The organism is Buchnera aphidicola (Pterocomma populeum) (genome assembly GCF_049314985.1).
GTDB lineage: Bacteria > Pseudomonadota > Gammaproteobacteria > Enterobacterales > Enterobacteriaceae > Buchnera > Buchnera aphidicola_BQ.
The window spans coordinates 57,672-115,342 of record NZ_CP186013.1 but is presented as its reverse complement, the minus strand read 5'-3'; the positions used below and the strand labels follow the sequence as shown (position 1 = coordinate 115,342).

Here is a 57,671-nt window from a genome sequence, read left to right as displayed (position 1 = left end):
TTAGTAGAAAAATTAGAAAATATTAAATTAAAAAATGTTCTTATAATTACTTATGGAATAGATAATAACTTATTTCTTGCTTCTAGAAATATTCATTCTGTAGATGTGAAAGATGTTCATTTTATAGATCCGATAAGCTTAATTGCATTTAACAATGTTATTATTACAGTTAAATCTATAAGAAAAATTGAGGAAATGTTATCATGATTTCTGAAGAGCGTTTATTTAAAATATTAATTTCTCCGCATGTATCTGAAAAATCATCTATTTCTACAGAAAAATTTAATACTATTATTTTAAAAGTGTCCAATGATGCTACTAAGTATGAGATAAAATATGCAATTCAAAAATTATTTGAAATTAAAGTGCATAATGTGAATACTGTACAAATAAAAGGAAAAAATAAACGTCAATCTAATAGAATTATACATCGTAGTAATTGGAAAAAAGCTTATATTAAAGTAAAAAAAGGTCAAAATTTAGATTTCATAAGTAATATAGAGTAGTCGGAGGTAAGAACAATGGCAATTGTTAAATGCAAACCGACATCTCCGGGTCGTCGTCATGTTATAAAAGTAGTGAATAAAGATTTATATAAAGGAAATCCATGTTCTGCATTGTTAGATAAAAAGAATAAAAGTGGAGGACGTAATAATCATGGTCGAATTACTACTCGTCATATTGGTGGTGGACATAAAAAATCTTATCGAATAATAGATTTTAAACGTAATAAGGATAATATTGAAGCTGTTGTAGAAAGACTAGAATATGATCCTAATCGTTCTTCAAATATTGCTTTAATATTATATAAAGATGGTACAAGAAGATATATTTTAGCACCTAAAGATTTAAAAATAGGAAGTACTGTTATTTCAGGCATGACTGTTCCAATTAATATTGGTAATACTTTACCAATTAAAAATATTCCTGTAGGAATTTTTATTCACAATGTGGAAATGCGACCGGGTAAAGGCGGTCAGATAGCACGCTCCGCTGGAAGTTATGTACAACTAGTCGCTTGTAGTGAAAATTATGCTACATTAAGATTGCGATCAGGAGAAATGAGAAAAATTGAATCCAATTGCAGAGCTACTATTGGTGAAGTAGGAAATTCTGAACATATGTTAAAAGTATTAGGAAAGGCAGGTGCATCACGTTGGGCGGGTATTCGTCCTACGGTTAGAGGAACCGCTATGAATCCAGTAGATCATCCACATGGGGGTGGAGAAGGAAGAAATTTTGGAAAACATCCAGTTAGTCCTTGGGGATTGCAAACAAAAGGTAAAAAAACTCGTAAAAATAAACGTACTGAAAAATTTATTTTACGCCATCGTAAAAAATAATATTAGAGTATAATTTTATGCCACGTTCTCTTAAGAAAGGTCCATTTATTGATGTTAGTTTATTAAAAAAAGTAGAAAAAGCTCTCAAAATAAATGATAAAAAAATTTTAAAAACTTGGTCACGACGTTCAACTATTTTTCCTAATATGGTAGGTTTAACTATATCTGTTCATAATGGTCGACAACATATTCCAGTATTTATTACAGAAGAAATGGTTGGACATAAATTAGGTGAATTTTCATTAACGCGTACTTATAGAGGACATGTTGCGGATAAAAAAATTAAAAAACGTTAAATATAAGAAGAGAAAACATGGAAACTATAGCACAACATCGTCAAGCACGTTCTTCTGCGCAAAAAGTTCGTCTTATTGCGGACTTAATTCGTGGAAAAAAAGTACCTAAAGCTTTAAATATTTTAAATTATGTAAATAAAAAAGCAGCTTTATTAGTAAAAAAAGTCTTAGAATCAGCTATAGCTAATGCAGAACATAATGATGGTGTTGATATAGATCAATTGAAAATAAAAAAAATATTTGTTGACGAAGGCACTACTATGAAAAGAATGATGCCACGGGCTAAAGGTCGTGCAGATCGTATTTTAAAGAGAACTAGTCATATTACTGTGATTGTTTCTGATCATTAATATTTTTGGAGAAGTAGTAGATGGGTCAAAAAGTACATCCTAATGGTATGCGATTAGGCATAGTGAGAAAATGGAATTCGGTTTGGTTTTCAAATAGTAAAGATTTTGCGAATAATTTAGATAGTGATTATAAAGTACGTCAATTTTTAATGAAAGAATTGATTAAAGCATCAATTTCACGAATTATTATTGAAAGACCATCTAAAAGTATTAGAGTTACTATTTATACAGCTAGACCGGGTATAGTAATAGGTAAAAAAGGAGAAGATGTAGAGAAATTACGAGTTGTAATTGCTAAAATTACTGGTGTTCCAGCACAAATTAATATATCTGAAGTACGAAAGCCAGAACTAGATGCAAAATTAGTGTCTGATAATATTACATCACAATTAGAAAGAAGAGTTATGTTTCGACGTGCTATGAAAAGATCAGTGCAAAATGCTATAAGACAAGGTGCTCAAGGAATTAAAGTTGAAGTTAGCGGTCGTTTAGGAGGCGCTGAAATAGCACGAAGAGAGTGGTACAGAGAAGGAAGAGTTCCTTTACATACTTTACGTGCAGATATTGATTATAGTGTTTCTGAAGCGCATACGACATATGGAGTTATTGGTGTAAAAGTATGGATTTTTAAAGGTGAAATTTTAGGTGGTATGGCAGCTATTGAAAAAATGGAAAAACCTATAGTTCAAACGAAAAAACAACATCGTAAAAATCGAAAGTAAGGAGAGGTTTTTAATGTTGCAACCAAAACGTACTAAATTTCGTAAAATGCATAAAGGTCGGAATCGTGGTTTATCTATTGGTTCTAATATTGTTTTTGGTACCTTTGGTTTACAAGCAATTGATAGAGGACGATTAACTGCTCGTCAAATTGAATCTGCTCGAAGAGCGATAACAAGATCTATGAAAAGACAAGGTAAAATATGGATACGTATTTTTCCTGACAAGCCTATTACTCAAAAACCATTAGAAGTTAGAATGGGAAAAGGAAAAGGTAATGTTGAATATTGGGTAGCTTTAATTCAGCCAGGAAAAATTCTTTATGAATTAGATGGAATATCTGAATTAGAATCCCGTGCTGCATTAAAATTAGCAGCATCAAAATTGCCGATTAAAACTATTTTTATTACTAAAATGGTAATGTAATGACAATTATTTTAGAATTACGTAAAAAAAATAAAAAAGAATTAAATGTAGAATTATTACATTTTTTACGAGAGCAGTTTAATCTTCGTATGCAAGCTATTTCTGGAAAGTTAAAACAACCACATTTGTTGCGTAAAGTAAGAAAAAATATTGCACAAGTGAAAACATTATTGACTCAAAAAGAAGAATAATACAATGGAAAAAGTTAAAATTTTACGAGGTTGTGTAAAAAAAAATAAAATGATGAAGTCTATTGTAGTCCATATTGAAAGATTTGTAAAACATGCAATGTATGGAAAATTTATTAAGCGTACTACAAAATTACATGTACATGATGAGAAAAATGAATGTTCGGTTGGTGATGTTGTAGAAATACGTGAATGCAGACCAATTTCTAAAACAAAATCTTGGACTTTAGTTCGTATTATCGAAAAAAATATTTTTTAATACAATTCTAAAAACATGAACAAGCTTAGGTCTGCTCATGTTTTCTGTACAATAAAAATATAACTAGTGTTATAATAAAATGTCTAATAATTAATTAAAAATTATATATTATTAATTTTTTTATATTATTTCCATCATTTGGAATTAAAAATATGATTCAAGAACAAACTATTTTAAATGTAGCTGATAATTCTGGTGCTCGTCGTGCTATGTGTATTAAAGTTTTAGGCGGTTCTCGTCGACGTTATGCAAATATTGGAGATATCATTAAAATTACTATTAAAGAAGCAATACCAAGAGGAAAAGTAAAAAAAGGTGAAGTTTTAAAAGCAGTTGTAGTAAGAACTAAAAAAGGAGTAAGACGATCTGATGGTTCTATCATACGTTTTGATAATAATGCTTGTGTTGTTTTAAATAATAATGAACAACCTATTGGAACTCGTATTTTTGGACCTGTTACTCGTGAATTAAGAACAGAAAAATTTATGAAAATTATTTCATTAGCTCCTGAAGTTCTTTAATAAATAAATTTATTTAAAAGGTATTTTTCATATGGCATTAAAATTCCGTTGTAATGATGAAATTATTATATTAACTGGAAAAGATAAAGGAAAACAAGGTATTATTAAAACTATTTTACGTTCTAAGAATAATTTTGATAATACAAAAGTAATTATTACTGGTCTTAATTTAGTAAAAAAACATCAAAAACCTGTTCCATCAGAGAATAAAAGTGGTGGTATTATAGAAAAAGAAGCACCAATTCAAATATCCAATATTGCTATTTTCAATCCAGAATCTAAAAAATCTGATCGTGTTGGATTTAGATTTGAAGAAGGAAAAAAAGTACGTTTTTTTAAGTCCAATAATAAAATTATTAAATAAATTAGGTTTTGGAGTAATATGATGGAAACATTGTATCAATATTATAAATCGGTAGTAATACAGGAATTGATGTTGAAACTAAAATATACTTCTATTATGCAAGTTCCTAAAATTGACAAAATTACTTTAAATATGGGTGTTGGTGCTGCAGCTACTAATAAAAAAATTTTAGATCATGCAATTTTAGATTTAACTGCTATTTCAGGTCAAAAGCCTTTTATTACAAAAGCTCGTAAATCAGTTTCTGGTTTTAAGATTCGTCAAGGTTATCCTATTGGATGTAAAGTAACATTACGTGGTCAAAGGAAATGGGATTTTTTTGAGCGTTTAATTATGATTGCTATACCTCGTATACGCGATTTTAGAGGTCTTTCAAAAAGTTCTTTTGATGGTCAAGGAAATTATAGCATAGGCATTAAAGAGCAGATTATTTTTCCTGAAATTGATTATGATAAAATTGATCGAATTCGCGGATTAGATATAACTATTACAACAACTGCAATATCTGATTATGAAGGTCATGCATTATTGTCGTCTTTTAATTTTCCTTTTCGTAAGTAATAAAGGTGTTTTATGGCTAAACAATCTATGAAAGAAAGAGAGAAAAAACGTATAATATTGGCTAAAAAATTTTATGTTGAGCGTTCGACATTAAAAAAAATTATTTCTAATATTAGATTGCCTGAAGAAGAGCGTTGGCATGCAGTATTAAAATTACAAATGTTTCCTCGTGATTCTAGTCCATCACGCCAGAGAAATAGATGTCGACAAACCGGTCGTCCACATGCTTTTTTACGTAAATTTGGATTAAGTCGAATAAAAGTAAGAGAAGCGGCCATGAAAGGCGAAATTCCTGGTTTAAAAAAATCTAGTTGGTAAAATAAATCTTTTTTATGGAGTATATAATGAGTATGCAGGATCCAATAGCAGACATGTTAACTCGTATTCGAAATGGTCAATCAGCTAATAAGTATTCTGTTATTATGCCTGCTTCTAAATTAAAAAAATCAATTGTTGAATTATTAAAAAAAGAAGGATATATACAAGATTTTCATATTAAAGGAGATACTAAATTAGAATTAGAAATTTTTTTAAAATATTTTAAAGGAAAATCTGTTATAGAAAGTATTCAACGTATTAGTCGTCCAAGTTTAAGAATATACAAGAAAAAAAATAAATTACCTAAAGTTATGGCTGGTTTGGGAATAGCGGTAATTTCTACTTCTCAAGGAGTTATGACAGATCGTAGAGCTCGCCAAGTTGGTCTTGGTGGTGAAATTGTTTGTTATATAGCTTAATGGAGAAATAATGTCTCGTATTGCTAAGCGTCCAATTATTGTTCCTTCTAATATTGTTGTAGAATTAGATGCACAATATATATTAATTAAAGGAAAATATGGTCATCTTTCACGTATAATTCATGATTCAGTAGAAATAAAATATATAAATAAAAAAATAATTTTTTCATCACGTCTTAATCATGTTGATGGATGGGCACAAGCAGGTACATCAAGAGCATTAGTGAATTCTATGATTATTGGTGTATCAGAAAAATTTATGAAAAAATTACAATTATCTGGCGTAGGGTATCGTGTTTCTATTACAAAAAATAATGTAATCAATATGTCTTTAGGGTATTCTCATATTATTGAATATCAATTGCCTTTAAATATTGATGCAGAAAATCCATCTCCAACTGAAATCATTATTAAAGGAATTGATAAACAACTTGTTGGTCAAATTGCAGCTAATTTACGTTCTTATCGTTTACCAGAGCCTTATAAAGGTAAAGGTATTCGTTATTCCGATGAAAAAATTCGAATTAAAGAAGCTAAGAAAAAATAATATGAATATTTTTATAAATAAAAAAAGTGATTCTCGAATACGCCGATCTGTTAAAATACGTTGTAAATTGAGAAAATTGAATGCTATACGATTAGTAGTACATCGTACATCACGTCATATTTATGCTCAAGTTATTTCACCAATTGAATCTAAAGTATTAGTTACAGCTTCAACATTGGAAAAAAATATTAATTATCATTTAAAATATACTGGTAATAAAGAAGCAGCATCAATTATTGGTAAAATTATTGCAGAAAGATCTTTAAAAAAAGGTATTATTTCTCTTTCTTTTGATCGATCTGGTTTTAAATATCATGGTCGAATAAAGATATTAGCAGAATCTGCACGTGAAGCTGGGCTTAAGTTTTAAGGTAAAATGATCATATGTCTAATATTGAAAAGAAAAATAACAATGATTTACAAGAAAAATTAATTTCAGTCAATCGTGTTTCAAAAACAGTAAAAGGTGGTCGTGTTTTTTCTTTTACAGCGCTTACTGTGGTAGGTAATGGAGAAGGTAGAGTAGGATTTGGTTATGGAAAAGCACGTGAAGTTCCAGCTGCTATTCAAAAAGCTATGGAAAAAGCAAGACGTAATATGATTTCCATACCGTTAGTTAAAAAAACTTTACAGCATTCATTAAAAGGCTCTCATACTGGATCAAATATCTTTATGAAACCTGCTTCAGATGGTACTGGAATTATTGCAGGTGGAGCTATGCGTGCAGTATTGGAGGTAGCTGGAATACATAATGTTTTAGCTAAAACTTATGGTTCTACTAATCCTATTAATGTTGTTCGAGCAACAATTAATGGTTTAAAAAAAATGCAATCTCCAGATATGATTGCTGCGAAAAGAAATAAGTGTATCGAGGATATATTAGGATAATATTTATTTTATGAAAAATATTAAAATCACGCAGATTAAAAGTGCAATAGGAAGATTACCTAGTCATAAAAAAACATTATTAGGATTAGGGCTTCGTCATATTGGACACACAGTAATTCGAAAAGATACCCCTTCTCTTCAGGGTATGATAAAAAAAATTTCTTACATTTTAAAGATACAAGAGGAATAGAAAGATGCATTTAAATACTCTTTCTCCTGCATTAGGAGCGTATAAAAATCGCAAACGGGTAGGTCGTGGTATTGGTTCTGGTTTTGGAAAAACTGCAGGTCGTGGTCATAAAGGTCAAAAATCTCGATCAGGGAGTAGTATTCGTCGAGGATTTGAAGGAGGACAAATGCCTTTATATAGAAGATTACCAAAATTTGGATTTCATTCTCATAAAAAAAATATTACTACAGAAGTTCGTTTATCAGATATATCAAATTTATCTACTAATATTATTGATTTATGTATTTTAAAGAAAAATAATATTATCAAGAAAAAAGTAAAATATGTCAAAATAATTTTTTCTGAAAAAATTACAGTTCCTTTAATTATCAGAGGTTTACGTGTAACTAAAGGAGCTCGTATTGCAATTGAAAATTTTGGTGGTAAAATTGAAGGATAATTAGTCAATAATGGTTAAGAATTTAGGATTAGATCTAAAAAGTAGCAAAAAAGGTGTGACTGAACTTAAGCAAAGAATTATTTTTGTTTTACTGGCTTTAATTATTTTTCGCGTTGGTTCTTTTATTCCTATTCCAGGTATTGATACCACAATATTATCTAATGTATTACATCATCATACAGGAACAATTGTAGAGATGTTTAATATGTTTTCGGGTGGATCTTTAAGTCGTGCTTCTATTTTTGCTCTTGGCATCATGCCATATATATCAGCTTCGATTATTATACAATTATTAACCTTAGTATATCCTAGATTATCTGAGATTAAAAAAGAAGGTGAATCTGGTCGTAATAAAATTAATCAATATACTCGTTATGCTACTTTAATATTAGCTTTTTTTCAATCTATAGGAATAGCTACCAGTTTACCTAGTATATCAGGTATACACAATATTATTATTAATCCTAGTTTTCTTTTTTATTTGACTGCTATTATTAGTTTAGTAACTGGTACAATATTTTTAATGTGGCTTGGTGAGTTAATTACTGAATGTGGTATTGGTAATGGTATTTCAATTATTATTTTTATTGGTATTATAGCAGGATTACCATCATCCATTAGTCATACTATTGAACAAACAAGACAAGGTAATTTACATTTTTTATTATTTTTATCAGTTTTAATATTAATATTTTCTGTTATTTTCTTAGTTGTTTTTATTGAACGTGGTCAAAGAAAAATTACTGTTCATTATGCACAGCGTCAAAAAGGACGTCGTATTTATTCTGCTCAAAGTACTCATTTACCTTTAAAAGTAAATATGTCTGGGGTAATACCCGCAATTTTTGCTTCTAGCGTGGTTTTATTTCCTGTTACAATTATATCTTGGTTTAACATTAGTCATCAATGGTATTTTTTTAAATTAATATCTTTTTATTTAAAACCAAATCAGCCTATATATTTAATATTATATATTAGTGCAATTATTTTCTTTTGCTTTTTTTATACTGGATTAGCATTTAATTCTCGTGAAACAGCAGATAATTTAAAAAAATCTGGTGCTTTTATTTCTGGTATCAGACCTGGAGAGCAAACTGCTAAATATATTAATAAAATTATATTACGTTTAACCTTAATAGGATCATTATATATTAGTTTTATTTGCTTAATACCAGAATTTATGAGAAATGCAATGAATGTTCCATTTTATTTTGGTGGTACATCTTTATTAATTGTTGTAGTAGTAATTATGGATTTTATTACTCAAATTCAAACTTTAATTATGTCAAATCAATACGAATCTGTATTAAAAAAAGCAAATTTTTATTAATATAGTATTGTGGATAAATTTAGTATTTAAGGAAAATAATGAAAGTACAAGCTTCAGTAAAAACATTGTGTCGAAATTGTAGAATTATACGTAGAAAAAATGTTGTAAGGGTAATTTGTAGTAATGATCCCAAACATAAACAACGTCAAGGTTAATTTTTTTATATAATTTTTTAAAATTATAAGGATTTTCATATTATGGCACGTATTGCAGGTATTAATATTCCTGATAATAAACATACTTTAATTGCTCTTACTGCAATATATGGTATTGGAAAAACTCGTTCTAAAAAAATTTGTTCTATTTTAAATATTTCTGAGAATACAAAAATTATTGATTTAAGTGGTGAACAAATTGAATTAATAAGAGAATGCATTTTAAAGTATGTTGTTGAAGGAGATTTAAGACGTGAAAGAACATTAAACATAAAGCGTTTAATTGATTTAAGCTGTTATCGAGGTATACGTCATCGAAGAGGTCTTCCAGTACATGGACAGAGAACTAAAACTAATGCTCGAACTTGTAAAGGCCCTAGAAAACCAATAAAAAAATAATTTAGGTAAGTATAATGATACTAAAAAATACGGTTCGTACACGAAAGCGTGTAAAAAAGCAGATTTTAGATGGTATAGCTCATATACATGCTTCTTTTAATAATACCATTGTTACAATTACTGATAGACAGGGTAATACTTTAGGGTGGGCTACTTCAGGAGGTTCTGGTTTTAGAGGATCTCGAAAATCTACTCCCTTTGCTGCTCAAGTTGCTGCTGAGCGTTGTTCAGAAATAGTTAAAGATTATGGTATAAAAAATTTAGAAGTAATGGTAAAAGGTCCGGGACCAGGAAGAGAGTCTACTATTCGTGCTTTAAATGCTGCAGGTTTTCGAATTACAAATATTACTGATGTGACGCCTATTCCCCATAATGGTTGCCGCCCTCCTAAAAAACGCCGTGTATAAATTTAAATTAATAGTCTGGAGAATAAAATGGCAAAATATTTAGGTCCAAAATTAAAGTTAAGTCGACGTGAGGGTACTGATTTATTTTTAAAATCAGGATTTCGTTCTATTGATTCTAAATGTAAAATAGATCAACCTCCAGGACAACATGGAATTCGCAAACCAAGACTGTCTGATTATGCTATCCAATTGCGAGAAAAACAAAAAGTTCGTCGTTTATATGGAATTTTAGAACGTCAGTTTAGAATTTATTATAAAATAGCTGCTCGTATAAAAGGTAATACTGGTGAAAATTTATTACAACTATTGGAAAAAAGACTAGATAATGTAGTATATCGTATGGGATTTGGTTGTACTAGAGCTGAAGCTCGACAGTTAGTCAATCATAAATCGATTACAGTTAATAATAAAATTGTGAATATTGCTTCTTATCAAATAAGTCCGAAAGATCAAATTTCTATTAGAGAGAATGCTAAAAATCAATCTCGTATTAAAGCAGCACTAGAATTAGTTGAACAAAGAGAAAAACCAATATGGTTAGAAGTAAATACTACTACGATGATAGGAATTTTTAAAAGATATCCTGAACGTTCTGATTTATCTGCAGAAATCAATGAGCATTTAATTGTTGAACTTTATTCTAAATAAAGTTGGTAATATTAACAAGAGGATAATATGCAGAATTCAATCATTGGTTTTTTAAAACCTCGTTTAGTTGATATTGAACAGATTAGTGAAACACATACTAAGATTACTTTAGAGCCATTAGAAAGGGGATTTGGTCATACGTTAGGTAATGCTCTTCGTAGAATTTTATTATCTTCTATGCCAGGTTGTGCAGTGACTGAAGTAGAAATTGATGGGGTATTACATGAATATAGTACAAAAGAGGGTATTCAAGAAGATATTTTAGAAATTTTGTTAAATTTAAAAAGTTTAGCTGTAAAATTATATGGAAAAGATGAAGCAATTTTAACATTAATTAAGTCTGGTATTTCCTCTGTAATAGCAGCTGATATTGTACATGATGCGGATGTTGAAATTATTAAGCCAGAACATGTTATTTGCCATCTAACTGATATTAGCTCTTCTATTAACATGAGAATTAAAGTAAAACGTGGTAGAGGATATGTTCCTGCTTCTTCTAGGATACATATAGAGGATTCTATTAGACCCATTGGATGTTTATTAGTAGATGCATGTTATAGTCCAATTGATCGTATTTCTTATAATGTAGAAGCAGCACGTGTAGAAAAAAGAACAGATTTAGACAAATTAGTGATTGAAATGGAAACTAATGGAACTATTGATCCAGAAGAAGCAATACGTCGTGCTGCGACTATTTTAGCAGAACAATTAGAAGCTTTTGTTGATTTAAGAGACATTCGTACACCAGAGGTCAAGGATGAAAAACCTGAATTTGAACCAATTTTACTTCGACCAGTAGATGATTTAGAATTAACTGTACGGTCTGCTAATTGTTTAAAAGCAGAAGCAATACATTATATTGGTGATTTAGTTCAAAGAACGGAAGTAGAACTTCTTAAAACACCTAATTTAGGGAAAAAATCTTTAACTGAAATTAAAGATATATTGGCTTCTCGTAATTTATCTTTAGGTATGCGATTAGAGAATTGGCCTCCAATAAGTATTTCTGATGAATAATTTAGAATTTATTTATTAGTATAATAAAAGACGAAAAAAGAGGATAAATATATGCGTCATCGAAAAAGTGGTCGTCATTTAAATCGCAAACGAAATCATCTTAAAGCTATGCTTAATAATATGGCTGTTTCTTTATTTACTCATGAAATTATTAAAACTACGTTAGCAAAAGCAAAAGAATTACGTCGTGTTGCAGAACCGATGATTACTTTATCTAAAATTGATAGCGTTGCTAATAGACGATTAATTTTTTCTAAAATTCGAAATAATGAAATAGTTACCAAATTATTTAAATATGTTGGACCAATATACTTTAGTAGATTAGGCGGTTATACACGTATCTTAAAATGTGGATTTAGATCTGGAGATAAAGCTCCGATGGCTTATATTGAATTAGTAGATCGCATAAAAGAAAATGTAAAAAATAAAATAATTAAACAATAAAATTTTTATTATAATAGAAATTTTTTAATATTGTATTTATAGCAAACGGGATCAATACCGTTTGCTTACTTTTTATATTAGTATCATATTTTTTTTAAATAAATTTTTTTGTGAAATAAATATCTGTTCACTAGTCATAATTTTTTTTCCAGGTATTTGTAATTTTTTAATATTCAATAATTGATATCCCGTTTGAATTTGAATACCCTGTTTATTCAGTTTAACAATTTCTCCGATAGAATAATTTTGTATATGAATAGGTATAATCTCTGCTTTCCATACTTTAATTATTTTCTCATTTATTTTAAAATGACAAGTTGGCCATGGATTAAAAGCTCGAATCAAACGTTCTAATTTTATTGCTGGAAAATGAAAATTTAATAACCCTTCTTTTTTATAAATTTTATATGATATACGACAATTTTTTTCATCTTGTTTTATTGTTTTTATTGTTTCGTTAATAATGTTTTGTAAAATTTTTAATAAAGATTTAATACCAATATGAATTAATTTTAAAGATAATGTATAGGTAGTATCAATAGGAGAAATACTACAGATTTCTGAATGTATTATTTTTCCTGTATCAATTTTTTCATTCATTTTAATAATTGTGATGCCTGTTTTTTTATCTCCATGCATAATTGCCGATTGAATAGGTGTTGCTCCTCTCCACCGAGGTAATAATGATGGATGAACATTAATACACCCTATTGGAAACATTTTTAGTATTTTTTTTGGTAATATTTTTCCATAAGCAACAACGATCATCATATCTGCATTTAATATTGATAATTGATATTGAAATTTTTCTTCATTTAGATTTAATGGTTGAAACAAAGGAATATTTTTTTTTTGTGATAATATTTTTACAGGTGAAAAAGTAATTTTTTGTCCTCTTCCAGATGGTGTATCTGGTTGAGTAATTACACCTATTATTTGATATGATGAATTAATTAGTGCATTTAAGTAGTGTTCAGAAAAAAATGAAGTTCCAGCAAAAATAATTTTTATATTTTTCACATTGATTTAGTTCCTTTTTTTATTGTCTTTTTTAATTTATGAAATTTTTTGTTTATTCGGTTTTTTTTTAAATCAGATAAATAATCAATAAATAGTTTTCCTATTAAATGATCTATTTCATGTTGTATGCAAATAGATAATATTGATTCAGCTTCTATTTCTATTTTTTTTTCATAAATGTTCATAGCTTCAATTTTGATATAATTTGATCGCGGAATAAAAGCGCGATATTCAGGTATAGATAGACATCCTTCTTCAATGCTAATTAAACCTTTTCTATCAGTAATTTTAGGATTAATGAGTATTAAATCTGTGTTTTTTGTTTCTATGATATTAATAACGATAATTTGTAGTGGAATATTAATTTGTGTTGCTGCTAGACCAATTCCTTCTTCTTGATGCATAATTTTAATCATATTGTTGACAATATTATAAATTTCTTGATTAATATTATTGACAGGTTGGGCAATGTTACGTAAACGTTGATCAGGATAATGTAATATTTTAAAAGAAGACATATATTTTTTTGTATGTAATAATTGAGTTTTAAATATTAATATAAACTTTTTTCATAATAAAAGTTTATTGTGAAATATGTATAAAAATTATTTTTTATAATAATAATTAATAAATAATTTACTGTAACATAAAATAATATTTTTTGATAAAATATGTATAAGAAAAATAATATTTTTTGATATATTAATTTTTTTTAAATTTTATATTTTTACAGATGAGATTTTTTGATTAATGATATAATTTTAGCTAATTATTTATCAAAAAATAGATGATTAATATAAAAATATTTTTAGTATTTTAATTTAGGAATATTAGATTTTGTAAATATTTATATGTATAAAATAATTGTTATAAATATTTTAGATTAAGATATAATTCAATGGTATATTAAAAAAAATTATAAAATATTATTATAATTATATTATTTTACATTTCATGATGTGAAATAGGATATTTTAAAATATATATTTAAATAAATAATTCATAGATATTTTCTATTTTATGTATAATATTTTTCCTAGATAAGAGTTTTTAATGAATCAAAAAAATTTTTTCCATTCATTGGTATATTGTGTAAAAATGTTACAAAAAAATAATGTTATTGCTTATCCTACAGAATCAATGTTCGGTTTAGGTTGTAATCCAATGAGCAAAATAGCAGTAGAAAAATTATTATATTTAAAAAATAGAAGTATAGAAAAAGGTTTTATATTAGTTGGTTCGAATTATAGTCAAATAAAAATATATTTAAATGAATTAAAATTATCTAAACAACAAAAAAAAAATATGTTTTTATATTGGCCCGGTCCTTTTACTTTTTTAGTTCCTGCTAATTCTTTAGTACCATTCTGGTTAACTGGTAAATTTAATACTATAGCTGTACGTATTAGTGCACATGCAGGAATAATAGAACTGTGTAATATGTTTGGTGGTGCATTAATATCTACTAGTGCTAATATTTCTAATATGAAACCTTGTCTTACAAGTGAATCAGTACTGAAAGAATTTGGCAGTAATTTTCCGTTATTATATGGAAAAATAGGAAATGAAACTCATCCTTCTAAAATTATTAATATTATTAATGGAAAATTAATTCGCGATGCCTAAATTAATAATACCTGACTATGCTTTATTTGGAAATCCTGTTAATCATAGTAAATCCCCTCAAATTCATAAATTATTTTCAAAACAAATAGATATTTTATATAATTATGAATCGATTAATATTCCTATGAATAATTTTTCTGATATTATATTTTCTTTTTTTAAATCTAATGGTAAAGGCGCAAATATTACCGCTCCTTTTAAAGAAAAAGCATATTTGTTAGCAGATCGATTAACTAATTCTGCTAAAATTTCTAAATCTGTTAATACATTTAAAAAAATAAACAATAAATATATTTTAGGTGATAATACTGATGGAATAGGTTTATTATCTGATTTATTACGATTGCATTTTATAGAAAAACATTTTTCTATTTTAATACTTGGAGCCGGTGGTGCAGTAAGAGGTATTTTATTTTCACTTCTTTCATTTGGATGTTCAGTATCAATTTTAAATAGGACACTTTTACATGCTGAAAAATTAGTATTTGAATTTAATCAATTTGGCAAAATAGATATTTTAACAAAAAATAGTACAACAAATAAAAAATTTGATTTAATTATTAATGCTACTTCAAGAAATATTAATTATGAAACAGATTTTTTTTGTGTTTCTTTAGTGTCTTCTAAAACTTTTTTTTATGATATGAATTATCAGATTGGTTATACGCCTTTTATCAATTGGTGTATTAAAATAGGTGCTAAATATTTTTCAGATGGTATAGGTATGTTAGTTTTTCAAGCAGCGCATTCTTGTTTTCTTTGGCATAATATATTACCATCAGTTAATCCCGTTATCAAAACATTGAAAAAAAAAGATAATTTTTAAATTTATTTAACATAAAATACTTGACTCTTTTTTTTACGATCTGTATGATTTATTAGGATAATTAATAAATAATATATTTATTAAAATTTAGTCCCCTTCGTCTAGAGGTCTAGGACACTGCCCTTTCACGGCGGCAACAGGGGTTCAAATCCCCTAGGGGACGATAATAAAAAATTTTAAAATAATATATACTAATTGAAATTATTATGTTATTCTCAATAAAGATTTAAAAATAGATTTAAAAAAACTATTGATATAAAGCTCTTTAAAAATTCGGAAAACAAGCATAAATAAATTTTAAAATAAAAAACACCTGTGGGTTGTAAGGTTAAGCGAATAAGCGTACATGGTGAATGCCTTGGCAGTCAGAGGCGAAGAAGGACGTGCTAATCTGCGAAAAGCGTCGGTAAGCTGATATGAAGCGTTATAACCGTCGATATCCGAATGGGGAAACCCGATGCAAAATATGCATCATTATTAACTGAATTAAATAAGTTAATAAGGCAAACCAAGGGAACTGAAACATCTAAGTACCTTGAGGAAAAGAAATCAACCGAGATTCCCTTAGTAGTGGCGAACGAAAAGGGACCAGCCCAGAACTATAATCAATTTAAAATATAGTAGAATAATTTGGAAAAATTAGCGATACATGGTGATAGCCCAGTATATGAAAATTTTATATTGTGAGTTCGAAAAGTAGAGCGGGACACGAGAAATCCTGTTTGAATATGGGGGGACCATCCTCCAAGGCTAAATACTCCTGACTGACCGATAGTGAACTAGTACCGTAAGGGAAAGGCGAAAAGAACCCCGGTGAGGGGAGTGAAATAGAACCTGAAACCGTGTACGTACAAGCAGTGGGAGCATTTTTTTTGTGTGACTGCGTACCTTTTGTATAATGGGTCAGCGACTTGTACTCTGTAGCAAGGTTAACTTAATAAGGGAGCCGAAGGGAAACCGAGTCCTAAACAGGCGTTAAGTTTCAGGGTACAGACCCGAAACCCGGTGATCTAGCCATGGGCAGGTTGAAGGTTGGGTAAAACCAACTGGAGGACCGAACCGACTGATGTTGAAAAATCAGCGGATGACCTGTGGTTAGGGGTGAAAGGCCAATCAAACCGGGAGATAGCTGGTTCTCCCCGAAAGCTATTTAGGTAGCGCCTCGTGAATTCATCTTCGGGGGTAGAGCACTGTTTCGGTTAGGGGGCCATCCCGGCTTACCAATCCGATGCAAACTCCGAATACCGTAGAATGTTATCACGGGAGACACACAGCGGGTGCTAACGTTCGTTGTGGAAAGGGAAACAACCCAGACCGCCAGCTAAGGTCCCAAAGTCATAGTTAAGTGGGAAACGATGTGGGAAGGCATAAACAGCCAGGATGTTGGCTTAGAAGCAGCCATCATTTAAAGAAAGCGTAATAGCTCACTGGTCAAGTCGGCCTGCGCGGAAGATGTAACGGGGCTCAAACTATGCACCGAAGCTGCGGCAGTAAAAAATTTATTTTTTGCTGGGTAGGGGAGCGTTCTGTAAGCCAATGAAGATATATTGTAAAATATATTGGAGGTATCAGAAGTGCGAATGCTGACATGAGTAACGATAAAGCAGGTGAAAAACCTGCTCGCCGAAAAACTAAGGTTTCCTGTCCAACGCTAATCGGGGCAGGGTAAGCCGACCCCTAAGGCGAGGCTGTAAAGCGTAGTCGATGGATAACAGGTTAATATTCCTGTGCTTAATATTACTGCGAAGTGGGGACGAAGAAGGTTAGGTTATCCAGGTGACGGTTATCCTGGTTTAAGTGTGTAGGTATGATAATTAGGCAAATCCGGTTATCTTTAATCTGAGGCATGATGACGAATTACTACGGTAATGAAGTGACTAATACCACGCTTCCAAGAAAAGCCTCTAAGCATCAGGTAATTTTAAATCGTACCAAAAACCGACACAGGTAGTTAGGTAGAGAATACTAAGGCGCTTGAGAGAACCCAGGTGAAGGAACTAGGCAAAATAGTGCCGTAACTTCGGGAGAAGGCACGCTAGTTGTAAGTGAAAGGATTTACTCCAATAGCTGAAGCTAGTCGAAGATACCAGCTGGCTGCAACTGTTTATTAAAAACACAGCACTGTGCAAACACGAAAGTGGACGTATACGGTGTGACGCCTGCCCGGTGCCGGAAGGTTAATCGAAAGGGTTAAAGGAAACTTGAAGCTCTGGACTGAAGCCCCGGTAAACGGCGGCCGTAACTATAACGGTCCTAAGGTAGCGAAATTCCTTGTCGGGTAAGTTCCGACCTGCACGAATGGCGTAATGATGGCCAGGCTGTCTCCACCTGGGACTCAGTGAAATTGAAATTGCTGTGAAGATGCAGTATACCCGCGGCAAGACGGAAAGACCCCGTGAACCTTTACTATAGCTTGACACTGAATTCTAAATTTTAATGTGTAGGATAGGTGGGAGGCTATGAAATTAAAACGCTAGTTTTAATGGAGCCAAACTTGAAATACCACCCTTTAAAATTCGGTATTCTAACCTAGTGCCGTAATCCGGTACAGAGACAGTGTCTGGTGGGTAGTTTGACTGGGGCGGTCTCCTCCCAAAGAGTAACGGAGGAGTGCGAAGATTGGCTAATCACGGTCGGACATCGTGAGGTTAGTGCAAAGGCATAAGCCAGTTTGACTGCGAGCGTGATAACGCGAGCAGATGCGAAAGCAGGTCTTAGTGATCCGGTGGTTCTGTATGGAAGGGCCATCGCTCAACGGATAAAAGGTACTCCGGGGATAACAGGCTGATACCGCCCAAGAGTTCATATCGACGGCGGTGTTTGGCACCTCGATGTCGGCTCATCACATCCTGGGGCTGAAGCAGGTCCCAAGGGTATGGCTGTTCGCCATTTAAAGTGGTACGCGAGCTGGGTTTAGAACGTCGTGAGACAGTTCGGTCCCTATCTGCCGTGGGCGTTGGAAGATTGAGAGGGGCTGCTTCTAGTACGAGAGGACCGAAGTGGACGTATCACTGGTGTTCGGGTTGTCATGCCAATGGCATTGCCCGGTAGCTAAATACGGAAAAGATAAGTGCTGAACGCATATAAGCACGAAACTTGCCTCAAGATTAATCTTCCCTGAAACAGAAATGTTTACTGAAGGGACGTTGAAGACTACAACGTTGATAGGCTAGATGTGTAAGTGTAGTAATATATTGAGCTAACTAGTACTAATGACCCAAGAGGCTTAACCTTACAACACCAGAGGTGTTTTTTTAAAGAAAATGAATAACGCTTGTTTTTACTGAATTTATTATTTTTTTAATCATAATTTTTACTAAAATACTTAAATAAATTATAAAATGCCTGGCAAAAATAGTGTAGTGGTACCACCTGAATCCATTCCGAACTCAGAAGTGAAACGCTTCAACGCCGATGGTAGTACGGGGTCTCCCCGTGTGAGAGTAGGTAAAGGCCAGGCAAATACAAAAAAACCCGAAAATTTTCGGGTTTTTTTGTATTTGCCTTTCTTTTTTTAGATATAAATACAATTTTATCAATAATTTTATTACTATTTTGATTTATCAATAGTATAGTATTTAGTATAATAAATTATTATTATTTAATAATTATAAAAATTTAGATAGTAATTTACTATAACAAATTATTTTCTTTTTAAATAAATTAAAAATTAATTTATTTAGAATTAAAATTTTATTAATATATTTATTATTTTTTTCTTAATGCTTACTATTATTATTTTGAAAAAAATAGTTTATGATTAATGTTTTAATCTGCTTTTTTTAATTTAGTATATATTTTTCATGTGAAGGTAATATAGATGTCCAAGATTAAAGGTAATGTAAAGTGGTTTAATGAGTCTAAAGGTTTTGGTTTTATTACTCCTGAAGATGGTAGTAAAGATGTTTTTGTTCATTTTTCAGCAATACAAAGTAATGGATTTAAAACGTTAGCAGAAGGTCAAAGCGTTGAGTTTGAAATTACAGAAGGAGCAAAAGGACCGTCTGCTGCTAATGTGATTAGTTTATAGATTTTGATTTATTTATCTAAAAATAAATATATTTTTTATAGTACGTGTTCTTATGGAACCGTACTATGTTTAAAAAATATTAAAATTTTTATAAAACCATTCTAACCATATTAATTTGACTAATTTCATGATATAAAATTTCAATTTGTTCAAAATTTTTTGCGCATATTGTAATAGAAACAGATAAATAATTCCCTCTATGACTAGATTTAACTTGAGGTGTATAATCTCCTGGAATATGAATTTGAATTACTCTAATAATCTGATCAACAAGTTCAGGTTTTGATAAACCAATGATTTTATAAGTAAAAAAACAAGGGAATTTTAACATTTCTCGTAATTTTGTTTGCATTATTAATCCTGGTTTTGTTTTATATCAATAATAAAGAAAAATTATTATATTATAATCGTTTGATATTTTAATTTATAATTTTTTATTATTTAATTTATTTTTTAATAGATTGATAAAAAATTATAATATATATTAATAGTATTTTATATTAGCACATTACAAAACTGGAAATAATATATTATGTTAAAAATTTTTAATACATTAACGTGTAAAAAAGAAATTTTTAAACCAATTGAGCAAAATAAAATAAACTTATATGTATGTGGTGTAACTGTTTACGATTTTTGTCATATTGGACATGGTCGTACTTTTATTGTATTTGATATGATAGTACGTTATTTTAAATATTTACATTTTCAAGTAACATATGTTCGTAATATTACTGATATTGATGATAAGATTATTGAAAAATCAATTAAAGAAAATATAAATATTAATATTTTAACAAAAAATATGATTCATGCAATGAATAAAGATTTTTCTATGCTTAATCTGATTATTCCCGATGAAGAACCGCGTATTACAGATTATAGAAAAGATATTATTGAGTTAATTACTGAATTACTAGATAAAAAATATGCTTATATTAATGAAGATGGTGATGTCGTATTTTCTATAGATAAAGATATTAATTATGGTTCATTATCTCATCAGTCTTTAGATTTATTAAAATCCGGTTCAAGAATTCCTATAAATAAAATGAAAAAAAATCCTTTAGATTTTATCTTATGGAAAAAAGAAAAAGATAAAGAAAAAGAAATTCATTTTTCTTGGGATTCCCCTTGGGGACAAGGTCGTCCTGGATGGCATATTGAATGTAGTACTATGATTAAAACATTTTTTAATAATTCTGTTGATATTCATGGTGGTGGTTCTGATCTTTTATTTCCTCATCACGAAAATGAAAAATCGCAATCTTCAGTTTTAGACAAAGAATTAAAAATAAATGTTTGGATGCATACAGGGATGGTTATAATTAATAATAAAAAAATGTCAAAATCTTTAAATAATGTATATTTTTTAAAAGATATTTTAGCATCATATGATGCAGAAACCATACGTTATTTTCTTTTATCTACACATTATAGGCGTCCTATACATTATTCTTCAGTATATCTTGATCAATCTCGATCTGCATTAGAAACTTTATATATTGCTTTATATGGTACACATCCTATTTCTAATCTTTCTGAAGGCAGGAAATACGAAATGGATTTTAAAAATGCAATGAACGATGATTTTAATACACCTAAAGCTTTTTCTACTTTTTTTCAATTAGCTCATGAAATTAATTCATTCAAAAGTGTTAATAAATTACAAGCTAATTTACTGGCTTTTAGATTATTATCTTTAGCAAATTCTATAGGTTTTTTATTGCAAAAACCTGAAAATTTTTTGAAAAAAATATGTTTATTTAATATAGATAAATTAAAAAAAATTCAAGAATTAATAGAACAAAGAAACATTGCTAGACAATCTCATTTATGGGAAAAAGCAGATAAAATTCGTGATGAATTAATATCCTGGGGTATTTTTTTAGAAGATTTTCCTACTTATACATTATGGCGTAAAAAATAAATGATGTTTAAATATAAAATGAGTGTTATTTAATATTTTTGAGTATCATGATATTTTTCGCATGCCTCTAATGTATTTTGAAGTAATGTTGTAACAGTCATAGGTCCTACACCACCTGGTACAGGAGTGATATATGATGCTCTTAAACATGCTGAATTAAAATCAACATCACCTACTATATTTCCATTAGGTAATCGATTAATACCTACATCTATAATAATAGCTCCTTTTTTAATCCAGTTTCCTTTTAAAAAATTAGGCTTTCCTATTGCTATAACTAATAAATCTGCACTTTTTACGTATTTTTTAAGATTTTTAGTAAAACGATGTGTTATAGTAATAGTACATCCAGCTAGTAATAATTCTAAACTCATAGGTCTTCCAACTATATTAGATGCACCTATTATAACAGCGTGTAATCCATGAGTTTTTATATTATAGTGTTCTAATATAGTAATAATGCCTTTAGGAGTACATGCTCTTAGTTTTGGTTGTCTTTGACATAAAGAACCAATATTATAAGGATGAAAACCATCAACATCTTTTTGAGGAAGAATACTACTTATTATTTTGATTTGATTAATATGTTGAGGTAATGGTAATTGAACTAAAATACCATCTATTTTCGAATTATTGTTTAATTTTTGTATAAGTTCTAATATTTTATTTTCTGAAATATTTTCTTTAAAAATCCAAGATTCTGAAAAAAAACCTACGTTTTTACAGGCTATTTTTTTATTTTGAACATATATTTGAGATGGAACATTAGATCCGATTAAGATAATTGCTAATCCAGGTACTCTTTTATTATTTTTTTTTCTATTATTAACCTGATTTAAAATATCTAATTGTATTTTTTTTGCTATTTTACTTCCATTTATAATAATTGCTGACATTAGTAATGAACTCGGTAAATTTTTATTGTAGTAATAAAAAATTAGTATAATTATTCTATAATATTTTATATTTTTATTATAAAATAGAATATTACTAGTAATTTATTATGATATATTATATTATTATAAAAAATCTTTTCATGCGCTCTTAGCTCAGATGGATAGAGCAACGGCCTTCTAAGCCGTAGGTCACAGGTTCAAATCCTGTAGAGCGCATAAATAATTAATTAAAAATAACTATTTTTTAAAATAAAATCTATATTTTTTTTAACTTCAGATAATGTATTTGCACCATTTAATTGAAAGTATTTTAAATTATCTTGTATTTTTTTTTCTTGGTAATATTGAGTTAATGGTTGGCTTAATTGAATATACTCTTTTAATCTTTTTTTAACTATTTCGATTTTGTCATCTTCTCTAATACATAATTTTTCTCCGGTAAAATCATCAATATTTTTTTCTTTAGGAGGGTTAAATTTTATATGATAAATTCGTCCTGAATTTAAGTGTATTCTCCTTCCTGATATCCTTTCTAATATTAATTTATATGGTATTAATAATTCTAAAATATAATCTATGTTTATCTTTTTTCTAGATAGATATTGAGCTTGTTCAATATTTCTTGGAAAACCATCTAATAAAAAACCATTATCACAATCTTTTTTTTGTATTCTTTTTGTAATTAAATCACAAATAATGTTATTATCAACTAATTTTCCTTGAATCATAGTATTTTTTATTTTTTCTCCTATAATACTACCTGAAGAAATATTTTCACGTAGAATATCGCCAGTAGATATATGTGGAATATTATATTTTTTAATAATAAATTTTCCTTGAGTTCCTTTTCCTGTTCCTGGCGGCCCTAATAAAATAATGCGCATATTTTTCTTATAAAAAAATGAAATAATTATAAAGATTACTACTTTATAGTAGTAATCATGTTTATTTGATTAAATTAATAGCTGATTCATTCTAGTAATAAATTGGTGTGGATTTTTTAATGTTCCTTTTTCAGATAGTAAAGCTTGATCTAATAGTAAATAAATCCATTCTTGTAATTCATTTGAATCCTGTATTAAGGATATTTTTTTAATTAGTTTATGTTTTGGATTTATTTCAAAAATATATTTTATTTCAGGAACTTTTTGACCAGCTGCAGAAAATAATTTTGCCATTTGTGTGGTCATTTCATTAGAATCACTTAATACCATACAGGGAGTTTCAGTTAATCTATTGGTTAATCTGACTTCTTTAACTTCATCTTTTAAGATATTTTTTACTTTTTTTAAAAAATCTATAATTTTTGTTTCTAATTCATGATTATTAATTTTTTTTTCTTCTGTTAATTTATTTAATGATATATCATCTTTACTAATAGACTGAAATTTTTTATTTTCAAATTCTAATAAATAATTCATCATCCATTCATCAATTTTATCTGATAATAACAATACATCAATATTATTTTTCTTAAATAACTCTAGATGAGGACTATTTTTAGCTGAAATATAGCTATCTGCAGTTATGTAATATATTTTTTCCTGTTTTTCATGCATATTAGAAATATATTCTTTCAGTGATAATGTTTGTTCAGAACTATTATTTTTTATTGATGTAAAACGCAATAAGTTTGCAATTGTATTTAAATTTTTGCTATCTTCTGCTGGTCCCTCTTTTAATATTAAACCAAATTCATTCCAAAATTTTTGGTATTTTTCAACATTATGTTTTGCTAATTTTTCAAGCATTTTTAGTGATCTTTTAATTAATGCTTGTTTTAAATTATTTGTAATACGATTATCTTGTAAAATTTCACGAGATACATTTAATGGTAAATTATTAGAATCAATTAAACCTTTTATGAAACGCAAATAATTTGGAAGAAATTCATTAGAATTATCCATTATATATACACGTTTTACATATAATTTTAAGCCGTGTTTATTATCTCGATTCCATATATCCCAATCTGCTTTTTTTGGAATAAATAATAAGCTTATATATTCTTGATTGCCTTCAACTTTATTATGACTCCATATAATTGGATTATTACTATCATTAGTAAGATGTTTGTAAAATTCTTGATATTCTTTTTTAGTAATAGATGTTTTATTAAGTGTCCATAAAGCTTTTGCTTTATTAATTTGTTCCCAAGAATAAGTTTTACTTTTTTCATCATAAGTTTGTATTTTGACAGGAACCATAATATGATCAGAATATTTACTAATTATATTTCTAATGCGCCATATATCTAAAAATTGTTCTTCTTCTTTTTTTAAATATAAAGTAATTTCTGTACCTCTCTTTTTTTTGGTAATTTTTTTGATATTATATTCACCTTCACCTGAAGATTCCCATAATGTACCTTCAGTATGTGCAGTATTTGCAAATCTAGTCCGTACAGTAACTTTCTGAGATACAATAAACGAAGAATAAAAACCTACTCCAAATTCTCCAATTAATGAATTATTTCCATTTTTTTCTTTTTTAAAAGATTCAATAAAAGATTTAGTACCTGATTTTGCAATTGTTCCTAAATTTTCAATAGCATCTTCACGAGTCATTCCTATTCCATTATCACTAATTATAATCGTTCCTTGTGCTTTATTAATAGAAATTTCTATATTCATATCACTATCATTTTCATATGATTCTGGTGAAGATATGGATATAAATCTTAGTTTGTCAATAGCATCAGATGCGTTTGAAATGAGCTCTCTTAAAAAAATTTCTTTATTTGAATATAAAGAATGAATCATTAAATGTAATAATTCTTTTACTTCAGATTTAAAATTATATGTTTCTTGTTTTTGTATATTCATTTTTATTTCTTTTTAAATTTTTATGATTTTAATATAAATTAAGTAAACTTTATTTTTTGTATTTATTATTATAAATAATTTTTATTTTATATAGGTATATTAAATCCTGTAGGCAATTGCATATCTGTAGAAATAGAAGACATTTTCTTTTTTTGTTCTTCTGATATTCTTCTAGTAGCATCATTAAATGCTGCTGCTGCTAAATCTTCTAACATATCTTTATCATCTGTTAATAAACTAGGATCTACTTCGACGCGGCTACAATTATGTGCTCCATTTATAGTAACTTTTACTAATCCAGCTCCTGCTTCTCCTGTAACTTCCATTTTTGCTATTTCAGCTTGTATTTTTGCAACTTTTTCTTGCATTTCTTGAGCTTGTTTCATTAAATTACCTAAACCGCCTTTAGTAAACATATTTTATGTTCTCTTTTTAATAATCTTATTCAATTTAATTTATATATTTTATATTAAAAATATATTTTTTTTTGTCCATTCTATATTAAATTTTTTTTCTAATATTTGAACGTTAATATCTTGTTTCATTATTATATATGCTTCTTTAATTTTTTTTTCATATTTTTTTGTAATAATGTGTTTAGATTTTGATAATTCTGATGTATATATTTTTTTTTTGTCTTTTATATTTAATTGATAATTATTTTTATTAGATAATATTTTTTTTTTATTTTTTAAAATTATATCAGTTAAATGATTATTTTTCATAATTAATCTAAATCTTCTTTTTAGGTAAAAATAATATATGATAAAAAGATAATAATATAAAATTTATTATTTTTCTATTTTTCTTATAGCTCTTAGGATAATCATTTCTGTTCCTATTTTTGGATCTGGTGAAAACGGTAGTTCTTTTCTACCTGTTGATATAATGTGATAACATAGAGAGATATCACTTTTATTAGTTATATTAACAATATCATCTATTTTTATTTTGTGGTCTTCTATATATTTTTCATCTGATATTAACGGAAATAACTTTATCATCGCTATATAATGTAAACAGCGTAATATTTCAATTAAAATTTTTTCCCATTCTACAATTTTATTACTTATCTTCTTAAGAAGAATCATGGTTTTTTTTGTATCTTTTTTTAATATTTCGCAAGTGATTGAAAATATTTTTTTTTGTGATGGTAATCCTAACATTTTTATTACATCTTTTTTATTAATAGAGTTATTACCTAATGAAATAGCTTTCTCTATTAAATTAAGCGCATCTCTTGCACTTCCTTCAGAATAATTTGCAATAGTTTTTAAAGCATAATCATCAGTATTAATATTTTCTTTTGCTAAAATATTTTTTAAAAAATAAAATATTTTTTTTGAAGATAAAATATTTAAATGAAAATGTAGGCATCTAGAAATAATAGTGTTTGGAATTCTATTAATCTCTGTAGTAGCTAAAATAAATTTAATATGTTTTGGAGGTTCTTCAAGAATTTTTAAAAATGCATTAAAGCTATGACGAGAAAGCATATGAACTTCATCAATTAAATATATTTTAAATCTTCCTTTTATTGGTGAATAATATACATTATCTAATATTTCTTTAATTTCTTCTACTTTAGTACGAGAAGCAGCATCCACTTCAATAAAATCGAGAAATAGTCCTTTTTCTATTTCTATACAATTTGCGCATTTTCGACAAGGATTAGATGTAATACCAGTTATACAATTTAAACTTTTTGCTAATAATCGTGCAATAGTTGTTTTTCCTATTCCTCTTGTACCAGAAAATAACCATGCATGATGAATACGATTTAGAGAGAAACTATTGCATATAGCCGTTACAATATGCTTTTGACCAATAATATCTTTGAAGGATTGTGGTCTATATTTTCTTGCAAATACACAATAACTCATATATTTTATTCTTCTTATAAAAATATTCTTTTACTTTTCTATTTATTAATAAAAGAATGTAAATTATTATAGTATTTCTATATTATATAAATTTTATTTGTTAAATAGATTTTTTATTGATATAATATGTTTTAAATTATTATTAATACAAAATATACTATTGAGTTTTCTGTTAGTTTCTAACACTGTAGAATTGAATATCTAGTCAGATCTGGAAAGAAGCAGCTAAATCAAATAATACAGGTGTTTTGATAAAGCTAACAGAAACTCGTAATAATTTTACAAATAATATGATTGAAATTTAAACATTTTCCAGTAAAAACCTCTTTTTTCTATTAGTTCATAATGATTTCCATATTCTATAATACGTCCTTGATCTAATACTATAATACAATCTGCTTTAATAATTGTTGACATTCGATGAGCTATAACAACTAATGTAGAATATTTTCGTATAGATAATAAAGTTTTTTGTATTTTTTTTTCTGTTTCAGAATCAATATTAGCAGTTGCTTCATCTAATATTAAGATTTTAGGATGTGTAACTAATATTCTAGCAATAGATAATAACTGTTTTTGTCCAATAGATAATGTATTACCTTCTTCTCCTAAAATAGAATATATTCCTTTAGGCATAGATTTTACTAGAGATGTAAGATAAACAGTATTTAGTATTTTCCAAACATGTTTTTCAGATATTTCCTTACCTAATGTAATATTTTGAAAAAAAGTATCTGAAAGAATTATAGGGTTTTGCTCTACCATTAAAATATCTTTTCTTAAAATTTTATGACTAATTGAATTAATTGGTTTATTATCTAAGTAGATTTGACCTTTTTGAATAGGATAAAAACCCATTAACAAATTTGCTAAAGTACTTTTTCCACAACCAGTATGTCCTACAAATGCAAAAAAACTTTTAGATGGTATATTTAGATTAATATTATTTAATATATTTTTTTTATTATTTTTATAAAAAAAGCTTAAATTATTAATTTTAATTTCGCCACTATTTAAATGGATTTTATTATCTCCATATTTTTGAATTGGAGAATCTAAAAGATTAAAAACTCTTTCTCCTGATACTATAGCTTGTTGTAATATAGATTGTTGAATAGTTAGACTAATTAATGGTTCATTAAGGCGATTTAAATATGTAATAAATGCATATAAAATTCCAATTTCAAAAATTCCGGTAGGAATAGAACTAAAAATAAAAATAAATGCGCATAATACTAAAGAAGATATTAAACTTAATAATGGTCTTAATAAAAAACTATCTAATTTTAATATTTTTATTCTTTCTATATAATGTAAATTACTAATTTTTTTTATTTCTTTTTGAAATCTATATTGTTGTCGAAATTGTTGAATAATATTAATTCCTTTAATGCTTTCATTAAATCTATTATTAATAATGGCATTATAAGATCGCATTTTTCTTAAAAATGGTGTGCTATAATACTGATATAATGACATAATAATAATCACTAATGGAAACATTAATCCCGCTACTATCGCCATATGCCATTCTAAAGTAAACATAGTAAATAATATGATTAACATTAGAGTGGTATTTTTAAATAAATTAGGAATTACAGTATCATATAGTTCTTTAATTACTTCAGTATCATTTGTAATTTTTGATAGAATATGACCTACTGGTTGAGTATCAAAATAATTCATAGGTTGACATAAAGTATTTTTGATAACATTTTTACGTAATTGATTAATGACTTTTATAGAAATTTCATTAAATAAAATACTTTGAAAATAATTTAAAAATACTGATATAATTTGTAATATTATAAATATAAAAATAAATGTTAAAATAAATTGTATATTTGAATTATTTTTTACAATTATATTTTTAATAAAAAAATTTATTAATACTGGTCCTAGTACTTCAGCAATAGAACTGCTTAAAAGAAATAATGATGCGAATATTAATTTTTTTTTATAAGGGATAATATAAATTAGTAGACGTTTTAAAATTGGCCAAAATTTTATTAAATGCTCCATATTATAAATTTTCACCCATGTTTATAACTATTTTATTCTATTTTTAGTTTTTGATAATGATACATAGATTTGTACCAATTTTCTTCTTTTTTTAATTTATAATGATTTCCACGCTGTGTAATCATACCATTTTTAATTACTATAATCTCATCTGCATTAAATAATGCAGAAAGTCGGTGTGCTGTAATAATTAATGTATGTCCATTTTTTTTCCAATTATTAATATTTTTCAAAATATTATGCTCAGTTTGTCCATCTACAGCAGATAGTGCATCATCTAAAATTAATATTTCAGTATTTAATAATAATGCTCGTGCAATAGAGATACGTTGTTTTTGACCGCCAGATAATATTACTCCACGTTCTCCAATTTGAGTTTGGTATCCTTTAGAAAAATTTAAAATATCTTGATGTACATTAGCTAGTTTTGCTGCATCTTCAATTTTTTTTTGTGAAACATATGGGTTTCCTAAGGCAATATTGTTTGCTATGGTATCTGAAAATAAAAATACATTTTGGTTAACGACAGCAATACGACGTCTCCAATCATCAATATTAAATTTTAATAAAGATAATGAATGATATGTTATCTGACCTTTCTGTATATTAAATTGCCGTTGAATAAGATTCAAAAAAGTACTTTTTCCAGATCCTGTTGGTCCGCAGACACCTAAAATTTTTCCAGGATGTAGAATAACTTTAATATTTTTTAAAGCAGGATAATTATTTTGAGGATAATAAAAAGAGTGAATATTAATTTTTAAAATGCCTGGTTTATATGGAATTTCTTGACTTTCAGTTTGGATCTTTGTTCCTTTTATTTGCATAATTAGATTAATGCGATTCCAAGCAGCACTACCTCTCTCTACTATATTAAACATCCATGCTAGTGCTAACATGGGCCAAATCATTAATCCCAGATACATAATAAAACTGGTTAATTCACCTATAGTAATAATATTTTTTATAATTAACCAGCTACCTCCTACTATAGCTAATAAATTAGAAAAAGCTACTGATAGATAAATAACTGGATCAAAACAAGAATCTATTTTTGCAACGTCCATATTTTTTTGACCTGTATATAGAACGGCTTTATAAAATTTTTCTATTTGTTTTTTTTCTATTCCAAAAGCTTTGATCATACGAATATTAGTTAAAATTTCTTGTGTTTGAGTATTTAATAAAGAGAATGCTGATTGAGATTGACTAAAATTATAATGTAGTTTTTCTCCATATTTTTGAATTAAAATAGCCATGATAGGCATAGGTATTAAAGCAAATAATGTCAATATAAAACTAATTTTTGTACTCATTATTATTAATACTAAACAACCCATGACTAATGAATCGACCAATGTTAAGACGCCTTCACCTGCAGCAAAGACTACACGATCAACATCATTAGTTGCTCTTGCAATTAAATCTCCAGTTCTATTTTTTAAAAAAAAATTTTGATTTTGTTGACTAAGATAATGATAAAATTTTACTCTTAACTCAGTTGCTAATTGATAGGATGCTCCAAATAAAAGTATTCTCCATAGATAACGTAATATATATATAATTATAGAAATTAGTATTATAATACTAATCCACGGTAAAATTTGTATACTATGCATATTTTTTTTTACAATACAATCTATAATAATCCCCACTATTTTTGGTGGTATTAATTGAAGTATAGCAATGCATGCTAATAAAATAATAGATCCTAGATATTTCTTCCATTCTCTTATGAAATACCATCTGAGTTGTTTAAATAATTGCACACACGATCCTAAATTTAAATAAAATATTTATATTTTATAAATTATTTTAAAATTAATTTATATTTTTTCATAGACAATATTTGCATTTTGATACAAATTTTTCAAAATAGAACGAAGTATTATTTCTGTATTATTATTTTCTAAATATTGTTTGATAATTTCATTATTTTGAAAAGAAAAATTACTTTGATAAATTTTAGATAGATATAAAATGATAATATTTCCATTTTTATCTTTAATCATAGTATATATTTTTTTATTTTTTTTAGGATAAGGCAATGAAAATACTATTGGAACAATATTATTTTTTTCATATTGAGAGATAATTTGAGGATCATAAAAATGAATGTTATATTTTTTTCCTTTTCTTAATAATAAAACAATTTTTTCTGCTTTTTTTTGTATATTTTTCATGGCTTTTAAATATTTTAATGTATATATAATATTTTTATCTACATCTTTAAATTTTTTTATTTCTTTTTTCTTATAATCTTTAATGCTAATAATAAATGATGTATTTTTATTTAAAGTAATTAATCCAGAATGTAATCTTAATTGATTTTCTTTTTTTATTAATTTTTTATCTGAAAGTATTTTGTTAATAATTGTATTATTATTAAATTCTTGAGGAAGAGAATTTTTTGTAAACCAATTGGTTTCTTTAGGATGTATATTGATATTTTTGATAATCATATCAAATTGATTAGGATACATTTTAATTATATTAATAATTTTATTTTTTAGTATATGGTATGATTTTTTTGAATTTTGATTAATAATTTTTATCCTAATAGAATCATGTACTTCAGATAATTTTTTTTTTTGATTTATTTGAATATCATTTAATTTAATAATTAAAAATTCTTTTTGAAAAGGAATAATATTAGATATTTGATTTTTTTTATAAAGATGAGATTTTTTAATTTCATTAGGAATAAAATTATTTGATATCCAACCAATATTACCGCCATGACTAGATGAAATAGGATCTGTTGATTTTTTTTTAGCTATATCTTCAAAATTATTACATTTTTTAATTTGTGATAATATTGATAATGCTTCTTTCATAGTCTTTACTTGAATAATACTATATTTTTTTTTCTCTTCTTGAGAATAATCTTTAATATGAGTATAGTACCATTTCTCAATATCTTTTTCATTGTATTGTAATTGAATATTTTTTACATCTATTGGGATATAGCTAATTTTAAATTTTTCTGGAATATAAAATTGATTTTTATTCTTTAAAAAGTAAATTTTTTTTTCTTTATTTTTTATTTTTTGCTGTTGAATAATTGATTCAATGTTAAGAATTGATTTTTGAATTATTCTTTTTTGTGATAATAATTTTATTATATTTTTATTTTCATTTTTTAATAAAAAATTTGTATTATTAATGGTATCTATTAATTTTTTTGTTATTAGTCGTGTTTTAATATTTTTTATATATTCATTATTTTGTAATCCTATTGATGATAAATAATTAAAATATTTTTGTTTATTAAATGTATTATTTTTTTGAAATAACGGAGAAGATAATAAAAATTTTTTTATTTCTTTATCTTCTACAGTTAACTGGAGTTTTTCAGCATATTGTTCTAGTAAAATATTGTTAATTAATTGAGATAAAATATAATTATATGTTGCATTAATAAAATCTTTATTTTCGCCAATTTTAAAAAATTTATTACCTAATATTTTTTTTTGTTTTTCTCTTTCTAAAATGTACATATTTTGCACGGTTTCGAAGCTTATTTTTTTTCCATTTACTGTAACTATATATTTTTTAGTATCATAAGGAAGATAACTGATAACAGTACTCATCACTATTGATAAAATAATTAATCCTAAAATACATTTTATTATTATATTTTTGGACCAAAATTGTGTTTTTTTTATCATAATATAAATAATTCCAATAATAATATATTTTAAAGAAAGAAATTAATATCGATAAAGGCTGACAATTTTTATGTCAGCCTCATGATTGTATAAGATATAATTATCGTATTTTTTAGATATAAGGAACATTTTTTAATGCTAATTGTAGAACTTCTTTAATATTTTTTACTGCATGTATTGATAGTCCTTGAATAATATTTTTAGGTATTTCTTCTAAATCATTTTTATTTTTATAGGGAATTATAACTTTTTTAATACCCCCTCTATGTGCAGCAAGTAATTTTTCTTTTAATCCTCCAATTGGTAAAACTTGTCCACATAATGTAATTTCTCCTGTCATAGCAATATTTGATTTTACAGGATTTTTTGTTAAAGAAGAAACAATAGCTGTACACATTGCTATTCCAGCACTAGGACCGTCTTTAGGTGTAGCTCCTTCTGGTACATGGACATGAATATCATTTTTTTCATAAAAATTTTCTTTAATATTTAATTTTTTTGCTTGAGAGCGTACTACAGTTAATGCAGCTTGAATAGATTCTTGCATGATTTTACCTAAAGAACCAGTATAGGTTAATTTTCCTTTTCCTGAAACACATGCTGTTTCAATAGTTAATAATTCTCCACCGACTTCTGTCCATGCTAAACCTATAACTTGTCCAATATAATTATAATTATTGCTTTTTCCATAATCAAATCGTTTAATACCTAAAAATTGTTTTAAATTTTTACTATTAATTTCAATATGTTTTAAATTTTTATCTAATAATATGTTTTTTACTACTTTTCGACAGATTTTAGATATTTCTCGTTCTAAACCGCGTACTCCAGCTTCTCGTGTATAATAGTGAATTATACTAGTAATAGCACAATCAGTAATTGTTAATTCATCTTTTTTTAATGCATTTCTTTCTATTTGTTTAGGATATAGATATCGTTTAGCTATGTTTAATTTTTCATTTTCCGTATATCCAGATAATCGTATAACTTCCATTCGATCTAAAAGTGGTGCAGGTATATTCATAGAATTTGATGTAGCCACAAACATAACATCAGAAAGATCATAATCCACTTCTAAATAATGATCATTAAAATTAATATTTTGTTCTGGATCTAATACTTCTAATAAAGCAGATGCTGGATCTACTCTAATATCACAGGACATTTTATCAATTTCATCTAATAGAAATAATGGGTTCTTAACTTTTGCTTTGATCATTTTTTGAATTAATTTTCCTGGCATAGAACCTATATATGTACGGCGATGACCTCTTATTTCAGCTTCATCTCGTATTCCTCCTAAAGCCATTCTTACATATTTTCTTCCTATAGATCGTGCAATAGATTTTCCTAATGATGTTTTACCGACACCTGGAGGTCCAATTAGACATAAAATAGGACCTTTTACTTTTTTTATTCTTGTTTGTACTGCTAAATATTCTAGTATTCTTTCTTTCACTTTTTCAAGACCAAAGTGGTCAGTATCAAGAATTTTTTTAGCTTGTTGAATATTATTTTTAATTAAGGTTTTAGCATTCCATGGAACTTGTATCATCCAGTCAATATAACTTCGTACTACCGTAGCTTCAGCAGACATTGGTGACATCATTTTTAGTTTTTTTAATTCTGATTCAGTTTTATCTTTTGCTTCTTTTGGCATTTTTGATGCATTAATTTTTCGTTTTAGTATTTTATTTTCATCTATAATTTCATCAATTTCACCAAGTTCTTTTTGTATAGCTTTTATTTGTTCATTCAGATAATATTCTCTTTGACTTTTTTCCATTTGTTTTTTAACACGATTTCGAATTCTTTTTTCTGCTTTTAACAAATCAATTTCTGTTGCCATAATAACCATTAAAAATTCTAATCTTTCATTGACGTTTTTCATTTCTAATACTGATTGTTTATCATGTATTTTTAGTGGCATATGTGAAGCAATAGTATCTGCTAATTTTTCTGAATCATTAATATTTTTTAGAGAATTTAATATTTCTGATGGGATTTTTTTATTGAGTTTAATATAAGATTCAAATTCATTTATTGTTGTACGAATCAATATTTTTTGTTTTTTATCTATAATAATAGACGGAATAATAACATTTATTTCTGCAACGAGATATTTTCCATTGTTATTTAATTTTTTTATACAAGCACGTTGTAATCCTTCTACTAAAACTTTAATTGTTCCATCTGGTAATTTTAATATCTGTAAAATTGAACTGATTGTACCTATAGTAAATAAATCATTTGTTGTTGGTTCGTCTTGTGTAGCTTCTTTTTGAGCAATCAACATAATTTTTTTATCATTTTTTATAGCTGCTTCAATACAATTAATTGAATGTTTTCTACCTACAAATAACGGAATGACCATGTGAGGATATATAACGACATCACGTAATGGTAAAACAGGAATTGTGATATTTGTAGAACGCTCAGAATTCATAGAGCTCTCTCTTAGTTAAATTTCCGCTATATTTTAAAAAAATATAAGATTATAAATATTTATTTATAATTATAATTGGATGTTATTGGACATGCCATGATAAGCGGTTTGTAAAATAAAAAGGGCTATTTCCTTTTTTTAATTTTTTTTTGTATTATCATGATTTAATTATTAGATACTGGATTTGTTTTTTTTTGTTTTAATATTATTTTAGGTGATGAATAAGTATTTACAACTGATTTGTTAATTAATACTTTTTGGACATTTTCCATAGATGGTAAATTGTACATTGTTTCTAATAAAATACTTTCAATAATAGATCTTAATCCTCTAGCACCTGTATTACGAGACATAGCTTTTTTTGCAATTGCTGCAATTGATTCTAAATTAAATTCTAATTTTACTTTATCTAATTCAAACAAAGTTTGATACTGTTTAATTAAAGCATTTTTAGGTTCATGCAGTATTTTAATTAATGCATCTTCATTCAACTGATGTAAAATGCTAATTATCGGCAAACGACCAATAAATTCAGGGATTAATCCAAATTTAATTAGATCTTCTGGTTGTATTTTTTCTAGTATTATATTTTCTGATAATTTTTTATTTTTCTTTTTAATGATAGCAGTAAATCCAATGTTTGTTCCTTTATAAATTCTTCTTGTAATTATACTAGATAATTCTAGAAAAGATCCAGCACATATAAATAGAATATTTTTAGTATTAACTTGAATAAATTCTTGTTGAGGGTGTTTTCGACCACCTTGTGGTGGAATGGATGCTATTGTACCTTCAATTAATTTTAATAAAGCTTGTTGTACTCCTTCTCCAGAAACATCTCGAGTAATAGAAGGATTATCAGATTTTCTTGCTATTTTATCTATTTCATCAATATAAATAATTCCTAGTTCGGCTTTTTTTACATTATATTCACATTTTTGTAATAATTTTTGAACAACGTTTTCAACGTCTTCTCCAACATATCCTGCTTCAGTTAAAGTAGTTGCATCTGCAATAACAAATGGAATATTTAATCGTTTTGCTAATGTTTCTGCTAATAATGTTTTTCCGCTTCCCGTGGGTCCAATAAGTAAAATATTGCTTTTTCCTAATTCAACATTATTTTTTTTTTCTACAATGTTGCGAAGACGTTTATAATGATTATATACAGCAACAGACAATATTTTTTTTGTTTTTTTTTGTCCTATTACATATTGATCAAGATATTCTTTGATTTCATGTGGTGTAGGTAATTTTTCTAATATATGATGGGTATCATTTTCGTTTTTATTATTTTCTACTGTGATTATATTATTACATAATATTATGCATTCATTACAGATATATACTGATGGACCTGCAATTAATTTTTGAACTTCTTTTTGACTTTTTCCACAAAAAGAACAATACAATAATTTTTCAGAATCATTTTTATTTTTATCTATCATTATTGAACCTTTTTTTTATTTTTAAATAAATAAAATTTTATTTTAATAATATGTTAAATATAAAAGAAACATTTTTTATTGACGATGTGTTAAAATAAAATCAATTAATCCATATTTAATAGATTCATCTGCTGATAAAAAACAATCACGATCTGTATCTTTATTTATTTTTTTAATAGGTTGACCTGTATGTAATGCAATTAGATGATTAAGTGTTTTTTTAATTTTAATAATTTCACGAGAATGAATTGCGATATCAGATGCTTGTCCTTGATATCCTCCTAGCGGCTGATGAATCATTATTCTTGCATTAGGTAAACAAGATCTTTTCCCTTTTTTTCCAGATGCCAATATAAATGCTCCCATTGAACATGCTTGTCCCATACAAATAGTATGTATATCTGGTTTGATAAATTGCATTGTGTCATAAATAGACATTCCTGAAGTAATAACTCCTCCTGGTGAGTTAATATATAAAAATATATCTTTTTCAGGATTTTCAGATTCTAAAAAAAGCATTTGAGCGATAATATTATTTGCCATATTATCTTCAATTGTTCCTGTCATAAAAATTATACGTTCTTTTAATAAACGTGAATATATATCGTATGCACGTTCTCCGCGTGCATCTTGTTCTACTACCATAGGAAGAAAAGATGAATTAGAAATAGTTCTTTTCTTTGGATTACGATGATTAAATAACATTTTTTATTCCTGTAAAATATTGTAATGTTATATTTAGAATATAATTTATGATATTTTTTTAATTATAAAATAAATTATTATCGATTGTATTTTTAGCATAATAGATAGCTTGATCTAAAGTGTAATATTCTTCAATAATCGTTATTTTTTTAAATAATAAATTCATTACTTGTATTTCTAATTCAATATTTTTTATTTTTTCTATTAAGTTTTTATCTGTTTTATATAAATTTATAATTTCTTCAGGTTTTTTATAATTTAAAGATATTTTTTTAATTAATTTATCAATAGTATTTAAATCAGGTAATATATTATTTTCAGAAATAATATTTTGAATAATTAACTTTATATGTATATTTTTTTTAGCTTGTAAATGAATATTGATATGATATTTTTTTTCTAGTATATTTCCTTCATTTTTTTGATATTTTTGCAAATTATCATAATATATATTTTTAATTTCTTCTTCGATTAAAATATGAGGTATAATTATAGGATTATTTTTTATTAATTTTTGTATAATTTGAAAGTATATATAATTATCATTAATTTTTTTGATTTTTTTATTTATTTTTTCTTTCATTTTTTTATAATAGATTGGCTCAATTTTTTCTTCTTGATTTTCAGATAAAACAATATTTTTTATTTTTTCTTCAATTTTTTTAATTTTTATTTTAAAAATAACCTCTTTATCTTGTAATTTTTTTTCTGGATGAAATTTAGAAAAATGTATTTTAAAAAAAAATACATCATTGATATAATGGTTTTGTATTTGATAATATAACTGAGGTAATAATATATTTTTTGAAATAATTAAAGAAAAGTTTTTTTGGTGGAATTCTTCTATTATTTGATTATTAACATAAACTTTATAATCTAATAAAACACGATCATTAGTTTTTATAGATCTTTGTGTTATTTTCCATTTTTTTAAATTTTTTTGATTTTTTTGTATTTGATTTAAAATATTTTGTTTAGTAATATTAACAATTATTTTTTTTACTTGAATAGATTTAATATCTTGTAATTTGAAAATAGGTTTTAATGCATATATTACTGAATATTTAAAATTTTTAAAATTATTATATTCATTTGAATGTATGTAATATTTCGGATTACCAATGGTATTTATTTTTTTTTCGATGATAAATTTATGAAAAAATTTTTGCATAAGTTGGTTTAATACATCATAATAAATATTATTTCCATATTTTTTTTTAATAATATCAATAGGAATTTTACCTTTTCTAAATCCATTAATATTTTCATTTTTATTAATTTCATTAAATTTTTTAATAATATTTTTTTTAATTATAATTTCTGGAATTTTTATTGTTACACGATACTCTTCATTTTTGTTTTTTTCTATTAAGAAATTCATTTTTACCTCAAAAAATTAAATTTATTAGTTTTATATGCATATTTTATTTATTTTAAAAATATTTGGTAGTATATAAATATACACATATTTCTTCTTTTTAATATTTTTATAGATTGTTTATAATAGAAATGTTTTATTTATTTATTAGCAATAGATTATATTATTTTATTTTAAAAATATTATTGAGATATAATTATGGTTGGCGATTTTAATAAATACAATTTAATTTTTTAAATAAAAATTTTATAATGAAGTATTTTAATAAAATATTATTTTCATTTTTAATATTGAGATATTTTTTGTTGATATTTTGATACATTTTTCTATTAATGTTTTTTTAAACATTTTGAAAAATTAATTTTTTTATTTTTTTTATTTTTCCATTCAATTATAGTATAAGTATATAATGTAATTGAATATATTTTATATTTTATTTCTTTTTTTAAAATATTAAAAATAATACGATGTCTATCAATTAAGTTTATATTAATAAAAGCATCACTAATAATAATTATTGTTAAATGTGTAAGATTATTTTTAGAATAATTATGAGATGCACTATTATCAAAAATATCTATGAAATCAACATTTATATTAGATTTTAAACTATTTTCTATTTTTTTTAAAATCATTAATTATATATCCTTAATATAAAAAAAATAATATATTTTATTTTTTATAAAAAAAATAAAATATTATTAAAAATTTTATCAATTTTTGTAAAATAATTCAATTATTTAAAAAATATTACTATTTTATTTTATAGTAATTATATTTGAATCTAATATTAAAAATAATTAAAATATATTTTCTAAATTAAAAATAAAATACTAAATATTCCATTTAATTGAGGTTCTTTAATGATATTTATAAAATACAACAGTATTTTTAAAATTGTACTATTTTTTTTTATTATATTTTTTTTAAATGGTTGTAATAGTGTATTTTTTAGTTCGCATGGAATAATTGCTCAAGAAGAATTGTCATTAATATTTATATCATTTTTGATGATGTTATTAGTTGTATTACCTGTAATTTTTATGACGGTATATTTTTCAATAAAATATCGTAGTTCAAAAAAAAATGAAATATATAAACCAGAATGGGCTCATTCAACAAAATTAGAAATATTTATTTGGATAATTCCGATTTTAATTGTATCTTTTTTAAGTTATTTATCGTGGAATTATAGTCATAAACTAGAACCTACTAGAGCAATACAATCTAGATTACATCCAATAGAAATAGATGTTGTATCATTAGATTGGAAATGGTTATTTATTTATCCAGAATATCATATTGCTACTATTAATGAGATTATGTTTCCTATTAATAGACCTATAGTATTTCATATTACTTCTAATTCTGTAATGAATTCTTTTTTTATACCTTATCTTGGAAGTCAAATTTATGCTATGCCTGGTATGATAACTGAATTAAATTTAATTTCTAATAATACAGGATATTATAAAGGTATATCATCTAATTATAGTGGTAAAGGTTTTTCAAACATGAAATTTACTGCGATCTCTGTTTTAAATAATACTCAATTTAAGAAATGGATTGATAAAATTCAGAATTCTTCGAAAGTATTACAAGATATGAAACAATTGTTAATAATTTCTAAATCAAATGAAAACAGTTCTGTACAATATTTTTCAAAAGTAAATAGTAATTTATTTCATCAAATTATTAATCAATTTTATAAACATAATTGATTGAAAAAATATATATTAATACAATATTTTCTAAAAAATTAATTTGGAGAAGTAAAAATGTTTGGAAAATTAAATTGGAATTCTATACCTTATAATGAACCAATTATTATGGTTACTTATATTATAATTATTTTAATTACATTAGGTTTAATATTTAGTATTACATATTATAAAAAATGGAATTATTTTTGGCATGAATGGTTTACGACAGTAGATCATAAAAAAATATCTATTATGTATGGTATTTTAGCTTTTATTATGTTATTTCGTGGATTTGTTGATGCTATATTAATGCGCACTCAACAAGTGATTTCATCATCAGGTCATACAGGATTTTTACCTGCTCATCATTACGATCAGATATTTACAGCTCATGGTGTAATCATGATTTTTTTTGTTGCGATGCCTCTAGTAATTGGATTAATGAATTTAGTTATTCCGTTACAAATTGGTTCTCGTGATGTAGCTTTTCCATTTCTTAATAATTTAAGTTTTTGGTTAACTGCGAGCAGTGCAATTTTAATTACTCTTTCTTTAGGAATTGGAGAATTTGCACAAACTGGTTGGTTAGCATATCCGCCATTATCAGGAATAAAATACAGTCCTGGAGTAGGAGTAGATTATTGGATTTGGAGTTTGCAAATTTCTGGAATTGGAACAACATTAACAGGAATTAATTTTTTAGTAACTATTCTAAAAATGAGAGCTCCAGGAATGAATTTATTCAAAATGCCAGTTTTTACTTGGGCATCTTTATGTACTAATATTTTGATTATTATTTCATTTCCTGTTTTAACAATAACTTTATTTTTGTTAACATTAGATCGATATTGTGATTTTCATTTTTTCACTAATGAATTGGGTGGAAATATGATGATGTATGTAAATTTAATATGGATTTGGGGTCATCCAGAAGTATATATTTTAGTTCTTCCAGTTTTTGGTATTTTTTCTGAAATTGTTTCAACTTTTTCTAAAAAACGTTTGTTTGGATATGTTTCCTTAGTATGGGCAACTTTTGCTATTACTATTTTATCTTTTATTGTATGGCTTCATCATTTTTTTACTATGGGTGCAAGTGCAAATGTTAATGCTTTTTTTGGTATTACTACAATGATTATAGCTATTCCAACTGGAGTAAAAATATTTAATTGGCTTTTTACAATGTATCAAGGTCGAGTATATTTACATTCTTCTATGTTATGGACTTTAGGTTTTTTAATTACGTTTTCTATTGGTGGTATGGCTGGTGTATTATTATCTGTTCCTCCAGCAGATTTTATTTTACATAATAGTTTATTTTTAGTAGCTCATTTTCATAATGTTATTATTGGAGGAGTAGTTTTTGGATGTTTTGCAGGTATTAGTTATTGGTTTCCTAAATTATTTGGTTTCATTTTAAATGAAACATGGGGAAAACGTGCTTTTTGGTTTTGGATTACTGGTTTTTTTATAGCTTTTATTCCTTTATATTTTTTAGGATTAATGGGTATGACGCGTCGTTTAAGTCAAAATATTGATATACAATTTCATTTTTTATTATGTATTGCCGCTTTTGGTTCTTTTTTAATTGGTATAGGTATTATATGTCAAATTATTCAGTTTTGGGTTTCTATTAGAGATCGTCATGATAATCTTGATATTACTGGTGATCCATGGGATGGAAGAACTTTAGAATGGTCTACGTCTTCTCCTGCTCCTATTTACAATTTTGCTATTATACCAATTATTCAAGATAGAGATGATTTTTGGAATACAAAAAAAAACAATATTAAAAAAATAAAATTGCATTATAGTTCTATTCATATGCCTAAAAATACAGGTTTTGGATTTATAATTAGTTTTTTTTCTTTAATCTTTGGTTTTTCAGCAGTATGGCATATTTTTTGGTTATGTTTTATTTCTTTTTGTATGATTTTAATTAGTTTACTAGTGAAAAGTATGAATGAAAATAATGAATATATTATATCTTCAAATGAGATTAAAAAAATAGAGAATAAAAATTTTAAAAAACGAGATATGCAGGTTTATAATGATTAAAAATAAAATAAAAAATATTGTATTAAATACTCATAATATACATGAAAAAGAATTAGAAAATAATAAGTTATTAGGTTTTTGGATATATTTAATGAGTGATTGTATTATTTTTGCTATTATGTTTGCTGTATATTCAATATATTTTTCTAATGTTTCTATAGGTTTAATTCCTAAGTATTTTTTTAAATTATATTTTATATTAGCAGAAACATTTATATTATTATTAAGTTCATTATCATGCGGTATGATGAGTATTTTTTTATCTAAAAAAACAATAAAAAAATGTTTTTTATACCTTATTTTAACTTTTATATTAGGTTTATTTTTTATTTTAATGGAAATGTATGAATTTTATGATTTAATCATAAATCATTTTGGACCTAATAAACATGCTTTTTTTTCTGTTTTTTTTACTTTGATAGGTATGCATGGTATTCATATATTTTGCGGTCTTATTTGGATGTTATTTTTATTTTATCAACTAGTAAAATTAAATTTAACTAATACTATTCGTATTCGTTTTTTATGTTTTAGTTTATTTTGGCATTTTTTAGATATTATATGGGTGTGTATTTTTACTTTTGTGTATTTAAATGGAGTAATTTAATGTCTAATAATTCAAATAATCTTTTATATTATAAAAAAAAATCTTATATATTAGGTTTTTTATTTTCTATTATACTAACACTTATTCCTTTTTATTTTTCTATAGAAAAAATATTTTCTAGTAAAACTAATCATATTATTATCATCTTCTGTGCTATAACACAAATTTTGATTCATTTTATATATTTTTTAGATTTAAATTTTTCTATTGAAAAACGTTGGAATATTGTTTCTTTATTATTTATTATGATAATTATTTTTATTATTTTATTTGGTTCTATATGGATTATGAATAATTTAAATAATAATATGATGATGCATTAAAAATATGTTATCAAAATTTAAGTATTATATAGAAATTATTAAACCACGAATTATTTTTGGAAATATGGTATTAATGATGGGAAGTTTTTTATTAGCTTCTCAAATTCATTTTGATTTTAATTTATTTTTATACACATTATCAGGAATGTCATTGGTTATTGCATCCTCTTGTATATTAAATAACATTATTGATTATGATATAGATAACAGAATGCAACGTACTAAAAATAGAGTTTTAGTAAAAAAATTATTAAATCAGAATGAAGTATTAATTTTTTCTTTTATTATTGGTACAATTGGATTTTTTATATTAGGTTATTTAGTAAATATATTATCTATGTTATTAGCTTTTTTTGGATTTTTAATATATGTTATTTTTTATACTTATATATTAAAAAGAATTTCAATTTATTCTACTTTAATTGGAAGTTTTTCAGGTTCTATTCCTTCTGTTATTGGATATACAGCAGTAGTAAATACTATTGATTTATTTTCTTTTTTATTATTTATAAATTTTATTTTTTGGCAAATGTCTCATTTTTATTCTATTGCTATTTTTCGTATTAATGATTATAAAAATGCCAGAATTCCTGTATTTCCTGTAATTAAAGGTATTTTTTTAACAAAAAAACATATTATTGTTTATATTATTTTATATATTTTTATTAATTTATTATTTAGTTTTTTTGGTTATTTAAGTTATATGTTTTTATTTCTATCTTCTTTTATAAATGTAATATGGTTATATTTAGCATGTTATAATTTTTATAACATAGATGAAAAAAAATATTCTATCAAACTATTTAAGTTTTCGATTATAGTTGTTTTTGTATGTAATTTTTTAATGGCAATAGATTTTTTATTTTAATAGTTTTATAAGCATTGAGCAGGTTTTGGTATGCCAGCAATTTTACTTGCTTGTTTTGCTGGTCCTTTTGGAAATAGTGTAAATAAATAAATACTATTTATTTTTTTATTTTTTATTTTTTTCTGTATTGCATTAATTAACATTCTCATCGATGGTGTCATATTAAATTTAAAATAAAAATCTCGTACAAAATATATTATTTTCCAATGATCAGAATTTAAATTAATATTTTCATTTTGAGCAATTTCTTGAGCTATTAAAATATTCCAATTTTGATTATTTTTTAAATATCCTTCTGCATCTTTTTCAATATCTTGATACTTATGTATTTTTTTTTTTAATTTTTTCATCTTTTAAAATATATTTTGAATCAATAGAATTGTATTGAAAATAAATGAAATAAAAAAGAATTATAAAATGAATTTCATAGAATTACAAGTGACATTAAGTCTTGGTGTTATTTTTTTGCTACGTATGTTAGGAATTTTTATTATAATACCTGTTATTAGTACACATGGTATATTTTTACATGATGAGAATAAATTATTAATTGGGTTAGCCATGGGTATTTATGGAATTGCTCAAGTGATTTTTCAATTTCCATTTGGTTTTTTATCTGATATATTTGGTCGAAAGTTTATAATGATACTAGGTCTTATTTTAATTCTAATAGGAAATATAATTTCAGCTAGCATTCATTCTATTTGGGGCTTGATTATTGGTCGATTTTTGCAAGGATCAGGAGCTATCTCTGGTGTATCTATGGCTTTGTTATCTGACTTTGTGCGTGAAAAAAATCGAACTAAATCTATTGGATTTATTGGAATTAGTTTTGCAATTTCTTTTATAATATCTATGGTATCCGGTCCTATTATTGTTCAATATTTAGGATTTTTTTCTATTTTTTGGATTACATCTTTTTTATCTCTTATATGTATTATAATTGCATTTTTCTTTATTCCTTCTTCTATTAATTTTTTTCCAATAAAAAATTGTAGTTTATTTAACATAAAATTATTAAATATTTTATTTAATACTAAACTTATAAAATATTATGTTAGTGTTTTTTATCTTCATTTTTTATTGATGATGAATTTTATGATTATTCCCAATCAATTAGAAATTCATGGTTTATCTTTTCATGAACATTGGAAAATATATCTTTTTACTATATTGTTATCTTTTTTAATTGTATTTTTAGTATTATTTTTTTTAAAATTAGTTTTTTTTCTAGAACATATTATTGAGTGCTCTATTATTTTATTTTCTTTATCAGATATAATGTTTGTATATTCTAAGAATCATATATTTTTTTTATTATTTGGAATACAAATTTTTTTTATATCTTTTAATCTTTTAGAAGTGTTTTTACCATCTTATTTAAGTAAACAAGTTAGGGTAAATTATAAAGGTAGTATAATGAGTATTTATTCTACTCTTCAATTTTTAGGTATTTTTTTAGGTAGTTTAGTAAGCGGTAGTATATTGCATTTTTTTAATATTAATAGTATTTCTATTATAGAATTTTTTATTATTTTATCGTGGTTATTAATTGTTTTTTTAAAAAAATAAATTGATATTATAATATATGATTTACTTATATAAATATAATATTTTTAGTATAAAATAATATATAATTCTTGGATATACATCTAAGAATTATATATTTTAATATAAATTTTACCAGAAAATATAAAATAATATGTTTTTAGTCACAAAAAAATATTATTTTTTATCACATCTTATTTTTAATGCTGCAGCATCTAATACACCATTGATAAATTTATGACTATCTTCTGCTCCAAATAATTTTGCAAGTTCAATACCTTCATTAATAGATACTTTATAAGGTATATCTTTTCGTTTAGATAATTCATAGAATGAAATTCTCAAAATAGATTTTTCTATTTGTCCAAGTTCTTTAAGTGATCTTGACAAATAAGGTTCCATTAAATTATCTATTTTATTACAGTCATTAGTAATATTAAGAATTAGATCATAGAAGTATATAATATCAATTTTTTTTTCATTATTTTCTTTTAAAAACTCAATTGCGCTATGTTTTATATTATTTTTAGATAATTCCCAAGCATACAACATTTGTAAAGCATATATACGAGCTTTGTGTCGCAAGAATGGTTTCATAGCAATCTCTTATTATATATTAAATGATATTATTTTTTTTAGGTTGAAATATAAGTCGTATATCAGGACCGATTTTACAAAAATTTTTTAATTTAAATTTTAAGCATTCAAATAGTTTTATTTGATTATTTAATATACAGAGTGGTTTTGCATTATGTCCTAATATTATTGGTGCTATATAAATTATTACTTCATCGATCACACCTAACTTTAATAAAAGTCCAGAAAATGCACTTCCTGATTCTACCCAAATATTATTTATTTCTTTTGTTCCAAGGATTTTAAATAGAGATAAAATATTAATTTTATTTTGGTATGGTTTTACTATTAATTCTGTAACATGCTTAGGCCATAATTGTTGATCTGATTTTAATCTTATTAACCAAATTGGTTCTTTGATCTGTATTATTTTGTGTCTTAATTGAATTCTGTTTTGACTATCTATCAGTACTCTTATTGGATGTTTAAATATTTTATGTGGAAATATTGGTAGTATTTTTTTATCTAATTCTTTCGTGCGTATATTTAATTGAGGATTATCAGTTAATACAGTAGAACTAGTGCTAAGAATAGCAGAACTTTTTGCTCTAAATGTTTGAACATCTTGACGTGCATATTTTGAAGTAATCCATTTGCTATTTCCATTTTTTAGCGCAATTCTTCCATCTAATGACATCGCTAATTTTAATTGTATTCATGGAAATCCTGTTTTCATTCTTTTAAAAAATCCATAATTATTTTTTTTTGATTCTTTAGATAAAATTCCGATTTTAACTATTATTCCATGTTTTTGTAAATATAATACTCCTTTTCCAGATACTTTAGGATTAGGATCTAAATTTGATATTACAACTTTTTTAATTCCAGATTTTACAATTGCATGACAACAAGGTGGAGTTTTTCCAAAATGATTACAGGGTTCTAGTGTAATATATGCAGTGCTTTCTTTTGATTCTTTTCCTGCCATTTTTAAAGCATTAATTTCGGCATGATTTTTTCCACTTTTTTCATGCCATCCTTCTCCAATAATATTATTATTTTTTACAATGACGCACCCTACATTAGGATTAGGAGAAGTGGTAAATTCTCCTTTTTGACTTAGTATAATTGCTTTTTTCATATAAAATATTTCTTTCATTTTTAAACCAAACAATGTAATAATTTTTGACTAGAGATATATATTATATTTAAAAATATCATATATTTTTATGAAAAAATAGTTGATTTTATAAAATATTATTTCAAATTAATATTTATTTAAATTTTTATTTAAATTAATATTTTAGCAATATTTTTTAATTTTTTTCATAACATTAATCATTTCTAATGCAGATAATGCAGCTTCAGAACCTTTATTCCCCATTTTACATCCTGATCTTTCAATAGATTGTTCAATATTTTCTGTTATTAATAATCCTAGTGTAATGGGTATACAATATTTAGTACTAATTTTTAATAGAGTACTAGTAGTATCATTAGCGATATTTTTAAAATGATATGTATTCCCTTTAATAATTGTTCCTATTGCAATAATAGCATCATATTTTCCAGAATTAGCAAGATAATTTGATATTAGTGGTATCTCATAAGCACCAGGTACATATATTTTTAAAATATTTTCTTTAGGTATTTTTCCTATTCTTATTAGTATATCAAGAGCTCCCATTAATAAATTATTATTAATAATTTCATTAAATCTTGCAATAACTATGGCAATAGATACATTTTTTACTGTTATACTTGCTTCAATTGTATTCATATTTTTCTTTTTTTATATTTGAAGTATAATGTATTGTAATATTCAGTAATAACTAAATTTACATTGATCTGTGAATATATCATTTTATTGTATAAAAGTAATTAAATTAAATAATACTTTTGTTATATAATTATAAATATAAAATATTTTAAATATTTTTAAAAAAAGGTTGCATTTATTTAATATAAGGTGTAATTTATATTTAAAGACGCGGGGTGGAGCAGTTTGGTAGCTCGTCGGGCTCATAACCCGAAGGTCGTTGGTTCAAATCCAGCCCCCGCAACCAAATAAGTAAATTTTAAAAATGTATTTTTATAAATTATTATATTAAATAATTAATTTATTGACCTTTTCTATATTTTTCATTTTAAAAAAAATATTGAAAAATATTTTTTTCTCTCCGTATATAGATAATTTTTCTTTTGATCTTGTTGCAGCAGTATATAAAAGATCTTTATTAAATATTTTTACGATAGTATTAGGTAAAACTAAAATTGTATGATTAAATTCAGATCCTTGTGCTTTATGTACAGTTAAAGCCCAAGCTGTTTCATAATCTTGTAAGATATGAACTGGGATATTTTTAATACTATTTTTGTTTTCTAAAAAAGAAACTTGTAAAATATTTTTTTTGCTCATATTAGTAATTCCAATATTACCATTATATAAATCTAAATATTTATTATTTTTTGTAATAATAATAGGTTTTCCTATATACCAATTTTTGTGATTAATATTATAATATTGAATAATTTTTTTTTGATGCATATTATATTCTAACTGTTCATTTAAACCAGTAACACCAAACATACCATTTTTTAATAAGCATAATACTTGATATTTTTGAAATTGATTAATAATAGATTTCATATTTTCTTTTTGATTAATTAAAATCCAGTATTTTTTATATTTTTTAATAATTTGAGAAATCATATTTTTATATTGTAGATTATTTTTTATATTGTAATAAACAATATTAGGTATTTTATTAGTAAATATTTTTTTTATAACGTTGTGTTCATTTTTATGTATTGCATTAGCGAATATATGAATTCCAGAATTTTTATGAAATCTGTGATTTTCTTTTAAAACACATATACTATTACTGATAAATGCGCTTTGGGTATTATTAGTTTTTAATTTTATATATTTATTTATTTTTTGTAATTTAAATATTATTTCTGGGCTATATCCATCATTAGCATAATAACAAAGATCTTTTAGAATAGATCCTGTTTCTATAGGAGGTAATTGATGATGATCTCCTATGAAAATAATTTTAGTTTCTTTCGATAATGCAAAAAATATATGTTCCATCATTAAAAGATCTATCATGGATGATTCATCAATAATTAAAACATCTAACTTTAACAAGTTAATTTTATTAAAAATATTTTTATAAGATATTTGTTTAATATTAAATAATTTATGTAATGTTATTGCGATAGATGGAATATTTTTTTGTTCTTTTTTATCAAGTAATATATTAAGCATTTTATCTTGTAAGATATCATTTAATCTACTTGCAGCTTTTCCTGTTGGTGCAGCCAATTGAATTTTAATTTTATTTTTAGTATTTTTGATTAAGGCTATAATGATTTTTATTATAGTTGTTGTTTTTCCAGTACCAGGTGAACCAATGATAAAAAGTATATTTCTTAGTAAAGATAGTGTAACAGCTATTTTTTGCATATTATCATTATTTTGTGGAAATAATATTTTTAATATTTTTGAGAATTTTTCTATATTAATATTGTTTAAATTATTGCGAAGATATAATATTTTTAAAATATTTTTTTCTGCTTTCCACATCTTATAAAGATAGAGCTTATTTTTATATAGTATTAAAGGTGTAATACTAGATCCGTCACTAACAGCATGTGATTGTGAAAGTTCTAATAACCAGTTAGTAATTTTACCTAATGAATTTAAAATTTTTTTAATTAAATTTTTATTTTTGTTAGAAAAAAAACAATGATTTTTAAAATAATCAATAGATAAAAAAGTTTTTCCATTGCGACTCTCATAGCTTAAACAGGCTGCAATTAACATAATAATAGAGTTTTTTTCGGAAATAAATTCAGAAAAATAAAAATCTATTGGTTGAATGATTTTTTTTTTACTGCATCTCTTAATAATAGTTCTATTGTCATGATATTTTCTCATTTTTTTTATGAAAATAAATAAACCATTTTCTTTATTAATTTGTAATCAGGAAGAATATAAAAAATTCCATTTTTTTTATTATTTTTTTCTATAGAACGTAAAAAAATGTAAAAAACTCCTCCAAAATGTGTATTATAATGATATTTTTTTATTTTTTGTTTTAAATATTGATGTATAGCCACAGTATATATTTGATATTGTAAATCGTATCTATGCTTAATAATTTCTCCTTTCATATTTTCGATTGAATAATAGCTATTATTTTTTCCTAACCAGTTTGATTTATAATCTATAATATAATATTTCTTATTCCATATAAAAAATAAATCAATAAAACCTTTTAAAAATCCATATACAGAATTAAAAGATAATTTTGGAGATATTTTAGATATTGGATCATAAGATTGAATAAGATTATTAAAGATATTACTAGATAATATTTTTTTTATAGGTAAACAAAATTCTAATTCTTTAATATATTCTGTTTTTTTTAATTGTGATAAAATTATATTTTTTTTTGTAATAGGAATATTAATGATATTATTTATCCAATTAAATAATATTAATATCCATTTTTTATTAATTTGATATTTTTCTATTTTTTGAGAAAATTTTATAAAATCTATATTTTTTTTGAAATCTATTTCTTTTAGTATATTATGTAGTATTTTTCCAGTATGTTTTCCTTTAGGAAAGCTATGAATAGTATATTTTTTTTCATTTTTTTTTATATCTATGCATGAAATTTTTTCTGATAATGTTGGATAATGATTGGATAAATATAGTTGATTTTGTAAATTTAAATGAGTATAGCTTGTAATACTCCAAATATTATGTTTTTTATTATTACATAAATCATATTTTTGTATATTTTTTATTGAATTTTTTTCAACTAATATATTAGATTTTATAATTGAATTGTTAATTTCTATACAGTTTTGTGTATCTAATTGATGTAATTTATCATTTAATTCATCATAGTTCATTGAACATCCATTTTGAATAAGATATCCTAATGCACTTTTGTGAATATCACTATGATCATTATTTTTTATTTTATTTTTTTCAATTATAGATGCAATTCCTATACTGCAATGAACCATAGATCTAGTTAGTGCTACATATAAAAAACGTATTTCTTCTGCTAATTGTTCTTTTTTTGCAATTTTGAAATTTGTATTTTTTTCTGTTAGATCAAAAAATATTTTTTTATTTTGTTCATTATGATATAAAGATAATTTCGTTTTTATAGACTGAAAACTAAATGGTATCCATGTAATGGGATATTCTAAACCTTTAGATTTATGAATTGTAGTAATTTTAATAATATCTGATTGATCAGAAATTGTTTTTATTGTTTCAGTATTAATATTATTTTTTTTTTGAAATATTTTGTTTTCGAACCATCTTACTAAAGATGTTTTATTAATAAGATTATTAAATTTTTTTTCTAATAATTCTGCTAAATATAAAAAATTCATATTTTTTTTGTGATTTTTTTCTTTTTCAAAGTAATTAATGTTATTTTGATAATCTAAAATGATTCTTTGAATCATATGAAAAATGTTTTTTTTTTTCCATATATTATGATAAAAATATATTTTTTCGATTAAAAAATAATTTTTTTTATTATTTGTATAAGATAAAATTTTTTGAAAAATATGAGTGATACTGGCTTGAAGAAATAATTTTTCATTTACAGGATTTAAAATTGACTTTAATATTAATAGTAGTTCATAAGCATCTGTAGTATTAAATATATTTTTTTTTTCAGATAAATATATTGATTCAATATTAATATTTTTTAATTCTTTTTGAATTATTAATGCTTCTATTTTATTTCTGACTAATATACATATATCATTTTTTTTTAATATTTTTTCTTGATTTTTTATAGTAATAGTTGCATCTCCTTTTTTTGCGCACATCAACCAATAACTAATTTCATATGCACATTGTTTTGATATCCATCTTTGATAATCTTTAACATATGCTTGTTTTTGTGGTAGAAAAAAAAATCGTAATGCTGTTTGAATTTTTCCTTTTATTTTAAAGTTCATATTTATATTTTTAGCTGCAGGAATAACTGGACTGAAATTAATATTTTTAAAGAGAAACGGATTATTATTTTGAGAAAATAAAATATTAATACTATTACACATATTTATTGAAGAACGCCAATTAGTATCAAGATAGTAATAATGTTTTATTTTATTTTTTGCATATAAATAAGAAAAAATATCCGCTCCTCTAAAACTATATATAGATTGCTTAGGATCTCCAATAAGAAACAATATTGTATTTATATTTTTTTTGTAGATTTTATGAAATATTTGATATTGCTGAATATCAGTATCTTGAAATTCATCAATAAAAGCTGCTGGATATGTTTTTCTTATTGATTGACTTAAATATTGATTTTTTTTAATATTTTTTGAAAGTAATGTTAATAAGTCATTAAAACTAAATAAACATTTATTATCTTTATTTTTTTTTAAAAATGAGGGTATTTTTTGAAGTGCATAAAATATAATAATATTTTTCAAAGAAAATTTTTTTTTTAAAATATCTTGAATTTCTTTAAAAAAATAATGTTTTAAAATATGATCATTTATTATATGTGATTCTATTTTTTTTTTAGAAAAATATGTTAATATTATCGGGATATAAAAATTATTTGTTTTTTTATTTGCCCAGATAGTTATAATATTGATCCATCTATTTAGATTATTTTGATGATATATTCTTTTATTAATTTTTAAATTATTGATTATGCATATTATATCATTATAATATAATAACCATTTTTTTTTAAAGTTATTAATTTTATTGATTATTTTATTATAATAACCTGTCAATGTTTCATATTTTTTAAAATTATGTTGAATATTCATAGAATTTATACATAATAATGGTTTTATTTCTTTAAATAAAGACATTGGAGAAGAATATTCGTTCATAATATTTTTAATAATATCTTTTGATAAAGGATAAAAATAATATCTCCAAAAATCTTCAATAGATTTTAGATATAATGCATCTTCATTTTTAACAATTTTTTGATCAAAATAAGAATGAAAATCAATTGTTTTTGATTCTAACATTTTTAAACAAAATTCATGTATAGTATATATAGATATTTGATCAATATCATCATTAGCATTTTTTAATAATTGAATAGCTTGATTTAAATTTAAAATATTTTTTAGGAATAAGATTAACAGTGGATTATTGCTTTTTTTTTCTATACAAGCTAAATATAAATTTTTAACATTTTCTTTAATTCTAAATTTTAGTTCTTCTTTGGCTGCATTCGTGAACGTTAGTACTAATATTTCTTTTATTAGTAATGGTTTATTATTTTCTTTGAGATTCTTTAGTCCAAGTAATAACCGTAAATATAAGAATACTATAGTTAATGTTTTTCCTGTTCCAGCTGATGCTTCAATTAATTTTATATTTTTTAATGATATTTTAAATATATCTAATTTTTTTCCCTGTATTACTTTCATTCTTATACTCCTTAAAGATATATATTTTTATTTTTTTCTATTTTGCAATATAGGTAATAACCATTTTTTAGATATTGCACAAATTTTTCGTATATTATTATTATTTAATGTTGAAATAATATTTTTAATATATAGATCTTCTTTTTCGCCTGTATAATATTTATTTCCATTCCATGTATCTAATAATATTAAATATCCTGTTTTTCTTTTTATTTTATTATTTGTAATATATTTTTTTTTTGTATCATAAATATAGTTTAACCAAGATGCACCTGATTTTAATAAAAATAAAGGTTTTTTTATTCCTATTATATATTCTATAACATAATTTAGTAGATATTTTTTTGCTGTTTCACATGGTATAGATGAAAAACACCATATTTCATTGTTATATCCAATAATTTTACTTTCTCCTGTTCTACCTAAAGAACAGTAAATAAGATGTTCTATCCATAGTGATATTTTATCATTATTATTAATAGTAGTTGGTTTCCAACGTAATAAACCAGTGTCTTGTATTTCAGATAATGTTCCATAAATATGATATTTTTTTATTTTTAAATCAAATTCTATTTTTTGAGTATTTTTTTTAAATGTAAATATTAAATTTGCTATTTTTTTCATTTCAAATATTTGTTTTTTTAAAAATATTTTTCCAAAATATTTATAAGGAAGAATTCCAGATAATTGATAATATTTAAATAATTTTTCTATATTTTCATTATTTATTATTTTTTTTAATATATTTTTTTTTAATTGAAAAGAATCTAATGTATTTACTTCAAAAGGTTCTGTATAAATTTTTTCTTCTTTTAGAAAAATAGAATTTACTTTAAATTTATTTTTAAAAAAATAATGTATAGGATTTTTCCAAAAATTAATTAGATCTTTATAATTAATTTGATATATTGTTTGATCAAGTAATAAATTAACGTGATTATTTCTATTTTTTTGTTTTGTATTTTTTATTGAATAATTGTATTGGTATTCATGATATTTATAAAAATGATGAATAATTTTTTTTTTATTATTTTCAAAACTTAGATTTTTGTCTTCTATAAAATAAAAATTAGATGATATATATTGAAAAAGCTGGTCTATTAATACAGACATATTGATGTTACTATTTTTTTGCAGAGAATATCTAATATAACTAATATAAAAATATTTTTTAGCAGCATAAAGGCTTTGTAAAAATAAGTATAAGTCTTTTAATCTTTTATTATTATCACCTATTTCTTGATAATTATGTAATAGATTAATATCTAATATTTTTTGTTGTCTTGGAACATTTTTTTCATTTACACCAAGAATACAAATTATTTTAAAAGGAATATAATATACTGTTTGAGGATTACAAAAATTAATTACACCAGGTAAAAATTTTGTTTTGTTGATAGTATTCATATAATAAATAAAACTCATTCTAATTATATCAATGGAGATTTTTTTTTTATAATTAGAAGTGATTCCATTATATGTAATTTTTTTCCAATTATTTCGCATTATATATATTGATTCATTTAAAGTAATATTTTTTTCAAAAAAATCATCAATTAAAAGATTAAATAATAAATACCAAGATTTAAATGTTTTTGGTTTAGATAATTTTTTTCTCCATTTATCAAGAATGTCTATGAAGTATGCTATTTTTCCAAGTAATTTTGATTGAGATCCATTAATCGATAAACATGATAAATAATTATTCCAAATAGCATTTTCTTGATTTATCGCATAACTAAGTAATAATCTTTTAATACCATATAACCATGTATTTTTTTCATTTTTTATTGAAAATAATTTATTTTTATGTTTTTTATCAATACCCCATCTAATATTAACTATTTTTATCCAATTATTTATTATTTCTATTTCATCTTCAGAAATATGAAATTTTTGTGCTATTTCTGGAGTTTCAAGTAAATTTAATATTTCTTCATTATTAAAACGAGAATAAGGAAGATATAGTATTTTACTAAAAGCAGAAAAAAGAATATTTTTTCTTTTAGATTTTTCTTCATTAATACAAAATGGAATCTGATATAAATTACTTTCAGATTTAAATATTTCGTTAATAAATGAAATGTATTGATGTATTTTATTTGATATAACAATAATATCACCAGGTAAAATATTTGGGTGTATTTGAAAAATTGTTATTATTTTTTGATATAATATTTGAATTTCATGTTTTTCGTTATAGCATGAATTAATAGAAATAGAATGATCACTAGGATATATAATTTTTTTTTTGTTATTTTTATGATTATTATTTGTATTTAAAATATGATTTTGAATCATATTTAATAAATTAATTTCTTTTATTTTTTTAAAACAATTAATAATTTTTGTATTTTTTGAATTAATATAAAAAGAATAAATTTTTTCATATTTTCCCCATAATATCATTAATGAGTTATTAGGGTGATATTTTTTGTTTAATATTTCTTTTTTATTTAACAAATCATTATAAAATATATTTTTTTTACATGGTGTAACATATAATAAGTAAATATTAATATATTGTCCTAGAATTTTTAATATTTTTATATAAATTGGATTTAATGAAAAAGATGACATAATAAAATATCGAATAGAAAAATTATATTGATTATTTTTTTTTTCATTTTTTATGTTTTTTATTCTTTCAAATATATTTGTAAAGTGTAATGGTAATGGATCAATTTTTTTTATTGAAATATTTAGTTCGTTCCATAACTTTATTTGCCATTCCTCATGTTTTTCAATATTTAATATACTATTGTTTTTTTCCCACATAGTAATCCATTGTGGTCGATAAATTAGATATTTTTGAAAAATTTTTGCCATTAAAAAAGAAAATTTAAATTTTTTTATTTGATTATCTTTTATATTAATAACATGAGAATAATTTTTTTTTTCTATTATATTCATAATATTCCAAGTCATCAGAGATGTTTTATATATATTAGTTATTTTCTTTTCTGGAATGAACATTTGAAATATTTTCCAAATAAAAGAATGAGTATAATAAAATTGAAAATTTGCTGAAATACCTTCTTCATTTGCAATAAACATATTTAACCATTCGAATAATATTTTATTATCATGAATAAAAAATTCTTTTGAAAAAGGTGTTTTCATTGGTTTTTTTTTAATAATTTGACAAATTTTAGAAAATAAAATATTTATTTGATTTGATTTATAAACAATAAACATGAATACCTTATATTTAAAATTATATGATATATTAATATAATATTTATATCATTTACTTAGTATCTTATTTTTTCTTATAAAGATGAACATCTATTTGTGGATATGGAATATTAATATTATTTTGATCTAATGCTTTTTTAAATTTTGCCATTAAATCCCAATATACAGTATTTAGATCGTTAGTATTGCTCCAACAACGAACAATAAAATTTAAAGAAGATGGAGCCAATTCACTTAATCCAACAATAATATCTCTATCTTTTATCACTCGTTCTTCATTATCTACTACATTTCGTAATACAGTTAATACTAAATCAATATCTGTATCGTATGCAACACTAATAATAAATTCATTCCGACGTGCTGGTTCTCTAGAATAATTAACAACATTACCAGA

Annotated in this window: 60 protein-coding genes, 3 tRNA genes, 2 rRNA genes, 1 other RNA gene and 1 pseudogene (2 of these 67 cut by a window edge); 42 read left to right on the top strand and 25 right to left on the bottom strand. The window is 24.5% G+C overall.

Annotated elements, in window-relative coordinates; genetic code table 11:
* The 26 genes from rplD to rplQ all read left to right on the top strand — a co-directional run.
* On the top strand, window positions 1-207 hold the 3' portion of the coding sequence (gene rplD, locus ACOI1G_RS00615) for a 50S ribosomal protein L4 (RefSeq protein ID WP_422667409.1). 399 nt of this gene lie to the left of the window's left edge; 207 of the gene's 606 nt are visible here — the last part of the coding sequence; the start codon falls outside the window, past its left edge; its stop codon occupies window positions 205-207.
* A complete protein-coding gene (gene rplW, locus ACOI1G_RS00610) occupies window positions 204-506 on the top strand; it encodes a 50S ribosomal protein L23 (RefSeq protein WP_422667408.1) in 303 nt (100 codons plus the stop codon). Before rplD ends, rplW begins: the two co-directional genes overlap by 4 nt.
* Window positions 507-521: 15 nt before the next feature.
* Window positions 522-1,343, top strand: a complete 822-nt coding sequence (rplB, locus tag ACOI1G_RS00605) for a 50S ribosomal protein L2 (RefSeq protein WP_422667407.1) — start codon at window positions 522-524, stop codon at window positions 1,341-1,343.
* Window positions 1,344-1,360: 17 nt separating this feature from the next.
* Entirely contained in the window at window positions 1,361-1,639 is a 279-nt protein-coding gene (gene rpsS / locus ACOI1G_RS00600; protein WP_422667406.1) for a 30S ribosomal protein S19, read from the top strand.
* A 17-nt stretch (window positions 1,640-1,656) separates the two neighbouring features.
* The gene (gene rplV / locus ACOI1G_RS00595; protein WP_422667405.1) at window positions 1,657-1,989 is read left to right on the top strand and encodes a 50S ribosomal protein L22; all 333 of its coding nucleotides are present in this window, start codon (window positions 1,657-1,659) and stop codon (window positions 1,987-1,989) included.
* A gap of 20 nt (window positions 1,990-2,009) precedes the next feature.
* Window positions 2,010-2,711 (top strand): 30S ribosomal protein S3, encoded by a 702-nt coding sequence (gene rpsC, locus ACOI1G_RS00590; protein WP_422667404.1) that lies wholly within the window; start codon window positions 2,010-2,012, stop codon window positions 2,709-2,711.
* A 13-nt stretch (window positions 2,712-2,724) separates the two neighbouring features.
* Window positions 2,725-3,135 carry a 50S ribosomal protein L16 gene (rplP, locus tag ACOI1G_RS00585; RefSeq protein ID WP_422667403.1) on the top strand — a complete coding sequence of 137 codons (411 nt, stop codon included), beginning with the start codon at window positions 2,725-2,727 and terminating at the stop codon, window positions 3,133-3,135.
* Window positions 3,135-3,326 carry a 50S ribosomal protein L29 gene (gene rpmC, locus ACOI1G_RS00580; protein WP_422667402.1) on the top strand — a complete coding sequence of 64 codons (192 nt, stop codon included), beginning with the start codon at window positions 3,135-3,137 and terminating at the stop codon, window positions 3,324-3,326. Before rplP ends, rpmC begins: the two co-directional genes overlap by 1 nt.
* Before the next feature lie 4 nt (window positions 3,327-3,330).
* The gene (gene rpsQ, locus ACOI1G_RS00575; protein WP_422667401.1) at window positions 3,331-3,582 is read left to right on the top strand and encodes a 30S ribosomal protein S17; all 252 of its coding nucleotides are present in this window, start codon (window positions 3,331-3,333) and stop codon (window positions 3,580-3,582) included.
* A gap of 152 nt (window positions 3,583-3,734) precedes the next feature.
* The gene (rplN, locus tag ACOI1G_RS00570; RefSeq protein ID WP_422667400.1) at window positions 3,735-4,103 is read left to right on the top strand and encodes a 50S ribosomal protein L14; all 369 of its coding nucleotides are present in this window, start codon (window positions 3,735-3,737) and stop codon (window positions 4,101-4,103) included.
* Window positions 4,104-4,134: 31 nt separating this feature from the next.
* Window positions 4,135-4,467 (top strand): 50S ribosomal protein L24, encoded by a 333-nt coding sequence (gene rplX, locus ACOI1G_RS00565; protein ID WP_422667399.1) that lies wholly within the window; start codon window positions 4,135-4,137, stop codon window positions 4,465-4,467.
* A gap of 21 nt (window positions 4,468-4,488) precedes the next feature.
* Complete coding sequence (gene rplE / locus ACOI1G_RS00560; protein WP_422667398.1) at window positions 4,489-5,028, top strand: 50S ribosomal protein L5; 540 nt, start codon at window positions 4,489-4,491, stop codon at window positions 5,026-5,028.
* A 12-nt stretch (window positions 5,029-5,040) separates the two neighbouring features.
* Window positions 5,041-5,346 (top strand): 30S ribosomal protein S14, encoded by a 306-nt coding sequence (gene rpsN, locus ACOI1G_RS00555; RefSeq protein WP_422667397.1) that lies wholly within the window; start codon window positions 5,041-5,043, stop codon window positions 5,344-5,346.
* Between the two features lie 26 nt (window positions 5,347-5,372).
* Window positions 5,373-5,765 (top strand): 30S ribosomal protein S8, encoded by a 393-nt coding sequence (gene rpsH / locus ACOI1G_RS00550; RefSeq protein WP_422667396.1) that lies wholly within the window; start codon window positions 5,373-5,375, stop codon window positions 5,763-5,765.
* Window positions 5,766-5,775: 10 nt separating this feature from the next.
* Window positions 5,776-6,312: a 50S ribosomal protein L6 gene (gene rplF, locus ACOI1G_RS00545; protein ID WP_422667395.1), complete on the top strand. Its 537-nt coding sequence runs from the start codon at window positions 5,776-5,778 to the stop codon at window positions 6,310-6,312.
* A 1-nt stretch (window position 6,313) separates the two neighbouring features.
* Window positions 6,314-6,682, top strand: a complete 369-nt coding sequence (gene rplR, locus ACOI1G_RS00540) for a 50S ribosomal protein L18 (RefSeq protein ID WP_422667394.1) — start codon at window positions 6,314-6,316, stop codon at window positions 6,680-6,682.
* A 14-nt stretch (window positions 6,683-6,696) separates the two neighbouring features.
* Window positions 6,697-7,200 carry a 30S ribosomal protein S5 gene (gene rpsE / locus ACOI1G_RS00535; protein ID WP_422667393.1) on the top strand — a complete coding sequence of 168 codons (504 nt, stop codon included), beginning with the start codon at window positions 6,697-6,699 and terminating at the stop codon, window positions 7,198-7,200.
* A 10-nt stretch (window positions 7,201-7,210) separates the two neighbouring features.
* A complete protein-coding gene (gene rpmD, locus ACOI1G_RS00530; RefSeq protein ID WP_422667392.1) occupies window positions 7,211-7,390 on the top strand; it encodes a 50S ribosomal protein L30 in 180 nt (59 codons plus the stop codon).
* 4 nt (window positions 7,391-7,394) lie between these two features.
* Window positions 7,395-7,829, top strand: coding sequence for a 50S ribosomal protein L15 (gene rplO, locus ACOI1G_RS00525; RefSeq protein ID WP_422667391.1), 435 nt, complete (start codon window positions 7,395-7,397; stop codon window positions 7,827-7,829).
* Between the two features lie 10 nt (window positions 7,830-7,839).
* The gene (gene secY / locus ACOI1G_RS00520; protein WP_422667390.1) at window positions 7,840-9,159 is read left to right on the top strand and encodes a preprotein translocase subunit SecY; all 1,320 of its coding nucleotides are present in this window, start codon (window positions 7,840-7,842) and stop codon (window positions 9,157-9,159) included.
* Between the two features lie 38 nt (window positions 9,160-9,197).
* A complete protein-coding gene (rpmJ, locus tag ACOI1G_RS00515) occupies window positions 9,198-9,314 on the top strand; it encodes a 50S ribosomal protein L36 (protein ID WP_422667389.1) in 117 nt (38 codons plus the stop codon).
* Window positions 9,315-9,356: 42 nt separating this feature from the next.
* Window positions 9,357-9,713, top strand: a complete 357-nt coding sequence (gene rpsM / locus ACOI1G_RS00510) for a 30S ribosomal protein S13 (protein WP_422667388.1) — start codon at window positions 9,357-9,359, stop codon at window positions 9,711-9,713.
* Between the two features lie 17 nt (window positions 9,714-9,730).
* Window positions 9,731-10,120 (top strand): 30S ribosomal protein S11, encoded by a 390-nt coding sequence (gene rpsK, locus ACOI1G_RS00505; protein ID WP_422667570.1) that lies wholly within the window; start codon window positions 9,731-9,733, stop codon window positions 10,118-10,120.
* Between the two features lie 27 nt (window positions 10,121-10,147).
* Window positions 10,148-10,768 (top strand): 30S ribosomal protein S4, encoded by a 621-nt coding sequence (gene rpsD / locus ACOI1G_RS00500; RefSeq protein WP_422667387.1) that lies wholly within the window; start codon window positions 10,148-10,150, stop codon window positions 10,766-10,768.
* Window positions 10,769-10,795: 27 nt separating this feature from the next.
* The gene (locus tag ACOI1G_RS00495) at window positions 10,796-11,785 is read left to right on the top strand and encodes a DNA-directed RNA polymerase subunit alpha (RefSeq protein WP_422667386.1); all 990 of its coding nucleotides are present in this window, start codon (window positions 10,796-10,798) and stop codon (window positions 11,783-11,785) included.
* A 51-nt stretch (window positions 11,786-11,836) separates the two neighbouring features.
* Window positions 11,837-12,229, top strand: a complete 393-nt coding sequence (rplQ, locus tag ACOI1G_RS00490) for a 50S ribosomal protein L17 (protein WP_422667385.1) — start codon at window positions 11,837-11,839, stop codon at window positions 12,227-12,229.
* A 72-nt stretch (window positions 12,230-12,301) separates the two neighbouring features.
* Here rplQ and fmt read toward each other — a convergent pair whose 3' ends face one another.
* The gene (fmt, locus tag ACOI1G_RS00485) at window positions 12,302-13,249 is read right to left on the bottom strand and encodes a methionyl-tRNA formyltransferase (protein ID WP_422667384.1); all 948 of its coding nucleotides are present in this window, start codon (window positions 13,247-13,249) and stop codon (window positions 12,302-12,304) included.
* Window positions 13,246-13,767, bottom strand: coding sequence for a peptide deformylase (gene def / locus ACOI1G_RS00480; protein WP_422667383.1), 522 nt, complete (start codon window positions 13,765-13,767; stop codon window positions 13,246-13,248). The genes fmt and def overlap by 4 nt, the downstream gene beginning before the upstream one ends.
* A gap of 580 nt (window positions 13,768-14,347) precedes the next feature.
* Here def and ACOI1G_RS00475 point away from each other — a divergent pair.
* From ACOI1G_RS00475 to cspE, 6 genes are all read left to right on the top strand, one after another.
* Window positions 14,348-14,875, top strand: coding sequence for a Sua5/YciO/YrdC/YwlC family protein (locus tag ACOI1G_RS00475; protein WP_422667569.1), 528 nt, complete (start codon window positions 14,348-14,350; stop codon window positions 14,873-14,875).
* Window positions 14,868-15,701: a shikimate dehydrogenase gene (aroE, locus tag ACOI1G_RS00470; protein ID WP_422667382.1), complete on the top strand. Its 834-nt coding sequence runs from the start codon at window positions 14,868-14,870 to the stop codon at window positions 15,699-15,701. The genes ACOI1G_RS00475 and aroE overlap by 8 nt, the downstream gene beginning before the upstream one ends.
* A 90-nt stretch (window positions 15,702-15,791) precedes the next feature.
* A tRNA-Glu gene (locus ACOI1G_RS00465) sits at window positions 15,792-15,864 on the top strand.
* A gap of 163 nt (window positions 15,865-16,027) precedes the next feature.
* Window positions 16,028-18,935, top strand: a 23S ribosomal RNA gene (locus ACOI1G_RS00460).
* 110 nt (window positions 18,936-19,045) lie between these two features.
* Window positions 19,046-19,161, top strand: a 5S ribosomal RNA gene (gene rrf / locus ACOI1G_RS00455).
* Window positions 19,162-19,521: 360 nt separating this feature from the next.
* A complete protein-coding gene (gene cspE, locus ACOI1G_RS00450) occupies window positions 19,522-19,731 on the top strand; it encodes a transcription antiterminator/RNA stability regulator CspE (protein WP_009874442.1) in 210 nt (69 codons plus the stop codon).
* A gap of 88 nt (window positions 19,732-19,819) precedes the next feature.
* Here the strand turns inward: cspE and ybeD are convergent, their stop codons facing one another.
* On the bottom strand, window positions 19,820-20,083 hold the full coding sequence (gene ybeD, locus ACOI1G_RS00445) for a DUF493 family protein YbeD (protein WP_422667381.1): 264 nt from the start codon (window positions 20,081-20,083) through the stop codon (window positions 19,820-19,822).
* A 180-nt stretch (window positions 20,084-20,263) separates the two neighbouring features.
* Between ybeD and cysS the strand changes: the two genes are divergently transcribed.
* A complete protein-coding gene (cysS, locus tag ACOI1G_RS00440; RefSeq protein WP_422667380.1) occupies window positions 20,264-21,661 on the top strand; it encodes a cysteine--tRNA ligase in 1,398 nt (465 codons plus the stop codon).
* 29 nt (window positions 21,662-21,690) lie between these two features.
* Here cysS and folD read toward each other — a convergent pair whose 3' ends face one another.
* Window positions 21,691-22,557 carry a bifunctional methylenetetrahydrofolate dehydrogenase/methenyltetrahydrofolate cyclohydrolase FolD gene (folD, locus tag ACOI1G_RS00435; protein ID WP_422667379.1) on the bottom strand — a complete coding sequence of 289 codons (867 nt, stop codon included), beginning with the start codon at window positions 22,555-22,557 and terminating at the stop codon, window positions 21,691-21,693.
* Window positions 22,558-22,699: 142 nt separating this feature from the next.
* On the opposite strand from folD, the gene ACOI1G_RS00430 reads away from it, so the two are divergent.
* Window positions 22,700-22,773 (top strand) — tRNA-Arg (locus ACOI1G_RS00430).
* A gap of 11 nt (window positions 22,774-22,784) precedes the next feature.
* Here ACOI1G_RS00430 and adk read toward each other — a convergent pair.
* From adk to dnaX, 5 genes are all read right to left on the bottom strand, one after another.
* On the bottom strand, window positions 22,785-23,441 hold the full coding sequence (adk, locus tag ACOI1G_RS00425; RefSeq protein ID WP_422667378.1) for an adenylate kinase: 657 nt from the start codon (window positions 23,439-23,441) through the stop codon (window positions 22,785-22,787).
* A 69-nt stretch (window positions 23,442-23,510) separates the two neighbouring features.
* Entirely contained in the window at window positions 23,511-25,382 is a 1,872-nt protein-coding gene (gene htpG / locus ACOI1G_RS00420; protein ID WP_422667377.1) for a molecular chaperone HtpG, read from the bottom strand.
* An 86-nt stretch (window positions 25,383-25,468) separates the two neighbouring features.
* Window positions 25,469-25,798: a YbaB/EbfC family nucleoid-associated protein gene (locus ACOI1G_RS00415; RefSeq protein ID WP_422667376.1), complete on the bottom strand. Its 330-nt coding sequence runs from the start codon at window positions 25,796-25,798 to the stop codon at window positions 25,469-25,471.
* 48 nt (window positions 25,799-25,846) lie between these two features.
* Complete coding sequence (locus ACOI1G_RS00410) at window positions 25,847-26,107, bottom strand: hypothetical protein (RefSeq protein WP_422667375.1); 261 nt, start codon at window positions 26,105-26,107, stop codon at window positions 25,847-25,849.
* A 66-nt stretch (window positions 26,108-26,173) separates the two neighbouring features.
* A complete protein-coding gene (dnaX, locus tag ACOI1G_RS00405; RefSeq protein ID WP_422667374.1) occupies window positions 26,174-27,265 on the bottom strand; it encodes a DNA polymerase III subunit gamma/tau in 1,092 nt (363 codons plus the stop codon).
* 170 nt (window positions 27,266-27,435) lie between these two features.
* Here dnaX and ffs point away from each other — a divergent pair.
* Window positions 27,436-27,531: signal recognition particle sRNA small type (ffs, locus tag ACOI1G_RS00400), an RNA gene on the top strand.
* A 13-nt stretch (window positions 27,532-27,544) separates the two neighbouring features.
* Here the strand turns inward: ffs and ACOI1G_RS00395 are convergent.
* The 8 genes from ACOI1G_RS00395 to ACOI1G_RS00360 all read right to left on the bottom strand — a co-directional run bounded on the left by ACOI1G_RS00395 (window position 27,545) and on the right by ACOI1G_RS00360 (window position 39,570).
* The gene (locus tag ACOI1G_RS00395; protein ID WP_422667373.1) at window positions 27,545-29,287 is read right to left on the bottom strand and encodes a SmdB family multidrug efflux ABC transporter permease/ATP-binding protein; all 1,743 of its coding nucleotides are present in this window, start codon (window positions 29,285-29,287) and stop codon (window positions 27,545-27,547) included.
* Between the two features lie 32 nt (window positions 29,288-29,319).
* Window positions 29,320-31,056: a SmdA family multidrug ABC transporter permease/ATP-binding protein gene (locus ACOI1G_RS00390; protein ID WP_422667372.1), complete on the bottom strand. Its 1,737-nt coding sequence runs from the start codon at window positions 31,054-31,056 to the stop codon at window positions 29,320-29,322.
* A 57-nt stretch (window positions 31,057-31,113) separates the two neighbouring features.
* A complete protein-coding gene (locus tag ACOI1G_RS00385; RefSeq protein WP_422667371.1) occupies window positions 31,114-32,958 on the bottom strand; it encodes a SurA N-terminal domain-containing protein in 1,845 nt (614 codons plus the stop codon).
* 112 nt (window positions 32,959-33,070) lie between these two features.
* Window positions 33,071-35,404 (bottom strand): endopeptidase La, encoded by a 2,334-nt coding sequence (lon, locus tag ACOI1G_RS00380; RefSeq protein WP_422667370.1) that lies wholly within the window; start codon window positions 35,402-35,404, stop codon window positions 33,071-33,073.
* A 164-nt stretch (window positions 35,405-35,568) separates the two neighbouring features.
* On the bottom strand, window positions 35,569-36,852 hold the full coding sequence (clpX, locus tag ACOI1G_RS00375; protein ID WP_422667369.1) for an ATP-dependent Clp protease ATP-binding subunit ClpX: 1,284 nt from the start codon (window positions 36,850-36,852) through the stop codon (window positions 35,569-35,571).
* Between the two features lie 75 nt (window positions 36,853-36,927).
* Window positions 36,928-37,557, bottom strand: a complete 630-nt coding sequence (gene clpP, locus ACOI1G_RS00370) for an ATP-dependent Clp endopeptidase proteolytic subunit ClpP (RefSeq protein WP_422667368.1) — start codon at window positions 37,555-37,557, stop codon at window positions 36,928-36,930.
* Between the two features lie 58 nt (window positions 37,558-37,615).
* Window positions 37,616-38,938 carry a trigger factor gene (tig, locus tag ACOI1G_RS00365; protein ID WP_422667367.1) on the bottom strand — a complete coding sequence of 441 codons (1,323 nt, stop codon included), beginning with the start codon at window positions 38,936-38,938 and terminating at the stop codon, window positions 37,616-37,618.
* A gap of 326 nt (window positions 38,939-39,264) precedes the next feature.
* Window positions 39,265-39,570: a BolA family protein gene (locus ACOI1G_RS00360; protein ID WP_422667366.1), complete on the bottom strand. Its 306-nt coding sequence runs from the start codon at window positions 39,568-39,570 to the stop codon at window positions 39,265-39,267.
* 228 nt (window positions 39,571-39,798) lie between these two features.
* On the opposite strand from ACOI1G_RS00360, the gene cyoA reads away from it, so the two are divergent.
* From cyoA to cyoE, 5 genes are read left to right on the top strand one after another with little or no spacing between them, the layout of a single operon-like run.
* Window positions 39,799-40,656 carry a ubiquinol oxidase subunit II gene (cyoA, locus tag ACOI1G_RS00355; protein WP_422667365.1) on the top strand — a complete coding sequence of 286 codons (858 nt, stop codon included), beginning with the start codon at window positions 39,799-39,801 and terminating at the stop codon, window positions 40,654-40,656.
* Between the two features lie 57 nt (window positions 40,657-40,713).
* Entirely contained in the window at window positions 40,714-42,696 is a 1,983-nt protein-coding gene (gene cyoB / locus ACOI1G_RS00350) for a cytochrome o ubiquinol oxidase subunit I (protein WP_422667364.1), read from the top strand.
* Window positions 42,689-43,303 carry a cytochrome c oxidase subunit 3 gene (locus ACOI1G_RS00345; protein ID WP_422667363.1) on the top strand — a complete coding sequence of 205 codons (615 nt, stop codon included), beginning with the start codon at window positions 42,689-42,691 and terminating at the stop codon, window positions 43,301-43,303. The genes cyoB and ACOI1G_RS00345 overlap by 8 nt, the downstream gene beginning before the upstream one ends.
* Window positions 43,303-43,626: a cytochrome o ubiquinol oxidase subunit IV gene (cyoD, locus tag ACOI1G_RS00340; RefSeq protein WP_422667362.1), complete on the top strand. Its 324-nt coding sequence runs from the start codon at window positions 43,303-43,305 to the stop codon at window positions 43,624-43,626. The genes ACOI1G_RS00345 and cyoD overlap by 1 nt, the downstream gene beginning before the upstream one ends.
* A 4-nt stretch (window positions 43,627-43,630) precedes the next feature.
* A complete protein-coding gene (gene cyoE, locus ACOI1G_RS00335; protein ID WP_422667361.1) occupies window positions 43,631-44,494 on the top strand; it encodes a heme o synthase in 864 nt (287 codons plus the stop codon).
* Between the two features lie 5 nt (window positions 44,495-44,499).
* On the opposite strand, the gene ACOI1G_RS00330 is transcribed toward cyoE, so the two are convergent.
* Window positions 44,500-44,844 (bottom strand): TusE/DsrC/DsvC family sulfur relay protein, encoded by a 345-nt coding sequence (locus ACOI1G_RS00330; protein WP_422667360.1) that lies wholly within the window; start codon window positions 44,842-44,844, stop codon window positions 44,500-44,502.
* Window positions 44,845-44,911: 67 nt separating this feature from the next.
* Between ACOI1G_RS00330 and ACOI1G_RS00325 the strand changes: the two genes are divergently transcribed.
* Window positions 44,912-46,066 (top strand): MFS transporter, encoded by a 1,155-nt coding sequence (locus tag ACOI1G_RS00325; RefSeq protein WP_422667359.1) that lies wholly within the window; start codon window positions 44,912-44,914, stop codon window positions 46,064-46,066.
* A 153-nt stretch (window positions 46,067-46,219) separates the two neighbouring features.
* Here the strand turns inward: ACOI1G_RS00325 and nusB are convergent, their stop codons facing one another.
* The 3 genes and pseudogenes from nusB to ribE form a co-directional block, all read right to left on the bottom strand.
* The gene (gene nusB / locus ACOI1G_RS00320) at window positions 46,220-46,639 is read right to left on the bottom strand and encodes a transcription antitermination factor NusB (protein WP_422667358.1); all 420 of its coding nucleotides are present in this window, start codon (window positions 46,637-46,639) and stop codon (window positions 46,220-46,222) included.
* A gap of 19 nt (window positions 46,640-46,658) precedes the next feature.
* A pseudogene (gene ribD, locus ACOI1G_RS00315) lies at window positions 46,659-47,759 on the bottom strand (bifunctional diaminohydroxyphosphoribosylaminopyrimidine deaminase/5-amino-6-(5-phosphoribosylamino)uracil reductase RibD).
* A gap of 162 nt (window positions 47,760-47,921) precedes the next feature.
* Complete coding sequence (gene ribE, locus ACOI1G_RS00310; RefSeq protein WP_422667357.1) at window positions 47,922-48,398, bottom strand: 6,7-dimethyl-8-ribityllumazine synthase; 477 nt, start codon at window positions 48,396-48,398, stop codon at window positions 47,922-47,924.
* Between the two features lie 209 nt (window positions 48,399-48,607).
* On the opposite strand from ribE, the gene ACOI1G_RS00305 reads away from it, so the two are divergent.
* A tRNA-Met gene (locus ACOI1G_RS00305) sits at window positions 48,608-48,684 on the top strand.
* Window positions 48,685-48,725: 41 nt separating this feature from the next.
* Here the strand turns inward: ACOI1G_RS00305 and recD are convergent.
* From recD to mscS, 4 genes are all read right to left on the bottom strand, one after another.
* Window positions 48,726-50,564, bottom strand: a complete 1,839-nt coding sequence (gene recD, locus ACOI1G_RS00300) for an exodeoxyribonuclease V subunit alpha (RefSeq protein ID WP_422667356.1) — start codon at window positions 50,562-50,564, stop codon at window positions 48,726-48,728.
* A gap of 5 nt (window positions 50,565-50,569) precedes the next feature.
* Window positions 50,570-54,076: an exodeoxyribonuclease V subunit beta gene (recB, locus tag ACOI1G_RS00295; protein WP_422667355.1), complete on the bottom strand. Its 3,507-nt coding sequence runs from the start codon at window positions 54,074-54,076 to the stop codon at window positions 50,570-50,572.
* A gap of 27 nt (window positions 54,077-54,103) precedes the next feature.
* A complete protein-coding gene (gene recC / locus ACOI1G_RS00290) occupies window positions 54,104-57,274 on the bottom strand; it encodes an exodeoxyribonuclease V subunit gamma (protein ID WP_422667354.1) in 3,171 nt (1,056 codons plus the stop codon).
* 64 nt (window positions 57,275-57,338) lie between these two features.
* Window positions 57,339-57,671 carry the 3' end of a small-conductance mechanosensitive channel MscS gene (gene mscS / locus ACOI1G_RS00285; protein WP_422667353.1) on the bottom strand. Its footprint extends 513 nt past the window's final position, so the window shows 333 of its 846 coding nt (coding positions 514-846); its start codon lies beyond the right edge, outside the window — the gene reads right to left on this strand; the stop codon is at window positions 57,339-57,341.

Bases quoted from the DNA above. Each gene is read 5' to 3' on its own strand.
- rplW (WP_422667408.1), top strand. From the start codon at position 204: ATGATTTCTGAAGAGCGTTTATTTAAAATATTAATTTCTCCGCATGTA.
- rplB (WP_422667407.1), top strand. From the start codon at position 522: ATGGCAATTGTTAAATGCAAACCGACATCTCCGGGTCGTCGTCATGTT.
- rpsS (WP_422667406.1), top strand. From the start codon at position 1,361: ATGCCACGTTCTCTTAAGAAAGGTCCATTTATTGATGTTAGTTTATTA.
- rplV (WP_422667405.1), top strand. From the start codon at position 1,657: ATGGAAACTATAGCACAACATCGTCAAGCACGTTCTTCTGCGCAAAAA.
- rpsC (WP_422667404.1), top strand. From the start codon at position 2,010: ATGGGTCAAAAAGTACATCCTAATGGTATGCGATTAGGCATAGTGAGA.
- rplP (WP_422667403.1), top strand. From the start codon at position 2,725: ATGTTGCAACCAAAACGTACTAAATTTCGTAAAATGCATAAAGGTCGG.
- rpmC (WP_422667402.1), top strand. From the start codon at position 3,135: ATGACAATTATTTTAGAATTACGTAAAAAAAATAAAAAAGAATTAAAT.
- rpsQ (WP_422667401.1), top strand. From the start codon at position 3,331: ATGGAAAAAGTTAAAATTTTACGAGGTTGTGTAAAAAAAAATAAAATG.
- rplN (WP_422667400.1), top strand. From the start codon at position 3,735: ATGATTCAAGAACAAACTATTTTAAATGTAGCTGATAATTCTGGTGCT.
- rplX (WP_422667399.1), top strand. From the start codon at position 4,135: ATGGCATTAAAATTCCGTTGTAATGATGAAATTATTATATTAACTGGA.
- rplE (WP_422667398.1), top strand. From the start codon at position 4,489: ATGGAAACATTGTATCAATATTATAAATCGGTAGTAATACAGGAATTG.
- rpsN (WP_422667397.1), top strand. From the start codon at position 5,041: ATGGCTAAACAATCTATGAAAGAAAGAGAGAAAAAACGTATAATATTG.
- rpsH (WP_422667396.1), top strand. From the start codon at position 5,373: ATGAGTATGCAGGATCCAATAGCAGACATGTTAACTCGTATTCGAAAT.
- rplF (WP_422667395.1), top strand. From the start codon at position 5,776: ATGTCTCGTATTGCTAAGCGTCCAATTATTGTTCCTTCTAATATTGTT.
- rplR (WP_422667394.1), top strand. From the start codon at position 6,314: ATGAATATTTTTATAAATAAAAAAAGTGATTCTCGAATACGCCGATCT.
- rpsE (WP_422667393.1), top strand. From the start codon at position 6,697: ATGTCTAATATTGAAAAGAAAAATAACAATGATTTACAAGAAAAATTA.
- rpmD (WP_422667392.1), top strand. From the start codon at position 7,211: ATGAAAAATATTAAAATCACGCAGATTAAAAGTGCAATAGGAAGATTA.
- rplO (WP_422667391.1), top strand. From the start codon at position 7,395: ATGCATTTAAATACTCTTTCTCCTGCATTAGGAGCGTATAAAAATCGC.
- secY (WP_422667390.1), top strand. From the start codon at position 7,840: ATGGTTAAGAATTTAGGATTAGATCTAAAAAGTAGCAAAAAAGGTGTG.
- rpmJ (WP_422667389.1), top strand. From the start codon at position 9,198: ATGAAAGTACAAGCTTCAGTAAAAACATTGTGTCGAAATTGTAGAATT.
- rpsM (WP_422667388.1), top strand. From the start codon at position 9,357: ATGGCACGTATTGCAGGTATTAATATTCCTGATAATAAACATACTTTA.
- rpsD (WP_422667387.1), top strand. From the start codon at position 10,148: ATGGCAAAATATTTAGGTCCAAAATTAAAGTTAAGTCGACGTGAGGGT.
- ACOI1G_RS00495 (WP_422667386.1), top strand. From the start codon at position 10,796: ATGCAGAATTCAATCATTGGTTTTTTAAAACCTCGTTTAGTTGATATT.
- rplQ (WP_422667385.1), top strand. From the start codon at position 11,837: ATGCGTCATCGAAAAAGTGGTCGTCATTTAAATCGCAAACGAAATCAT.
- def (WP_422667383.1), bottom strand. From the start codon at position 13,767: ATGTCTTCTTTTAAAATATTACATTATCCTGATCAACGTTTACGTAAC.
- ACOI1G_RS00475 (WP_422667569.1), top strand. From the start codon at position 14,348: ATGTTACAAAAAAATAATGTTATTGCTTATCCTACAGAATCAATGTTC.
- aroE (WP_422667382.1), top strand. From the start codon at position 14,868: ATGCCTAAATTAATAATACCTGACTATGCTTTATTTGGAAATCCTGTT.
- cspE (WP_009874442.1), top strand. From the start codon at position 19,522: ATGTCCAAGATTAAAGGTAATGTAAAGTGGTTTAATGAGTCTAAAGGT.
- ybeD (WP_422667381.1), bottom strand. From the start codon at position 20,083: ATGCAAACAAAATTACGAGAAATGTTAAAATTCCCTTGTTTTTTTACT.
- cysS (WP_422667380.1), top strand. From the start codon at position 20,264: ATGTTAAAAATTTTTAATACATTAACGTGTAAAAAAGAAATTTTTAAA.
- folD (WP_422667379.1), bottom strand. From the start codon at position 22,557: ATGTCAGCAATTATTATAAATGGAAGTAAAATAGCAAAAAAAATACAA.
- adk (WP_422667378.1), bottom strand. From the start codon at position 23,441: ATGCGCATTATTTTATTAGGGCCGCCAGGAACAGGAAAAGGAACTCAA.
- htpG (WP_422667377.1), bottom strand. From the start codon at position 25,382: ATGAATATACAAAAACAAGAAACATATAATTTTAAATCTGAAGTAAAA.
- ACOI1G_RS00415 (WP_422667376.1), bottom strand. From the start codon at position 25,798: ATGTTTACTAAAGGCGGTTTAGGTAATTTAATGAAACAAGCTCAAGAA.
- ACOI1G_RS00410 (WP_422667375.1), bottom strand. From the start codon at position 26,107: ATGAAAAATAATCATTTAACTGATATAATTTTAAAAAATAAAAAAAAA.
- dnaX (WP_422667374.1), bottom strand. From the start codon at position 27,265: ATGAGTTATTGTGTATTTGCAAGAAAATATAGACCACAATCCTTCAAA.
- ACOI1G_RS00395 (WP_422667373.1), bottom strand. From the start codon at position 29,287: ATGGAGCATTTAATAAAATTTTGGCCAATTTTAAAACGTCTACTAATT.
- ACOI1G_RS00385 (WP_422667371.1), bottom strand. From the start codon at position 32,958: ATGATAAAAAAAACACAATTTTGGTCCAAAAATATAATAATAAAATGT.
- lon (WP_422667370.1), bottom strand. From the start codon at position 35,404: ATGAATTCTGAGCGTTCTACAAATATCACAATTCCTGTTTTACCATTA.
- clpX (WP_422667369.1), bottom strand. From the start codon at position 36,852: ATGATAGATAAAAATAAAAATGATTCTGAAAAATTATTGTATTGTTCT.
- clpP (WP_422667368.1), bottom strand. From the start codon at position 37,557: ATGTTATTTAATCATCGTAATCCAAAGAAAAGAACTATTTCTAATTCA.
- tig (WP_422667367.1), bottom strand. From the start codon at position 38,938: ATGAATTTCTTAATAGAAAAAAACAAAAATGAAGAGTATCGTGTAACA.
- ACOI1G_RS00360 (WP_422667366.1), bottom strand. From the start codon at position 39,570: ATGATTTTAAAAAAAATAGAAAATAGTTTAAAATCTAATATAAATGTT.
- cyoA (WP_422667365.1), top strand. From the start codon at position 39,799: ATGATATTTATAAAATACAACAGTATTTTTAAAATTGTACTATTTTTT.
- cyoB (WP_422667364.1), top strand. From the start codon at position 40,714: ATGTTTGGAAAATTAAATTGGAATTCTATACCTTATAATGAACCAATT.
- ACOI1G_RS00345 (WP_422667363.1), top strand. From the start codon at position 42,689: ATGATTAAAAATAAAATAAAAAATATTGTATTAAATACTCATAATATA.
- cyoD (WP_422667362.1), top strand. From the start codon at position 43,303: ATGTCTAATAATTCAAATAATCTTTTATATTATAAAAAAAAATCTTAT.
- cyoE (WP_422667361.1), top strand. From the start codon at position 43,631: ATGTTATCAAAATTTAAGTATTATATAGAAATTATTAAACCACGAATT.
- ACOI1G_RS00330 (WP_422667360.1), bottom strand. From the start codon at position 44,844: ATGAAAAAATTAAAAAAAAAAATACATAAGTATCAAGATATTGAAAAA.
- ACOI1G_RS00325 (WP_422667359.1), top strand. From the start codon at position 44,912: ATGAATTTCATAGAATTACAAGTGACATTAAGTCTTGGTGTTATTTTT.
- nusB (WP_422667358.1), bottom strand. From the start codon at position 46,639: ATGAAACCATTCTTGCGACACAAAGCTCGTATATATGCTTTACAAATG.
- ribE (WP_422667357.1), bottom strand. From the start codon at position 48,398: ATGAATACAATTGAAGCAAGTATAACAGTAAAAAATGTATCTATTGCC.
- recD (WP_422667356.1), bottom strand. From the start codon at position 50,564: ATGAGAAAATATCATGACAATAGAACTATTATTAAGAGATGCAGTAAA.
- recB (WP_422667355.1), bottom strand. From the start codon at position 54,076: ATGAAAGTAATACAGGGAAAAAAATTAGATATATTTAAAATATCATTA.
- recC (WP_422667354.1), bottom strand. From the start codon at position 57,274: ATGTTTATTGTTTATAAATCAAATCAAATAAATATTTTATTTTCTAAA.